The 57671-nt window shown below is 46.7% G+C and carries 65 protein-coding genes and 2 pseudogenes (1 of these 67 running past the window's edge); 11 read left to right on the top strand and 56 right to left on the bottom strand.

What is annotated here, in order from left to right; genetic code table 11:
* The 9 genes from F5971_RS11870 to arfB all read right to left on the bottom strand — a co-directional run.
* Positions 1-546, bottom strand: partial view of a LysE family translocator gene (locus tag F5971_RS11870; RefSeq protein ID WP_036510058.1) — the 5' portion only. It extends 81 nt beyond the left edge of the window; the window shows 546 of its 627 coding nt (coding positions 1-546); the start codon lies at positions 544-546; the stop codon falls past the left edge of the window.
* A gap of 27 nt (positions 547-573) precedes the next feature.
* On the bottom strand, positions 574-699 hold the full coding sequence (locus F5971_RS18695; RefSeq protein WP_272944820.1) for a hypothetical protein: 126 nt from the start codon (positions 697-699) through the stop codon (positions 574-576).
* 78 nt (positions 700-777) lie between these two features.
* Positions 778-1245, bottom strand: a complete 468-nt coding sequence (locus F5971_RS11865; protein ID WP_036510057.1) for an OsmC family protein — start codon at positions 1243-1245, stop codon at positions 778-780.
* A 79-nt stretch (positions 1246-1324) separates the two neighbouring features.
* Positions 1325-2056 (bottom strand): SDR family oxidoreductase, encoded by a 732-nt coding sequence (locus F5971_RS11860; protein ID WP_193495079.1) that lies wholly within the window; start codon positions 2054-2056, stop codon positions 1325-1327.
* A 121-nt stretch (positions 2057-2177) separates the two neighbouring features.
* The gene (locus F5971_RS11855) at positions 2178-2549 is read right to left on the bottom strand and encodes a VOC family protein (RefSeq protein WP_036510051.1); all 372 of its coding nucleotides are present in this window, start codon (positions 2547-2549) and stop codon (positions 2178-2180) included.
* A gap of 107 nt (positions 2550-2656) precedes the next feature.
* Positions 2657-3541 carry a class A beta-lactamase gene (bla, locus tag F5971_RS11850; protein WP_193495078.1) on the bottom strand — a complete coding sequence of 295 codons (885 nt, stop codon included), beginning with the start codon at positions 3539-3541 and terminating at the stop codon, positions 2657-2659.
* Between the two features lie 65 nt (positions 3542-3606).
* Entirely contained in the window at positions 3607-3972 is a 366-nt protein-coding gene (locus F5971_RS11845; protein WP_036510045.1) for an MmcQ/YjbR family DNA-binding protein, read from the bottom strand.
* 57 nt (positions 3973-4029) lie between these two features.
* Positions 4030-5208: a peptide-methionine (R)-S-oxide reductase MsrB gene (gene msrB, locus F5971_RS11840; RefSeq protein ID WP_036510044.1), complete on the bottom strand. Its 1179-nt coding sequence runs from the start codon at positions 5206-5208 to the stop codon at positions 4030-4032.
* Between the two features lie 188 nt (positions 5209-5396).
* On the bottom strand, positions 5397-5810 hold the full coding sequence (arfB, locus tag F5971_RS11835) for an alternative ribosome rescue aminoacyl-tRNA hydrolase ArfB (RefSeq protein WP_036510041.1): 414 nt from the start codon (positions 5808-5810) through the stop codon (positions 5397-5399).
* A gap of 138 nt (positions 5811-5948) precedes the next feature.
* Here arfB and F5971_RS11830 point away from each other — a divergent pair, with 138 nt between their 5' ends.
* Positions 5949-6230 (top strand): putative quinol monooxygenase, encoded by a 282-nt coding sequence (locus F5971_RS11830; protein ID WP_193495077.1) that lies wholly within the window; start codon positions 5949-5951, stop codon positions 6228-6230.
* An 8-nt stretch (positions 6231-6238) separates the two neighbouring features.
* Here the strand turns inward: F5971_RS11830 and F5971_RS11825 are convergent, their stop codons facing one another.
* Genes F5971_RS11825 through F5971_RS11815 form a run of 3 tightly spaced genes read right to left on the bottom strand, consistent with a single transcriptional unit; the run spans position 6239 to position 8401 of the window.
* The gene (locus F5971_RS11825) at positions 6239-6817 is read right to left on the bottom strand and encodes an NAD(P)H-dependent oxidoreductase (protein ID WP_193495076.1); all 579 of its coding nucleotides are present in this window, start codon (positions 6815-6817) and stop codon (positions 6239-6241) included.
* Positions 6818-6860: 43 nt separating this feature from the next.
* Positions 6861-7388 (bottom strand): M48 metallopeptidase family protein, encoded by a 528-nt coding sequence (locus F5971_RS11820; RefSeq protein WP_193495075.1) that lies wholly within the window; start codon positions 7386-7388, stop codon positions 6861-6863.
* Between the two features lie 38 nt (positions 7389-7426).
* A complete protein-coding gene (locus F5971_RS11815; protein ID WP_193495074.1) occupies positions 7427-8401 on the bottom strand; it encodes a GlxA family transcriptional regulator in 975 nt (324 codons plus the stop codon).
* 113 nt (positions 8402-8514) lie between these two features.
* On the opposite strand from F5971_RS11815, the gene F5971_RS11810 reads away from it, so the two are divergent.
* Positions 8515-9123: a LysE family translocator gene (locus F5971_RS11810; RefSeq protein WP_193495073.1), complete on the top strand. Its 609-nt coding sequence runs from the start codon at positions 8515-8517 to the stop codon at positions 9121-9123.
* 13 nt (positions 9124-9136) lie between these two features.
* On the opposite strand, the gene F5971_RS11805 is transcribed toward F5971_RS11810, so the two are convergent.
* Positions 9137-10621, bottom strand: coding sequence for an avidin/streptavidin family protein (locus F5971_RS11805; protein ID WP_193495072.1), 1485 nt, complete (start codon positions 10619-10621; stop codon positions 9137-9139).
* A gap of 31 nt (positions 10622-10652) precedes the next feature.
* Positions 10653-12203 (bottom strand): sensor domain-containing diguanylate cyclase, encoded by a 1551-nt coding sequence (locus tag F5971_RS11800; protein WP_051514342.1) that lies wholly within the window; start codon positions 12201-12203, stop codon positions 10653-10655.
* Positions 12204-12443: 240 nt separating this feature from the next.
* Here F5971_RS11800 and rlmF point away from each other — a divergent pair, with 240 nt between their 5' ends.
* The 5 genes from rlmF to F5971_RS11775 all read left to right on the top strand — a co-directional run bounded on the left by rlmF (position 12444) and on the right by F5971_RS11775 (position 16106).
* Complete coding sequence (rlmF, locus tag F5971_RS11795; protein WP_193495071.1) at positions 12444-13418, top strand: 23S rRNA (adenine(1618)-N(6))-methyltransferase RlmF; 975 nt, start codon at positions 12444-12446, stop codon at positions 13416-13418.
* A 41-nt stretch (positions 13419-13459) separates the two neighbouring features.
* Complete coding sequence (gene pdxH, locus F5971_RS11790; RefSeq protein WP_193495070.1) at positions 13460-14098, top strand: pyridoxamine 5'-phosphate oxidase; 639 nt, start codon at positions 13460-13462, stop codon at positions 14096-14098.
* A gap of 24 nt (positions 14099-14122) precedes the next feature.
* On the top strand, positions 14123-15283 hold the full coding sequence (gene earP, locus F5971_RS11785; protein ID WP_193495069.1) for an elongation factor P maturation arginine rhamnosyltransferase EarP: 1161 nt from the start codon (positions 14123-14125) through the stop codon (positions 15281-15283).
* A 34-nt stretch (positions 15284-15317) separates the two neighbouring features.
* Entirely contained in the window at positions 15318-15884 is a 567-nt protein-coding gene (gene efp, locus F5971_RS11780; RefSeq protein WP_036510025.1) for an elongation factor P, read from the top strand.
* A 111-nt stretch (positions 15885-15995) separates the two neighbouring features.
* On the top strand, positions 15996-16106 hold the full coding sequence (locus F5971_RS11775; protein WP_081763781.1) for an SHOCT domain-containing protein: 111 nt from the start codon (positions 15996-15998) through the stop codon (positions 16104-16106).
* Between the two features lie 159 nt (positions 16107-16265).
* Here the strand turns inward: F5971_RS11775 and F5971_RS11770 are convergent, their stop codons facing one another.
* The 11 genes from F5971_RS11770 to dsdA form a co-directional block, all read right to left on the bottom strand.
* The gene (locus F5971_RS11770; protein WP_036510020.1) at positions 16266-16802 is read right to left on the bottom strand and encodes a DUF924 family protein; all 537 of its coding nucleotides are present in this window, start codon (positions 16800-16802) and stop codon (positions 16266-16268) included.
* Between the two features lie 49 nt (positions 16803-16851).
* Entirely contained in the window at positions 16852-17334 is a 483-nt protein-coding gene (locus F5971_RS11765) for a GNAT family N-acetyltransferase (RefSeq protein WP_193495068.1), read from the bottom strand.
* 21 nt (positions 17335-17355) lie between these two features.
* Positions 17356-17949, bottom strand: coding sequence for a 3'-5' exonuclease (locus F5971_RS11760; RefSeq protein ID WP_193495067.1), 594 nt, complete (start codon positions 17947-17949; stop codon positions 17356-17358).
* 180 nt (positions 17950-18129) lie between these two features.
* The gene (locus tag F5971_RS11755; protein ID WP_202806834.1) at positions 18130-18603 is read right to left on the bottom strand and encodes a GNAT family N-acetyltransferase; all 474 of its coding nucleotides are present in this window, start codon (positions 18601-18603) and stop codon (positions 18130-18132) included.
* A gap of 117 nt (positions 18604-18720) precedes the next feature.
* Positions 18721-19587 carry an alpha/beta fold hydrolase gene (locus F5971_RS11750; protein ID WP_193495066.1) on the bottom strand — a complete coding sequence of 289 codons (867 nt, stop codon included), beginning with the start codon at positions 19585-19587 and terminating at the stop codon, positions 18721-18723.
* A 118-nt stretch (positions 19588-19705) separates the two neighbouring features.
* The gene (locus F5971_RS11745; protein ID WP_193495065.1) at positions 19706-20287 is read right to left on the bottom strand and encodes a hypothetical protein; all 582 of its coding nucleotides are present in this window, start codon (positions 20285-20287) and stop codon (positions 19706-19708) included.
* Positions 20284-21093 (bottom strand): hypothetical protein, encoded by an 810-nt coding sequence (locus F5971_RS11740; protein ID WP_193495064.1) that lies wholly within the window; start codon positions 21091-21093, stop codon positions 20284-20286. Before F5971_RS11740 ends, F5971_RS11745 begins: the two co-directional genes overlap by 4 nt.
* Positions 21094-21146: 53 nt before the next feature.
* Positions 21147-22439 carry a DUF4123 domain-containing protein gene (locus tag F5971_RS11735; protein WP_193495063.1) on the bottom strand — a complete coding sequence of 431 codons (1293 nt, stop codon included), beginning with the start codon at positions 22437-22439 and terminating at the stop codon, positions 21147-21149.
* A 272-nt stretch (positions 22440-22711) separates the two neighbouring features.
* On the bottom strand, positions 22712-23095 hold the full coding sequence (locus F5971_RS11730) for a DUF2306 domain-containing protein (RefSeq protein WP_193495062.1): 384 nt from the start codon (positions 23093-23095) through the stop codon (positions 22712-22714).
* A 39-nt stretch (positions 23096-23134) separates the two neighbouring features.
* Positions 23135-23560: a GFA family protein gene (locus F5971_RS11725; protein ID WP_112157827.1), complete on the bottom strand. Its 426-nt coding sequence runs from the start codon at positions 23558-23560 to the stop codon at positions 23135-23137.
* Positions 23561-23678: 118 nt separating this feature from the next.
* The gene (gene dsdA / locus F5971_RS11720; RefSeq protein ID WP_193495061.1) at positions 23679-24989 is read right to left on the bottom strand and encodes a D-serine ammonia-lyase; all 1311 of its coding nucleotides are present in this window, start codon (positions 24987-24989) and stop codon (positions 23679-23681) included.
* A gap of 165 nt (positions 24990-25154) precedes the next feature.
* Between dsdA and F5971_RS11715 the strand changes: the two genes are divergently transcribed.
* A complete protein-coding gene (locus tag F5971_RS11715; protein ID WP_193495060.1) occupies positions 25155-26069 on the top strand; it encodes a LysR substrate-binding domain-containing protein in 915 nt (304 codons plus the stop codon).
* Position 26070: 1 nt separating this feature from the next.
* Here F5971_RS11715 and F5971_RS18690 read toward each other — a convergent pair whose 3' ends face one another.
* The 6 genes and pseudogenes from F5971_RS18690 to F5971_RS11685 form a co-directional block, all read right to left on the bottom strand.
* Positions 26071-26337: a DUF924 family protein gene (locus tag F5971_RS18690; RefSeq protein WP_281348321.1), complete on the bottom strand. Its 267-nt coding sequence runs from the start codon at positions 26335-26337 to the stop codon at positions 26071-26073.
* An 840-nt stretch (positions 26338-27177) separates the two neighbouring features.
* Positions 27178-27580 (bottom strand): annotated as a pseudogene (locus F5971_RS11705) (ISAs1 family transposase); the annotation flags it as partial.
* A 144-nt stretch (positions 27581-27724) separates the two neighbouring features.
* The gene (locus F5971_RS11700; protein ID WP_193495057.1) at positions 27725-28222 is read right to left on the bottom strand and encodes a hypothetical protein; all 498 of its coding nucleotides are present in this window, start codon (positions 28220-28222) and stop codon (positions 27725-27727) included.
* Positions 28219-28593 (bottom strand): hypothetical protein, encoded by a 375-nt coding sequence (locus tag F5971_RS11695; RefSeq protein ID WP_193495056.1) that lies wholly within the window; start codon positions 28591-28593, stop codon positions 28219-28221. Before F5971_RS11695 ends, F5971_RS11700 begins: the two co-directional genes overlap by 4 nt.
* Positions 28594-28844: 251 nt before the next feature.
* Positions 28845-29021, bottom strand: coding sequence for a hypothetical protein (locus F5971_RS11690; protein WP_193495055.1), 177 nt, complete (start codon positions 29019-29021; stop codon positions 28845-28847).
* Entirely contained in the window at positions 29018-29209 is a 192-nt protein-coding gene (locus F5971_RS11685) for a hypothetical protein (protein ID WP_193495054.1), read from the bottom strand. Before F5971_RS11685 ends, F5971_RS11690 begins: the two co-directional genes overlap by 4 nt.
* Positions 29210-29448: 239 nt before the next feature.
* Here F5971_RS11685 and F5971_RS11680 point away from each other — a divergent pair.
* Positions 29449-30500, top strand: a pseudogene (locus tag F5971_RS11680) (IS110 family RNA-guided transposase).
* 506 nt (positions 30501-31006) lie between these two features.
* Here F5971_RS11680 and F5971_RS11675 read toward each other — a convergent pair.
* The 8 genes from F5971_RS11675 to F5971_RS11635 form a co-directional block, all read right to left on the bottom strand.
* A complete protein-coding gene (locus tag F5971_RS11675) occupies positions 31007-31714 on the bottom strand; it encodes an HNH endonuclease (RefSeq protein ID WP_193495053.1) in 708 nt (235 codons plus the stop codon).
* Positions 31715-31919: 205 nt separating this feature from the next.
* The gene (locus F5971_RS11670) at positions 31920-32054 is read right to left on the bottom strand and encodes a transposase (RefSeq protein ID WP_193495052.1); all 135 of its coding nucleotides are present in this window, start codon (positions 32052-32054) and stop codon (positions 31920-31922) included.
* 11 nt (positions 32055-32065) lie between these two features.
* Entirely contained in the window at positions 32066-32263 is a 198-nt protein-coding gene (locus F5971_RS18550; protein ID WP_193495051.1) for a hypothetical protein, read from the bottom strand.
* Positions 32264-32435: 172 nt separating this feature from the next.
* A complete protein-coding gene (locus F5971_RS11660) occupies positions 32436-33101 on the bottom strand; it encodes an AbiU2 domain-containing protein (protein ID WP_193495050.1) in 666 nt (221 codons plus the stop codon).
* 211 nt (positions 33102-33312) lie between these two features.
* Complete coding sequence (locus F5971_RS11655; protein WP_193495049.1) at positions 33313-34296, bottom strand: transposase; 984 nt, start codon at positions 34294-34296, stop codon at positions 33313-33315.
* 125 nt (positions 34297-34421) lie between these two features.
* Positions 34422-35801 carry an HNH endonuclease signature motif containing protein gene (locus tag F5971_RS11650; RefSeq protein ID WP_193495048.1) on the bottom strand — a complete coding sequence of 460 codons (1380 nt, stop codon included), beginning with the start codon at positions 35799-35801 and terminating at the stop codon, positions 34422-34424.
* Between the two features lie 243 nt (positions 35802-36044).
* Complete coding sequence (locus tag F5971_RS11645) at positions 36045-36386, bottom strand: transposase (protein ID WP_193495047.1); 342 nt, start codon at positions 36384-36386, stop codon at positions 36045-36047.
* 1184 nt (positions 36387-37570) lie between these two features.
* Positions 37571-37792 (bottom strand): hypothetical protein, encoded by a 222-nt coding sequence (locus tag F5971_RS11635; RefSeq protein ID WP_193495046.1) that lies wholly within the window; start codon positions 37790-37792, stop codon positions 37571-37573.
* 81 nt (positions 37793-37873) lie between these two features.
* On the opposite strand from F5971_RS11635, the gene trxC reads away from it, so the two are divergent.
* Complete coding sequence (trxC, locus tag F5971_RS11630) at positions 37874-38308, top strand: thioredoxin TrxC (protein WP_036509976.1); 435 nt, start codon at positions 37874-37876, stop codon at positions 38306-38308.
* Here trxC and F5971_RS11625 read toward each other — a convergent pair.
* The 16 genes from F5971_RS11625 to F5971_RS11550 form a co-directional block, all read right to left on the bottom strand.
* The gene (locus tag F5971_RS11625) at positions 38301-38618 is read right to left on the bottom strand and encodes a hypothetical protein (protein ID WP_193495045.1); all 318 of its coding nucleotides are present in this window, start codon (positions 38616-38618) and stop codon (positions 38301-38303) included. The genes trxC and F5971_RS11625 overlap by 8 nt on opposite strands.
* Positions 38615-39520: a ribosome biogenesis GTPase YlqF gene (gene ylqF / locus F5971_RS11620; protein ID WP_193495044.1), complete on the bottom strand. Its 906-nt coding sequence runs from the start codon at positions 39518-39520 to the stop codon at positions 38615-38617. Before ylqF ends, F5971_RS11625 begins: the two co-directional genes overlap by 4 nt.
* A 133-nt stretch (positions 39521-39653) precedes the next feature.
* Positions 39654-40895 carry a saccharopine dehydrogenase family protein gene (locus tag F5971_RS11615; RefSeq protein WP_036509971.1) on the bottom strand — a complete coding sequence of 414 codons (1242 nt, stop codon included), beginning with the start codon at positions 40893-40895 and terminating at the stop codon, positions 39654-39656.
* 56 nt (positions 40896-40951) lie between these two features.
* On the bottom strand, positions 40952-42049 hold the full coding sequence (locus F5971_RS11610) for a carboxynorspermidine decarboxylase (protein ID WP_193495043.1): 1098 nt from the start codon (positions 42047-42049) through the stop codon (positions 40952-40954).
* Between the two features lie 176 nt (positions 42050-42225).
* A complete protein-coding gene (proX, locus tag F5971_RS11605) occupies positions 42226-43215 on the bottom strand; it encodes a glycine betaine/L-proline ABC transporter substrate-binding protein ProX (protein ID WP_193495042.1) in 990 nt (329 codons plus the stop codon).
* Positions 43216-43243: 28 nt separating this feature from the next.
* A complete protein-coding gene (gene proW / locus F5971_RS11600; protein ID WP_193495041.1) occupies positions 43244-44329 on the bottom strand; it encodes a glycine betaine/L-proline ABC transporter permease ProW in 1086 nt (361 codons plus the stop codon).
* Entirely contained in the window at positions 44326-45528 is a 1203-nt protein-coding gene (gene proV / locus F5971_RS11595) for a glycine betaine/L-proline ABC transporter ATP-binding protein ProV (protein WP_193495040.1), read from the bottom strand. The genes proW and proV overlap by 4 nt, the downstream gene beginning before the upstream one ends.
* A 176-nt stretch (positions 45529-45704) precedes the next feature.
* Positions 45705-46247 carry a PH domain-containing protein gene (locus tag F5971_RS11590; RefSeq protein ID WP_193495039.1) on the bottom strand — a complete coding sequence of 181 codons (543 nt, stop codon included), beginning with the start codon at positions 46245-46247 and terminating at the stop codon, positions 45705-45707.
* A 158-nt stretch (positions 46248-46405) separates the two neighbouring features.
* The gene (gene hutC, locus F5971_RS11585) at positions 46406-47119 is read right to left on the bottom strand and encodes a histidine utilization transcriptional repressor HutC (protein WP_036509956.1); all 714 of its coding nucleotides are present in this window, start codon (positions 47117-47119) and stop codon (positions 46406-46408) included.
* A 137-nt stretch (positions 47120-47256) separates the two neighbouring features.
* A complete protein-coding gene (gene hutH, locus F5971_RS11580) occupies positions 47257-48789 on the bottom strand; it encodes a histidine ammonia-lyase (protein ID WP_193495038.1) in 1533 nt (510 codons plus the stop codon).
* Positions 48790-48848: 59 nt separating this feature from the next.
* On the bottom strand, positions 48849-50522 hold the full coding sequence (gene hutU / locus F5971_RS11575; protein WP_193495037.1) for a urocanate hydratase: 1674 nt from the start codon (positions 50520-50522) through the stop codon (positions 48849-48851).
* 5 nt (positions 50523-50527) lie between these two features.
* The gene (hutG, locus tag F5971_RS11570) at positions 50528-51493 is read right to left on the bottom strand and encodes a formimidoylglutamase (RefSeq protein WP_193495036.1); all 966 of its coding nucleotides are present in this window, start codon (positions 51491-51493) and stop codon (positions 50528-50530) included.
* Entirely contained in the window at positions 51486-52724 is a 1239-nt protein-coding gene (hutI, locus tag F5971_RS11565; protein WP_193495035.1) for an imidazolonepropionase, read from the bottom strand. Before hutI ends, hutG begins: the two co-directional genes overlap by 8 nt.
* 193 nt (positions 52725-52917) lie before the next feature.
* Positions 52918-53253 (bottom strand): hypothetical protein, encoded by a 336-nt coding sequence (locus tag F5971_RS11560; RefSeq protein ID WP_036509945.1) that lies wholly within the window; start codon positions 53251-53253, stop codon positions 52918-52920.
* Positions 53254-53481: 228 nt separating this feature from the next.
* A complete protein-coding gene (locus F5971_RS11555; RefSeq protein WP_193495034.1) occupies positions 53482-54585 on the bottom strand; it encodes an FAD-dependent oxidoreductase in 1104 nt (367 codons plus the stop codon).
* A 330-nt stretch (positions 54586-54915) separates the two neighbouring features.
* Positions 54916-55554: a pyridoxamine 5'-phosphate oxidase family protein gene (locus F5971_RS11550; protein ID WP_193495033.1), complete on the bottom strand. Its 639-nt coding sequence runs from the start codon at positions 55552-55554 to the stop codon at positions 54916-54918.
* Between the two features lie 112 nt (positions 55555-55666).
* On the opposite strand from F5971_RS11550, the gene pdxR reads away from it, so the two are divergent.
* Positions 55667-57118 (top strand): MocR-like pyridoxine biosynthesis transcription factor PdxR, encoded by a 1452-nt coding sequence (gene pdxR, locus F5971_RS11545; protein WP_193495032.1) that lies wholly within the window; start codon positions 55667-55669, stop codon positions 57116-57118.
* 104 nt (positions 57119-57222) lie between these two features.
* On the opposite strand, the gene F5971_RS11540 is transcribed toward pdxR, so the two are convergent.
* A partial coding sequence (locus F5971_RS11540) for an electron transfer flavoprotein subunit alpha/FixB family protein (RefSeq protein ID WP_246187799.1) occupies positions 57223-57671 on the bottom strand: 449 nt, incomplete at its 5' end.

The raw sequence follows: 57671 nt of genomic DNA, 5'->3' as shown, positions 1-57671 counted from the left end.
CTGTCGTTTTAGGACACCCGGTAAGGATACGATTTTGCTAGCAGAATAGGCATAGAACAATTTTACACCACCCACTGCAAACACCGTTAAAAGGCTAATCACTATAACGTCTGAAGTATTCAGTGTGGTCAAATCAACAAAAGCAGGAAACAAACTTGCGTAGAAGAGAATGGCCTTTACATCGCCAAGTGTCAGAATTAAACCTGCCAGAAAACTTGTTGACAATGTCGAGGCTGAGTGACCGACAGAAACCTGCGCCCTAGCCTTCGACCGCAAAAGGCTGATGCCAAACCAGATTAGATATGCACCAGCCATATATCTTAGAATCAGGAAAAAACCACCCATCACTTCTGCCAGCGCCGTCATTCCGAAAATGGCCAGAAAAACGAAAATAAGATCTCCGAGTACGATGCCAACTGAAACAGCGGCACCATTTAAAAATCCAGCGGTTGAAGAACGAGCAATAACTAAGGCCACACTAGTGCTAGGAACCAGTGCTAACATTACCATCACGGCAAATAGAACAACTATTTCAAGTATATTCATCACGACCTCTTGGCCTAACTGATAATCCTACGTTAAAAAAGCGCCTGTATCTTTTTTACGTTCAGTATCAGAAAGCTCTGAACACACGGTATACATCCGCTGGTTCATCCAGCGATTATAGGCCGCCATATCTCTAGCCTGAACTGCAAGCATGTAATACTCTCCTTTTAATATGGGTCTAGCGTTCGTGAGCAGTCAATTGTCCCTAGGAATACCTTCTGACCGGCTTAGTTAAGTGATAATTTCTGTGCTGACCTCTGTTTTTACCGAGTTAGCAATAAAGCATTGTTCATGAGAAAGATGGTGGATTTTTTCAAGATCATCTCTTGAGGGAATCCGATCCCCTGAAAACTCTACCTTCGGGCGGAGCGTAACCTTGGTCATGGATATCTTCCCTGATCCATCTTTTTCCATGATGCCCTTAGCATCATCAGAATAGCTTTCCACCACATAGCCTTTTTTGGCTGCAATTGATAGAAAAAAAAGCATATGACAACTCGACAAGGAGGCAATAAACGCTTCCTCGGGATCAACATTTGCTTCAACCGAATAAGGTAAAGGCACTACATGGGGTGACGATGAAGCAGGTACAGTAACACCCCCATCAAACTCCCATACATGGCCACGGCTATATTTATTGTCGACGAAGGGTTCATCCTTACCACGACCCCATTTCACTAAAGCAAAATATTCGGACATTTCATCTCCAACTTAGTGTATCTCCAAAGCTAGAACACCCTATTAAGTTCTGGAGTGGGTTTGCTTGGTGTAACCTCAGCTATTTCCCTCCGGCCAGATCGATGAAGGATCCAGTAACATAGGATGCTTCATCTGATAATAACCAAGCAATAGCATTTGCCACTTCATCAGGTGTACCACCACGTTGCAATGGTATTTGAGGCGCTAAGCGGTCAACCCGATTGGGCTCACCGCCATCGGCATGCATATCGGTATAAATAAAACCGGGCCTTACTGAATTTACACGAATACCCTGAGCGGCAACTTCCAAGGACAACCCTTTGGTCAATGAATCCATCGCCCCTTTAGAGGCTGCATAATCAATATACTCAAAGGGCGAGCCTGTCCGTGAAGCAACAGATGATACATTCACGATAGCGCCTGTCGATTTATTTCGATTGATAAATTCACGTGAGCAAAGAAAACAGCTCGTTACATTAGATAACATAACTTTGTTAAATCGTTCAACATCCATGTCGGCAAGACACGACTGAGGATACAAAATGCCTGCGTTATTCACTAAATGTGTAGCATGGCCATAGGTTTTTTCGGTTACATCGAATAACGCTACAACGTCAGTTTCTTTGGAAACATCAGCTTGGTACGAAAACGCTTGACCACCAAGCGCCGTAATCTCAGCAACGACAGCCTCGGCACTTTTGGCATCTGAGCGGTAATTGACACAGACAGCATACCCTCTTGATGCTAGCAACTTCGAAGTTGCCGCACCAATTCCTCGACCACCGCCAGTAACGATAACGACTTTATTCATCGTATTTCCCCTGATAACACGTGATTCGAAATCACCCACCACCTTGCAGTTACCTATCCGACACGACGAGTGACAGGTTGAACAGGGAAATGGATATATCGCCAGTAAAGTCTTCTTCTACTCAAAATGAGTCTATGTCTTCACCAAACATAATTCGATGACCTTCTGGTGTCGCGACACCAAACTCACGCATGCCCCAAGGCTTATTGGACAGGGCTTGAAAAATTTCGGCTCCGCGCTGCATATAATCACGGTAAATGTCGTCAATGCCCTCACAGTTCACATAAGCAAAGTACGAATGCTCATGTGTATCGCGCGCTGGGACTTCGTCTGGGCAGTGCCCAAGCATGACATGAAAGCTGCCAAGGCTAAGAAATGACCAGCCCTCTACGCGAAATCGTACAGAAAACCCAAGCTTGTCGAGAAAGTATCTCTCGGTCATTTCGACATCATTAACGGCTAAAACATGCTGGGTTGCTTTCACTTCAAACATTGACGACTCCCACTGCAAACATGTGCAATTTTACAATAAAAGATAGGCTGCCACTGTACCTGTAAGCAATCGATCAATACCGGACGTACCCGACCTCGTATCCAATATCATTTGGCCTCAACCACGTCTTTGATCACACGTCCCAATTCAGCAATCGCAGTGTTTCTGTCCTCAAAGGACGCTGTCGTTTCTGTTATGTAAAATGCCACAACTATCGGTAAGCGCTCTGGCGGCCAGATTACCGCCGTAATAGCTCTAGACCCAAATCCACCCGCTCCCGTTCTATCGGCTATAATCCATTCTGCGGGCATACTTGCTCTGAATAAGCCGTCAGCCACTTTATTTCCGACGAGCCACTCTCGCAATTGGCTTTTAGAGTTAGGGGACAAAACATCACCCAGCAGCAACCCTTTAAGATTAGCCACCATCGCATTGGGCGTAGTTGTATCTCGATCATCACCGGGAGTCGCCTGATTCAGCTCTGTTTCCCAGCGATCCAATCGCGTGACATTATCGCCGATTTCCCTCGCGAACTCAGTCACGACCCCTGGCCCACCCATGGCATGTAAAATGAGATTTGCAGCCGTATTATCACTGGTCGTCATCGTCGCTTCGCATAACTCAAAAAGGGACATTTCCCGATTATCGGCATGCTGCTCTGTAATGGGTGAGTAAGTCACAAGATCGGATTTTGAAAAACTGACTGTTCTTTCAAGTTGCTCTTGATTGCTATCAACACGCTGAAGCAAGGCAGCACAGGCTAATGTTTTAAAAGTACTGGACATAGCAAACCGTTGGTCCGCATTGTATTCCCAACGCACTCCTGTCTCCGAATCATACGCAGAGAAACCGATCCGTGCATCAAGCACATTTTCTATGCGCTGGAGTTCAGTCATCAGGGCATCGTCCTGAGCCTGTACCAAAACCGAAGGGAGCATCAAACATACAGACAAAATACCGCTTAAAAAAAGCGGGCCACGGCGTTTACTCATTCCTTACACTCCTTTCAAAATAAGAGCCTTCCTGAATCCTTTTTCATAAGACAGATTCACGACGCTTACTCAGGGCTCAACCCTAATTCTTTTTGTTTACGCTTGCTCAGCCCGAGCGACACAATACGATAAGATTCTGACAAATAATATCTTAACTCTTCGTCCAACTCACTAGATGTGCCTATTTGCTGGATCCATTTCATACCACGATTGGCAAAGTAAGGCGCGGGTATGTACCCATCTAACTCGCTGAGAAGATCAAAATTCAAACTTGAGACTTTAAATGTAAACGCCGGTTGTTTGTTCTTTCCCCATCCACCAATAGCAAACACCTTGCCGCCGACTTTCCAAACCTGCGAGTTTCCCCATTGCACAACGTGGGTAGTCGCTGGAAACGAACCACAAAAGTGATTGAACTCATCATAATTCATGTTTGTATTTCCAAGCCTTAAAATTCCGTCATAACCCGCATGTGTTACTCATTGCGACTACTCCACCTCACTGATCAATGCACCATATCCCTGCATTTCCATCTCCTCAATTGGGATAAACCTCATCGCAGCGGAGTTCATGCAATAACGTAAACCCGTGGGGGCTGGGCCATCATTGAATACATGCCCCAAATGTGAATCGGCAAAGCGGCTACGCACTTCGGTCCGGACTGAGAAAAAGCTTCTATCCTCTTTTTCCACTACCCAATCGGCATGAATAGGTCGAGTGAAGCTGGGCCAGCCAGTGCCCGAGTCATATTTGTCACGAGATGAAAACAGAGGCTCTCCAGACACAACATCGACATAGATTCCGGCTCGTTTCTCATCATTGTATTGATTCCTGAACGGACGCTCCGTACCGTCTTTTTGAGTAACGTAATACTGCTCCTCAGTCAGACGCGCCTTGAGCTCACTGTCGCTCGGTTTTACAAATGTATCTGGATTAAACCCCTCCGCTTGGATTGATTGTGAGCGAGATGCCTGAGAATTGGCAGCGTCAGGTACGTCGATATTTTGTGGACGGTACAACGTGTAATCCACCGCTCTATCACTCCCCCAAACGGCATCGATGAACTGGTAACGCCCTGAGTTGCGTGTATAGAATGCATACCGTAGTGGATTCTTCTTGTAATAATCTTGGTGGTATTCTTCAGCTTCATAGAAAACTTTGAAAGGGACGATTTCAATGACTACGGGGTTGTCGTATCGACCTGATGCTTCCAGTGCCATCACCGCAGCATCTGCCGCGTGTTTTTGGGCTTCATTATGATAAAAAATGGCTGGGCGATATTGCTGACCTCGATCAACATACTGACCTTCAGCATCCGTCGGGTTAGCGGTACGCCACAGCGTCTGCAAAAGCCCTTCATAGGTGATCACTGTGGGATCATAAAAGACCTGCACGGCCTCCGTATGACCCGTCAGCCCACCTGCCACTTGCTGATAGGTTGGATTAACCTCATCCCCTCCGCTGTAACCGGATACCGCCTCTACTACTCCAGGTACCTTTTCAAAGGCTTCCTCCACGCACCAAAAGCACCCACCTGCAAAGGTAGCAATGGCCAACGTAGGATCATCGGGTGCGTATTTAGAAGTGGCAGCGTTGGATGCGTTGAGGTGGAATCCTGCCAGCAACATGACCATTGCCGTGAACATGAATAGCGCATAGCGTTTCATAAACTTACCCTCTTATCCTGTGAATACTGGAATCAATTTAAATGAAGCGCATCACAGGCCGTTCTCAAGTTTGATGTGTTTTTATCACATCGGTTCAATTTGATACGTATACGGGTAAACCCATGCAGAAAGATGCTCTTCTCTCTGCTTATTTTTCTATTCGAATGTCTTAGGCTCTGGCAACACAATCAGAAATCCACTTTATTACGCAGTGTCTTTGTTTTACCACGCTGAGTTTTTTCATCTACTCGGCGGCGCTGAGAGCCCTTGGTGGGTTTGGTTGCTCGGCGTAATTTAACCGGTTTAGTGGCCTCCTGAATCAATTCTTTCAGCCGCTGCAGAGCATCCTCCTTGTTCATTTCCAAAGTACGAAAGCGCTGAGCTTTGATCACAACCACCCCATCTTGGGTAATCCGCTGATCCGAATAGCTCAGCAACCGTTCTTTATAAATAGGCAGCAAAGACGATCGCTGAATATCAAAGCGTAAATGCACGGCAGACGCGACCTTGTTAACGTTTTGCCCACCCGCTCCTTGGGCACGAATCGCTTGGAATTCAATTTCCCAGTCAGCTAAGTGAATATTTTCAGTAATTTCGAGCAAAAGAGCCTCTTTGTTAAGCTATTATCTGCTGATCAGTATAACCGAAATGATCGATGTAGTTGCAAGGTGCAATTTAGCTGGACTTTATTGCCAATTAAAGCGATTAATGAAGTTCTAGACGAGCAAAAGGAAAACACCATGTCTAAAATCACTCTAAGTGGTTACATTGAAGTACCCGCTGAAGACCTAGAGGCCATTTGCCTTGAGCTACCAAACCATATTGCCTTAACTGAACAAGAAGCAGGCTGCTTGCTTTTTACTATCACACGAGATCCAGTAAACCCAAATCGCTTTGACGTATATGAAGAGTTCACCGACAAGGCCGCGTTCGAGCAACACCAAGCCAGAGTCAAGACATCCCACTGGGGCTTGGTGACAAAAAATGTCGAACGCTTTTATAACATCACGAAATCCTCTTGAACAATGCCTTAGGCTGATTTCGCATAGTTGGCCACTTGCTGCAACCACTTATCCCGTTGTTTCTCATTTGCATAACGAACAGGGCCAAACGACGTAAGCTTAACGGGCTTAATACCGGAAAACTCAAGGATCGTCTTCTTCATTTGATGATGCCCCGGCATCGAATAAACAAGTCGATAATACCAAGGCGGGGTGTCCATTGTAACGATCGCATGGGCACTGCGCCCAGCCAGTAGCTTGTCCCAGAATTGAGAGTTTTGGCGATATTTAAAGGCATATCCCGGTAAAAACACTCGATCAAACATTCCTTTTAGAAGCGCTGGCATGGCTCCCCACCAAGTTGGGTACACAAAAACCAAGTGATTTGCCCAGGTGATCGCATTTTGTATCTCTAACAACCCCGGCTCTAACTCTTGGCGCTGGTGGTAACCATGGCGTAAAATTGGATCAAACTCGATTTCACCTAGCTTAAAGTATCTAACTGAGTGTCCAGCATTTAATGCCGATTGCACGTACATTTCCGCAAGTGAACCGCAAAAGCCAGATGCATCAGGGTGACCGAGAATAACAGTTATGTTTTTGGGCATTCTTGTTCTAATCCTTAGACGATAGCTCAAAGTGTGTGTGTGATTAATCCGTTGATCTTCCCCATAAATCACCAAAACGATCTCGGTGACACAGGTACAAACGAAGATCAAATTCAAGTTGATGGTAGTCGGGCTCCATATAACAACAGAGCTTGTAAAACGCCTTGTCATGCTCTTTTTCACGCAAGTGCGCAAGTTCATGGACCAGAATCATCCGCAAAAATGGCTCCGGAACTTTACGAAATAAAGAAGAAATCCGAATCTCGTTTTTCGACTTCAATTTAGCGCCCTGCACTCGTGATACGTAGGTATGTAGACCTAAGGCATTATTAATAATATGAATTTTATCATCATATACCACCTTGCTGATCGGCGTTGAACTGCGCATAAACTGATTTTTAATGGCCTGAGCATAGTCATACAACGCCCTTTCTGACACCAGCTCATGCACTTTTGGATACTTGTTCTGCAACCAAACACCGGATTTGTTGTTATCCAACAACGCCAGCGCCTGCAGCTGAACTTGTGGGCTGTAACAACTGAGGTAATTGAGTATTTTTGTCTGACTCATAAAACTATGTATCACCCTACTAAAAAGGATAGGCCTTTTTAGTGGAGACCTCCTCTATACTGTTTTGGGGTTACGCCAAAGTGGTTTTTGAACACTTTGCTCATGTAACCCACATCTGTCATGCCCACTTCCTCTGCCAAACGAGACAAAGAGTGATGGCTGTGGCGTAACCGCCAAGCGAGATGTTTCAAGCGCATTTCTTGCCAATAGCTGCGTGCCGTCACATCAAAATGCTCCATAAACAGCCGATCCAATTGTCGCCTGCCCACTCCAACCTGAGCCGCTAAAGCTTCAATACGCATAGGCTCCCCAAGAAACTGCCGCATCAGTGCCAAGGCTCGACTCAAGTGCCGCCCGATATCCGGTTCAGAATGCAGAGACTTAAGACGATGGCTCGTTTCGCGTGTTTCGTCGACCAGCATATCGGCCAACCCCTTCAGGGCTTTTTCGCGGCCACAATGTCGACTCAAGAGTTCGGTCGCCAGATCAATTGCAGCACTGCCACCTGCACAACTGATCCGCTTACCATCCAGCAGATAGAGCTGCTCCGTGCTCATTGAAATATTGGGGAACAAGATAGCAAATTCACGTGCATGTCGCCAATGCACCGCCACTCGATGGTTCTTCAAAAAACCCGCCTGAGCCAATAAAAAGCAAGCATTATCAATACTCACCAAACTCAATCCATGCTGGTTGGCTTGGCGTAATATCGCACGGTAATGCGTCGCTAGCGCCGCACTCGCACCCGCTTCTCGCGCACCAAAGATCACCAAATACTGATAGGCCGACCAATCCAAATGCTCTGGAGTGGTCTGAATTTTGACTTCAACCCCACAGCTTGCGGCGACACTGGCACCTGTTTCATAACCAAGTACCTGCCAACGACAATAACGCTGCTGACTTAAGTCTTCATCATCAGCCGAAAAACGCAGCTTATCAAGAAATCCACCGAATGGAAGCAAGGCAAAACCTGGCAGCGGTAACAATAGAAAACCAACATCTGCGCGCTTCATGCAGCACCTGTCCAAAAAATACCAAACAATGTCTAATATTTACACATATAAAGCTGAATGTCGCCTGCATACTGAGCGCCATATTGGACAGTCATCTCGCTCAGGAGTTTTGCATGACACTGGAAACCTGGTTAATTTACCTTGTCGCCACACTGGGTCTATCGTTGACTCCAGGACCCAACAGCTTACTGGCGCTAACACATGGCGCAATCCATGGACCGACACGCACACTGAAAACCATTGCAGGAGGTGCTGTTGGTTTTGCATGCGTGATCGCACTCTCAATGTTTGGCATCGCGTCTCTGCTAACGCTGGCTGAGGAGCTGCTGCTGGTCATGAAAATTGTAGGCGGGTTATATCTTGTCTGGCTGGGTATTCAAGTCTGGCGCTCACCCGCGCCCGGGCAGCCCGGCATGTCCAGTGACGGTGTCTGCGGTTGGAACATGGCACGCCAAGGGTTTTTAGCGGCGCTCTCAAACCCTAAAGTCATCCTATTTTTTGGCGCGTTTCTCCCACAGTTTATCAATCCAAACAACGATCTCTGGATACAGTTTTTAATTATGATGCTGACCTTTGTGTTAATTGAATGCCTTGTCGAACTCTTTATTGCAGGATTCGCCAAAGGTGTTTCCAACTGGCTAGGGCGCTGCGGAAAGCGCTTCAATCAAGTGTGTGGCAGTCTGTTCGTGTTAATTGGCGTGGGGCTCCCGCTCAGCAGCTAGAGCCCTACTCAAACTAAGGACGACGCTTGAACGTCGAGGAGTAAATGGCTGTCGCTTGCCAAGGTTGCACGGACTCAGTGGCGTTCTGTTGAAGCATATACAGTGTATTGATGACTTCTGCGCCATCCTGAATTTGCATTAAACCTGAAAAAGCGGACACCCAATGCCAAGAGGGATCGGGCGGTCCTTCAAGGCTTCGCCAATTGACCGTAAATGCGATGGCTATGCTATTGCCAACTGGATCGGGATCGGCTACCCCCATAACGGGGTATACACCTGTCGCCCCTGTATCCGACCGATACTGTCCACGAAAAGTACCATCCGCCTCTAGTGGACCTATCTCCATCACAGAACCAAACTCATTGACCCATACGCCACTGATACTGACCTGAGATTGGACAGCGTTGGCCAGTAATACCGAGGGTTCAACGTGATCCCCATCGCCCAGCATAAAGGCTGAATATACCGTATCCAGAAAAACCGACCCGACCACTAACAATTCATCTGGTAGACCTTCTAAATATTGCACACCTAGATCCCATTGAGCCGGGCCCACCTGCATAAAATACTGTCTTGGCGTCAAACGATACGAAACACTGCCAAGTGTCAGATCCAGCATTGGGTAACCCGAAAGATCCGCCTCACTTGTAACCGTCGTTGGACGACGACCCTCATCGGTGATCGCTTCTATCATCCGATGAATAATCGCATGCCCACCTTTAAATACAGACGAGCCGGTATCTAACACAAAGTCAATCTCTTTGCCGATAGAACAACGCCCAATCTGCAGCTGATCTAAGCAGACACTCCACAAATAGCCTAGCTCACCCTCCAAGGGTTTAAGCGCTAAACAATTGACACTAGTAGGATCATATAAGGTTTGGTCTAAGGCGCCGAGAAGACAGCGCCCTTCACCACGAACAGGATCAAACCAAAATGAAGCAATTGCATGGCGAATCAAGCCCTGATTTTTCAACTCTTCCAGCAACGCACTGGGTTGTTTGCAAGGGATCGATGGAATCGCAAAACCACCATCACAATCCAACTCACTAAACTGCTGACCTTCATAACTCACAGCTAAATAGAGACTCATGGGTTCTGCAAACGGAACCAAGCTGCGCTGACCGGCATGTTCATAATTGAGGTGACACACATCATTACCTATCACCACGCCCATACTGCCCCAAGGGCCAAAGGAAACACTGGTAGGCGCTTGCCGTCCTGGAACAAAGGTCGTGGACGCCTCAGGATTGAAGGCCGTATGCAATCGACAAGCCTCGGTTGTACAGGAGCTGGCTGTCACCCAGGTATTGACCGTTCCTGTATCCAACATGATTCGTAAAGGTTGAGGAGGTGTTCCTACACCAATCGTGGTCGTCCATGGCGTTGCGCCATTATCCGTTAACACCCCGCGAGTCAGTGTGAATTCAACAAAGGGAGTGTCCGTAACATCGGGTCGCTCAGACTTGTGAGCATCCATCGGGTTTGGTTGATTCATTCGAACGCCTTCGTGTTTTTATGAGTAAGAGTTATGCCGCAATACACACCTGATTACGGCCACTATGCTTGGCACGATAAAGCGCTAGATCCGCAGCAAATATCAACTCCTCTACAGACCCAGTGACATCGGGATAGGCCACAACACCCACGCTGATGGTAATCGTACCTAAATTACCGCCAGCATCCGTCCAGCACTCAGATTCGATACAACGACGCAGCCGCTCTGCGATTTCGATTCCCTCCTGCAGGCGAGTCTGAGGCAGCACAGCAACAAATTCTTCTCCTCCGTAACGACCCGCATAATCAACCGTTCGAATCGTATCGTTAAGGATGGTACCAAAGCGAGACAACACCTCATCCCCCGCTTGATGGCCAAACTGATCATTCACCTGTTTGAAATTATCAATATCAATTAACAAGACACATAAAGCGCACTCATAACGCTCCGCACGCGCCACATCCTCATATAAGCGCCTCATGAGCTCATGGCGATTGTACAGCCCTGACAGAGAATCGTGCGTAGCCAAGCGCTGCAACTCCAACTCCATGCTCTTACGATCTGTAATATCAAAAATAAGCCCCTCGATACAATCGACCCCATCAACCATGACATTGCGACCTTGCTCCCACACCCAACGCTCCGTTCCATCTTGGCGAAGAATGCGATACTCCAGTGCAAATGGCCGTTCTTCTTTACGCGCGGCTTGCACTTCAGCCCACAAACGTTGGCGGTCTTCAGGATGGGTAATATCAGTGAAGTTCATTTTCGCAGATCCAACAAACACAGAAGGCGAGTAACCCGTTAATGACGAACAACCATCACTCACAAATGTCATCGTCCATGTCTTATCATTCCTGCAACGATAGGCCATACCCGGAAGATTCGACATGAGCGTTGCCAACTGACGTTCACGCTCAACAAGGGCATGTTCTGCTCGCTTACGTGCGGTAATATCTTGGCCGATTGCAATAGAGCCCATCATTTCGCCATCATCATTGAAGAATCGACGGGAATTCCAAGCGATGATTTTCTCTTCGCCAGACTTGGTACGAATACGAGTTTCAAACCCTTGCACCTCAGTGCCATGCTCAAGAATTTCGGTGACTTTAGCACCGATTTCTGCACGATAATCAGGTTCAGGGTAGAGCCATTCCCATATTGCTGGGTCGCCTTGCACCTCTTCACGGCCGTACCCACTTATCTGCTCAGCCGCTTTATTCCAAACAGTTATGCGCCATTGCGGATCAAGAACATTGATCCACACCAAGGCATTATCGATCACGTTTTCACGAAATTGATCCAATGCTCGTAACTGCTTACGCTGTTGGATATCGCGTTGCTTCGCGGCTTTGGATTCCCGCTGCCAATGACGCAACGAAAAATACATAATGAGTGACATAGCCAAGACAAAAAAAGCACCCTTGACTAAGCTAATAGAAATGTAAAGATTGGGATAGCGCGCAGTCAAATACATACCCAACCACTCAGCACCCACATATAAAACGCTTACCACTATTAAATGGATACCCAAAAGAACGGGGGTTTGAAACGCTGTTTTAGTGGATTTGTCTCGTTTCATCTCAGGCTATTCATAAAAAGTTCTCTTATTATCCTATCGTATAGATGTTACAAACATCCTTTCAGGAACCTGCGCAAGCAATTCGAGTATAAACAGCCTTTAAGATTAATCAAAGCCCCCAACGTGATTAGGCTCTTCCCCAAAAGGACACATTGATTATGCGAACAAAAGGCAATTTAAAATACCCCCTATTTAGTAAAATCCGTTAAAATATATACTTTTTTACAGAACGATCTCTTAATGGCCAAATCAGGTTCCACGACAACATCCAAAGCCCCCCAATTGCATCCACGCAATGTGCATCAAGGGCGTTACAACCTGCAAGCTCTTACGAGCAGCCACCCCGCTCTTGCCCCATTTATACGTGACAATCCGAAGGGTGATGCCACTATCGATTTTACAGATGACAAAGCTGTTCTCTGTTTAAATGCAGCACTCTTAGCCCATTATTATCAGATTAAATATTGGCAGATACCCGATGGCTATCTCTGCCCTCCCATTCCAGGGCGGGTAGACTACATCCACTATGCAGCAGACTTGCTGGCGCGCTCCAACCAACAGATACCTCCTCAGGGGCGACGTGTTAAGGTTCTGGACATTGGTTGTGGTGCAAATTGTATCTACCCCATCATTGGCGCACGTACATACGGCTGGCAGTTTATTGGCACCGACATTGATGTGATCGCTGCGCGCTCAGCAGAGTTGATTGTTCAATCAAATAGATCGATCAGCAAGCATATCCAGATCCGTTTTAACGCTTCAGCTGACGACATTTTTACCAATGTCATTCAGCCTTCAGATCGCTTTAGCCTAACCCTGTGCAACCCTCCGTTTCATGCATCTCAACAGGAGGCCGAATCAGGTAGTCAGCGCAAGTGGCGAAATCTAAATATAAAACCAAAGGGCACACATAAAGCTCATCTTAACTTTGGTGGCCAAGCGTCAGAACTCTGGTGCGAAGGCGGTGAACAGGCATTCTTAATGCGCATGATCCAACAAAGCGCCCGCTTCGAATCACAGGTATGCTGGTTTACCAGCTTAGTCTCAAAAGACAAAAACATACCGCTATTAAAAAAACAGCTACAACGTGTCGGTGCCGCTCAGACACAGGTTATTTCAATGTCTCAAGGACAAAAAATCAGCCGACTATTGGCCTGGAGCTTCATGGATAAGAAAGCACAAGAAGAATGGGCACTAACACATTGGAAAAACTAAATAAAATATCTATTTTATTACACACTTATTGGAGTTAAAGCATGGACATCGGTGATCTAAGAAACGAATACTGCCGCGCAGGACTAACCCGGGAAAGCCTTGCTTCAGACCCGTTTACGCAATTTGAACAATGGTTTATGCAAGCCAATGATGCAAAGATACACGAAGTAAATGCCATGCAGCTTGCCACCGTATCCCTTGAAGGAAAACCCAGCTTACGCACCGTACTGCTCAAATCATTTGATGAGAAGGGCTTTGTCTTTTTTACCAACTACCAAAGCCAAAAAGCCCAACAGATCGATGCAAACCCAGAAGTGACAACACTTTTTTTCTGGAAAGAACTTGAACGTCAAGTTGAAATCAGTGGCCGAGCCGAAAAAACCTCAACATTAGAGTCGCTGAAATACTTCACCAGTCGTCCACGTGGAAGTCAGCTGGGTGCTTGGGTATCAGCACAAAGCTCTATCATCAGCTCGCGCAGCCTTTTAGAAATTAAACTGGATGAAATGAAGCGTAAATTCAGTGCAGGTCAGATTCCTCTGCCCGATTTTTGGGGTGGGTATCGTATAGTGCCGCATACCATTGAGTTTTGGCAGGGGCGGCCTGACCGATTGCACGACCGTTTTGAATACCGCCGTACACCTTCTGAAGAATGGAAAATAGAGCGACTCGCGCCTTAAGATAGCCAGACGAGCATGACACACATGAGCAATCCGCCCACCAGCGAGCGTTGGGACATCTTCTGCCGAGTCATCGATAATTTTGGTGATATCGGCGTGTGCTGGCGCTTTGCACGCCAACTCTCTGCGGAGCACGGCATACACGTGCGTCTTTGGCTGGACGATCTAAGCGCCCTTAAAAAAATATGGCCAGACGCCTGTTTGGATGACGAGCAGCACCTTGCGGGCGTATACGTGCGCCTCTGGCCAGACCCTTTTCCATTGATGACAACAGACGATATCCCTGACGTAGTAATCGAAGCCTTTGCTTGCGATATTCCCGACACCTATGTTGTCGCCATGAGCCAACGGCCCTGCCCACCTCGATGGTTCAACCTTGAATATCTAAGTGCTGAAGACTGGACTCAGGACTATCACACCTTGAACTCCATGCACCCACAATTTGCACTGAACAAGACATTCTTTTTTCCAGGGTTTCGTCAAAATACGGGTGGGCTTCTGCGAGAAAAAGGGCTCTTATCCAAACGTGATCAACTTCAATCGCACGCTGACAGACGCGCACAAGCCCTGAGCCAATGGGGTGTCCATGCTCATGCAAACAGCTTGATTGTTTCGTTGTTTTCATACGAAAACAGCGCACTGCACGCTCTTCTTGACTCGATGAAACAGGGTGATCGAACGGTTCTCTGCCTGATCCCCGATGGCAAAATACGCCCAGCGGTTGAGCGTTGGTTGAAGATCGATACTATGCATGAAGGAGAAGTCTACAGATCGGGTCAACTTCGTCTCCAACGGCTTCCTTTCTTGCCTCAAGATAGTTACGACACCCTGCTGTTTTGTTGCGATATTAATTTTGTGCGCGGTGAGGATTCATTTGTGCGGGCACAATGGGCCGCTCGCCCTTTTATATGGCATATCTACCCTCAGGAGGACGATGTGCATTTGGAAAAACTGGACGCATTTCTTGACCTCTATACAAAACGCCTGAAAGATAAAGAAAAACAAACAATTAAATCGATTTTTTTGGCCTGGAATCAAAACTTAGGCGCTTCTCATTTATGGCAAGAAATACTAGACTTACTGCCTATCTGGAATGAACACTCACATACTTGGTGCCAACAACTCAATTCACAAGCTGATTTAGTTGAAAATTTGGTGCATTTTTCCAGAAAACCGCTATATTAACCCGCAATTTTATCCATTACGTTGAGAGTCAACCATGAAAACAGCTCAAGAACTGCGCGCTGGAAACGTTATCAGCATCAGCGGCTCACCCTGGGTCATCCTAAAAGCCGAATTCAGTAAATCTGGCCGCAACTCAGCAGTTGTTAAAATGAAACTGAAAAACCTACTGTCCGGTATTGCGACAGAGTCAGTGTACAAAGCCGATGAGAAGTTTGATGACATCATTCTTGAGCGCAAAGAAGTCACCTACTCTTACTTTGCAGACCCTCGCTATGTGTTTATGGACACAGACTACGAGCAGTACGAAATTGATAAAGAAGACCTTGAAGGCGTGATGGATTACATCATCGACGGCATGGAAGATGTCTGCGAAGCTGTATTCTACGAAGGCAAAGTTATCTCTGTAACCCTTCCTAACACGATTGTTCGTGAAATCGTCTACACTGAGCCTGCTGTTCGTGGCGACACCTCAGGTAAAGTGATGAAAACTGCAAAACTTGCCAACGGCACTGAGATTCAAGTATCTGCTTTCTGTGAAATCGGCGACTCTGTCTCGATTGATACCCGTACAGGTGAGTACAAGGCACGCGTTAAGGCGTAACGAATCCCCACAGTCTTATTTGCCCAAGAACAAAGCATGCACTTTACTTGGGCAAATACTCATGGTTGGTGATAGCCTAAAAATGCCCCGAACAGCTCGTCTTTCTCCTCAGTGGATGACATCCTGCAACTGATTGAAAAACTGGCCAAGCTCAGAGACGCAGGTGCCATTTCCGAAGATGAATATCATTCTAAAAAAACGGAACTGCTGAATCGGATCTAGATGATAGGCCTTGGCTGCGCAAAGCGAAGACAAGGCCATAGATGCCGGACGCCCCACTTGATCAGATGAAAACGAGCCTTTCCGCATGATAAGACAGTCTGTTGCAGAAAGGGTATTAGGGACTGTGCTGCTGCCTCATGCTGTCGGCAATCACTAGGCTCAAAAACTCGAGCCCGGCTGTTTCAAAAACTCGATTTCTTCAGACGTAGATTCCCGGCCCAGGATCTGATTACGATGCGGATAGCGTCCAAAACGATCGATGATCACCTTATGCTTGAGTTCGAATTGATAGTTTTCAGCCGGTGCATACTCTCGGTACAAACGCTCCGCCTCGACATGAATGAGCGCCGACTCACTGTGCATGTACGGAAGCAACAAAAAGGCCCGTTCTGTTTCCGAAAGCTGCTCATGCAAACCCGCAGCCACTGCCTCCTGAGCTAGAACCAATGCCATCGCATCTTGTGAAAACGCAGCCGGAGTATTACGGTAAATGTTTCTTGAAAACTGATCTAACACAATAATTTCCGCTAGACGCCCTTTCACCTCTTTCCGCCATGTGTACAGCTCACCTTGCGATGCTTGCGTCAGAAGCGCGCCAAACCGCGTTTTGATCTGCTCATCAAAGTCCGAGTCAGCAACCCACCACATCTTTGGATCAATGTCTTCAAACCAGAACTCAAGAACACTGTTGTACATGACAAACTCCTCTTTTAACCGCAGATGGCTTTATTACCTGCTGATTACCTTAAACACCCAAAAAAGTCTCTAAATCCAATCCCAAGAACTCTGTCCCAGGAACTGGATTACTTGTCACAGGTGGATGTTGCACGAACCCATACGACTTATATAATCTCAAGGCAGTCTTGAACTCAGGCAGCACATCAAGGCATATTTTCTTATAGCCGCTACTGATCGCTTCATGCAATATTCTCTCAACCAACTTAGCACCTAACTGCCTGCCACGAGCACTTGGTCTAATATACACCCGCTTCATTTCACATGTAGCGTCATCCAACTTTCGAAATGCAGCGCAGCCAACAGGGTGCCCATCTATTCTCAACAGAAATATTTTGGACTCGTCAGCACTGTACTTCTCAGTCAACTGGCCAAACTCCTCGTCATTACCCTGAAAAGAAAGATCAACTGAAGTGCTATCAATATATTCATGATACAAATCAAGCACATCTTTTAAGTCGGCAGGAAAAATTGCCCTTGCTAACGTATACAAACCCCTCTCCTAACAAAACAGTTATAATTGTTCATGCTGCTTTTCCATTTCCAGCTCCACCCTTAACGCTGAATGTGCATCATTCGCTGCGTATTTTATCTGATGCTCATTCAGCGGATATATTGCCCAGTTTGATCTTTGCGCACTCTTGGTGAGTCGTTGATTAAACAACATAGCCACCGCGACTCTAGCACCAACCTGTTGCTTTACATTCACATATCGCATCACTTTTGAAGACAGCTCTTCTACGTTGATTAAGGTTATTCCATACTTTCGGAAAAGAAGCTTTCTGTCTTCCTTTAATCCAAAACCCACCTTCTTTATTTCAGGATTGGATAATATTTCCTTGAGAACAGCCATATTTTCATGGAATTTAGTAGGGAATAAATACGCTGTCGTTTCTGTGGCAATTTGGATCAGGTGAGGCCCATCACTTACCTCTCCCTTTTTAAAACAGGGTTTACTCTCTGTGTCGAACCCTACACAAGCGTGCTTTTTTAACTCTGCTACTGCACGTTCAGCATCTATCTTGTTTGCCACAACGATGATGTTGTCCTGCCCAAGACCCTCATAAATAGGTAAGTCTCGGATCTGCTCCTTTGTCGGCCTTTCCATTGCGTTCCTTATTTTAAGAGAAAATGCCCTATAACATCGACGTTCAGAGGGTCCCTGCTTGCATCACACCCTTTGACATTAAAGCACAGTATTTTAGGGTTCGGCACCATATACAAACAAACCATGTCAGGATTATTGTAGCCACAGACTCCCTACCCGCTTTGCTAAATTTAATCCCACTCAAGCCCGTAACGCTTTGTACATGATGTAACTATCAACATGCCCCAATTTTCCATGGCGATAAGCTCTTGGAATTGTTCCGATAATCTTAAAACCCAATTTTTGCCAGAGCTGTACCGCCACTTCATTGCTCGAAACAACTGCGTTGAATTGCATAGCTTCAAAGCCTAACGTCATCGCCTGGTCTTGGGAATGCTCACAGAGCCGTTTGGCAATCCCTTTGCCACGCGCGGCTTCGGTTACCATATAGCCACAATTGCACACATGATTACCGGGCCCCATCGCGTTCGGCTTAATATAGTAAGAGCCCAGTATCTGCTGATTTTCTTCAAACACAAACGTCTTCATTGGCATTATGCACCAAAGCTCATAAGCCTCCTCGAAACTCATTTTTGGATCGAAGGCATAGGTTTCTTGCGCTTGAATAACGGTCTCAAAACAAGGCCAGAATGCCTCGAAATCCGATTTGGTCATTTCTCTTATCACGTAAATGCTCTCCTAAACGTCAAACCTTGCCCTTGTGAACGATTGATTGGTAATTGCACCATCACCAATCCGGTGAATCACTATACGCCGACGAACTCAAGCCGCCTACAAAACACCTTCCAAAAACGCCAAGAAACCCTCTGGCTGATCCCACATAATAAAGTGATAGGCATCATCAATTTGCATTAGATTGGCTGTACTGGCTTGGGCGTAAGCCGATTGATAAAGACTCGCCAGTTTCTCTGCCGTTATTGGCATGGTCTGGTCATAGGCAAACAGAACATAGACAGGAGCTGTAATTTGACCCAATAGATTTCTGGCATCATAGGCGATTACCTCTCGGGACAATTGAGCATAAATAGCACGATTCGTGGTGTTGGCCCAAGTCACAATTTTTTCAACTCCCTCCGTGGACTTAACCATTACCCCTGCAGCCTGACGGACATAGGCTTCATACTCCGTTGCACTCATTGCCAGAAACTGCTGCTCTAAACTCATCGCAAATGGAGCCACTTGTGCCGACGTCGCTTGGGCATTGAATAGCAAACTAAAAAAAGGCAACGCATCCACCACCACAACCTTACTCACGGCATCTGGATTGGCACTGCCAACCATTAAAGCCAAAAGCCCGCCCATTGAGTGCCCGATCAGCGACGGTGAATCCAATCGAGCATGCTCAATATAGCCAAGGAGGTCATCACGTAAAGCGTCTAAATAATGTTCAGGCACTGAAGACGGTGCTTTGCTTCCGGCAAAGCCTTTGATCGTCACAATATGAACTCTATAACGGGACTGAAGCTGATCGACAGTGGTATCCCACACCTCAGGTGCAGAGGCCAGCCCATTGACTAAAATAATATCATGCCCCGAACCTACAACCCTCACTGACACAGTGTTCGAGTCAAACTCGGTCGCATGAAGTCCGGTACTGCAGAGAAGTAAAATCCATAAACACACTAATCTTTTGACCATTTTTAACTCCCAGATATGAATAACATCTTTCGCCTTACGTAACTATACCTGTTAATGTTTGATAGGGTTCGCTTCTAAAATCGTGAGTTAAACGATAGCGAACGGCTCGCGCCTTTTATCACCGCCCTCTGAAGAGATCCGTCAAATCGTTATCACCTTCGCGGATCGTTTGCGGGAAAGCAGGATGCTCCCACATGCGTTGCAATACACGCCGCACCGCTGGGCGATGTGAATGATCAAAGATACTGCCATCTGGGAGCATGCCTGGGAGAATACCCTGCGCTCCTCGGAGGCTGTTAAATGCAACTGAACTAGCGATACGCATTATATTTTGATCGGAATATGCCAATGTCAGCAGAAACTCCAAAAATTCCGCCAGTTGATCAGGCGGCAAGTCAAGCATGGCAGCAGAGGCCCCTGCTTTTACGCCAAGTGCAACCGATGGGTCAGCGACAAGCTGTCGAACCAGAAAGCTCCACCCTGAAGGGTTTTGCCTGATCTCCTGAAAAAAATCGGTGCTTGGTGGACTGAACCAAATATCCGGGTATATTGTATCAAAATGCTGCTCCGCCAAGACCTTAAACTCTTCATATTCCATCTCTACCTTCCTGATACTGTGATCTCGTGTTATGTTCCATAGCATGCCAGACAGGACAATCAACAATCCCATCACAAGCACGATAAGTATCTTTTTACTCACTCGCCCTCCTCAATCTTTACTTCAACTCCTGCCGATGGGTAATTTATGCTGTTTTGACCGTCATTTACACTCGTACGGAAGCCCCAGTCATTATTAACTACATCTTCACTATTAGCCGAAATCGTCCTACCCTGCATAATCACAACAGTGTGATGACAGGCGTTAGTCACTTGCGCAAGTCCAATGCCGCCCTTTGGATATGCGATAATGCCAACATGACCGGATGCCAAAGCACTTTCCGATTCAATCGCCAGAATTGATCCTGGCGATACAGGATTGCGCCCGTTCCGAAATTGGATGTTGTGCCACTCAGGTGTTGGATCGGATTCGGAGTTATTTTCTTCAGCCCAATGACGCGCCAATGCCGGGACAGTATTATCCCCCCTAAGCCAACTCAACCGACGCGCATAAGTATAGGCTGGGGAGCTGCCATACACTTGCTCAATCATATCGTAGACAAAAAAATTGCACTTGTTGGTTCCACGCCTCATCGACATTTTACCGTCAAAGGACTTCACCTTTTCGATGAAAGCCCACCTCGTACTACCGACCTCTAGCAAAGCTCTCTCCACCAGCGCATCCGTTCCCGTAAACAGAGTTTCGATCATGTAGTGTCCACACGGGATATTGGAAAACGTAACTTCTCCGGTGTTTGTAGTCTCCTCTCGCCGAATCGGGCCAGAAATTTTCACTGTAACTTCACCCCCGATCAGCACTTTGCTGTCGCGCATATATGGCAGCAGGGTATCCGCATCGTTGCCATAATGGAGTGAAACCGTGAGCTCGCCCGAACAGGGTGCGACCACCGCATCAAAATCCTGTCGAGAAGCATCATTGGGAGGAAGTATCTCTTGAGTCGTCATAGGCTTGACCTTATTTGTGTCTGGACCATCCGTAAAAAGTCCTCTGCACGTCTAGCATCATCGCGGTCGCTTTGTTCAAGTGTTTTCCGCATTTGCTCATCAAAGGGTTCGTATCGAGCTCCAAGCAAAACAAAACCGGCCAGAGCGTAACGAATAGCATAGGCAGACCGTATGGCATGGCTCTCAAGGTACGGCAATTCGCACCTAAACGACGCCATTATTTCGTCATCTGTCGGAAGATCAGCATAGTGAGATTTCATCCAAGCCAGAGTTTCGCATAGGAAAGCCTCTGCACGTGCTTTACGCAGGTCTTGTAGCAAAGCTCCAGACAACACGAACGGTCGAGCCTCCGCCAAAGACTTCAGACTTAATCTGTAAACACTCTGGCGCAGTGCGGCTAGGATGATTATTGGGCTGCCATTTAGCGATAACATATTGCTGGCCATTTGATGATCAAGCCTTTCACAAAAGCCACGCAGGCACGCCCCCTCCCAAAACCTGAAATAAAACCACTTCCCATCTTCATCCTGCACCTTTGTAAATTTACGCAGATGCTTACGTACCGCATCAAACCCAGCCCTCGAACGCAGAAAAATACCGAGTTCCTTGTCCCAAAGACCACACACGCCATCAGGGCCAGTAAACAGACGACGAGTAAAATCGTTGTCCTCGGCTAGCTCGACTAAGTAGGGTGCGTACTCGGCCAGATCTTCTTGTGCTTTACCCTGAAACAAAGACTGATGCCGAAGACCCGAGTCTTCCAGCAAACTGGTTAGCAAATAAGGCATTTTGGCGGCATCTAGCACTGCATAAGTGACCAGCGGCGGGACTTCATCACCAAACTCGACAGAATCGGCCTCAGTCGGATCACTGTGACCGAACAGCGCCTCGCGCAGTGCATCAGGGACATTTTTCTTCGGATGAACACCGAATTGCGCATCCAAGGGAGTGATGGAGCCGAGCTCTTCGATCTGAAGCCAGTTTTTATCTTGCTCTGCTGCATCACCCGAACCCGCCAGCCTTGTCATCACACCCAGCGCAACACGCTGCTGCCCATCACTTAGTGAGCGCACCAATGCCGCAGCATATGCAGCTTGATCTGGATATTGCTTTACCCAAGAGGCTGCCGGCAACACCGAATCGGACCAGAAAAACTGATACCCCTTCGTACTCAGGGCATCTATGACCAGCACCTCATAATCCTTTCGCTCCAAGCAAAGCGCTGCGGCAATCAGGCCCACCTGTTCCGCCCCTCGTGAGGCATAGCAATGGCTAACAAAGGGGGTCATAACATGACCTCATTGGATGAGGGAGTATTAACGCATGAAGATTTTTGTGAAAACATCAATGTAACCTACTGTTTAGCAGGACTGATGCTCATAGAAGAACAAGGCTGATGGCCGTTTGGCTCAGCAAAATGTGACGTTCATCCATGAAGCAACGACGGCTTCCTTGTTATAAAGCGGAAATCTTAACAATTAACAGTCAGATAGTTCAACCAAAGTTTACAAAAGCAGCGACATCGCCCTACTCTTGCAAACAATCAAAACCCAGCACCACTCTAGAACAACCAAGTATGCAAAAGCCGACCCGGCGCAAACGCAAACCCGCCCGCAATCAGAATACCACCGACATAGACACCAATCATATTATATTGATGCGCTCTATAATCATTATTGCGCGCCGCAAAAAATGCCGCAGGTACCGAATAGAGCACCACAAAACTGAATAAATGTATAAAGCCAAAATGACTCAATAATGTCGGGCCAACCTGTGCGGTCATAAACAGCGTAATGAACGCAGTTGACAGCATGAGCAACATATAGACCTTTCCTAGCGCTCTATGCTTCGACGTGCCTTTTCTGTCTAACAATAAAAACGTCCCTAGCAAAAATGCAGGCACAACCGTGGCAAGGTGCATATATGCCAAAAAAATATAACTCATCCTAGACCCCAATCCGTTTATAATAACGCCTTTCGCTTCTCACTCTGCATTTAACTCATTAATAAAGGTTTTTATATCGGGTAGATCCGCATACTGCACCGCGTTATCCGCAATCGAATCCCAAGTCGCTTTTGAGCTTGTACAAAGATGCGCAATAACCTCGACAGAAGCGGCATCGATGAGCGCACCAACCGGAACCCAGTAATAAGGCATTCCTCGAAGCATATTGGGAACCGGTGAGCCACAATTGCTACAGAAATCGGATGTAAAACCCGACTCCTTGACCCAACTCTTAATATGACTGCGACCTGACACCCACGAGAATTTTGCCTCCGGGACTATCGTACCCAAATTTGAAGAAGTTCCACTCTGGGCTCGGCACAAAGTGCAATGACATTGATAAGCTCTAACTTTTGGCAAATCCAATTCAAATACGGTTTGACCACACAAGCATTTCCCTAGCATTAAACACCCCTATCAAAAGCCAAAATTACCGAAATATTCAAAAAGCCCATATATCACCCAGCATTATGATGACACAACACCTAGCGCTACCCTAGGATAAGGGATGGCTCTGCAAGCATCAAACACAACGGATCGCTTTATCAATAAACGCCTGATATTCTTCCTTCGGAACAAAAGATCCACCCGTTGTCCAAATCAAATGCGTACTCTTGTCCATTACTTCCTCCAATTGATGGTTCCGAATCCATGCCCTACCCTCTGGCGTATTCAGCATCTGAGGCCCTAAGCATCCAATCGCCGCTGACGGCTCCACCTCGATGTTTTCCAGCTTTTTCAATTGAAGTAAATGCTGGTACAAAGCAGCATCCTCCGCTGTATAGACCCCTGCCAACTGATCTCGAATCGCATCACAAACCCACTGAGACGCCTGACCTACAGCTAAACCATCCGCTTCAGTATCAATCGTTAAATCAAACTCGTACACACTCACTGGCTCCGCTCCTGGCCTACCCGCCATACCCAATAACATACAAGGAGCCTGAACGGGTTCAGCAAAAAAGCAATGCACATGCTCACCAAACATCGCTTTCAAACCAAAGGTAATTCCACCTGGCGCACCACCCACACCCGCTGGAAGATAGACGAATAAAGGATGATCCGAGTCAACCGCAATCTGTTGCTCCTCCAGCTGTGCCTTTAAGCGTAATGCGGCCACTGCGTATCCCATAAATAATCTCGGTGAGTTCTCATCATCCACAAAATAACTGCGCGGGTTCGCCTCCGCCTCCGCTCGTCCCGCTGCAACCGCAGCGCCATAGTCTGCATCGTGCTCAACCACTTTCACACCGCGCTTACGCAAACGGTCTTTTTTCCACTCTTTTGCATCTACCGACATATGCACGGTGGCCTGAAAACCAAGTGCCGCCCCAATAATGCCAATACTAAGCCCAAGATTTCCCGTGCTACCCACCGCTATTTCATACTGACCGAAAAGCGACCGAACCTCTGGCTGCAGTACTTTTTGATAATCGTCATGGATATCTTTTAGAACTTGATGTTCTAGCGCCAACTGTTCAGCAAAACACAGCACCTCATGAATACCGCCTCGCGCTTTTATCGAGCCAGCGACTGGCAAACCATGATCGGCTTTAATCAAAGTGCGAGCACCCATGGGCGTTATTACCTGATGTAAATGAGGCACCAACAACAATGGAGACTCAATAATCCCATCACTAACGGCAAGCTCAGGAAACAACTGACATAATACAGGCGCAAAACGCGCTAAACGTGCTTGCGCTTCATACATCTCTAGCACATCGGGCTTTGCAGGTGCAGAGGAAGGCTCTTGATACTTTGGGTTTAGCCAGAGTAATGGTTGTCCTTGCCTGATCTGGCTTTGTTGTTCTTGGGTTATTGAGAGGTTAATCATGAATACTGACCTGTATTTATAGAGTTAATACGCCAAGTATTGCTTGATTTAACGCGACCATCAAACGATAGTTATTAAACCTATCTTTAGTTTTTCTAAACACAAGGATATTGTCACAAGAACTCAACGCACACTGATGAGCTAGGAATTTTTGGAGCCAATTGAATGTTAAACGCCAGAACCCTAACCGCATTAAGAATTTTTGAGGTGGTGGGACGTTTAATGAGCTTTTCGCGCGCAGCTGATGAGCTTTGTGTGACCACAGGGGCCATCAGTCAACAAATTCGTAAGCTGGAAGAAGAAATAGGTTCGCCTTTGTTTGTTCGCAGTGCTCGCTCGCTCAAAATGACAGCAACCGGAGAAACCCTATTCGCAAACATTGTTCAACCGCTTAACACACTCGCCCTTGCGGTCGACTCTGTTAAGACTCGGGACACCGAACGTATCATTCGCCTTAAAGCCACGCCCTCCTTTGCACTTCATTGGCTGATACCTCGCTTAACCGAGTTTCATCGAACTCATCCCTTCATTAGGGTCGAAGTGCTCGCGGCGCTCAGTGTCTTAGACGATGCACCTTTAGACTACGATATCGCCATCGACTACAGCCCAAGCCATCGAGCGAGTGAACATAACGTAAGGTTTATGATGAATGAATATTTACTTCCCGTTATGTCACCCCATTATCGCGGCAACCGGGATTGGACTGCAGCAGAGGCTTGGCAAGACATTGCCTTCCTCCATGATACCGAAGCTTGGGCGAATGCTGATCGACATAGCGAATGGAACGTTTGGCTTACGCAAATGCAAATCCAGCCACTTCAAAATGCGGATCATTACTACTTTAACCGTGTTGATATGGCCATTGAAGCCGCCGCTGCAGGCCTCGGCGTTGCAATGGCTCGCCTCTCACTTGTACAGGATAACTTGAAATCGGGTCGACTCATCGCCCCCTGTGAAAGGGTGATGTCACCTGCCAGTTACTGGTTAAGAGTTTCTGAAGCTCGAATGGAAGATCCTCATATACTTGCCTTGGTTCAATGGATTGGGGTGCAATGTGAGGTGTCGAAGGTACTAGAGTAGTTTAAACGTTTGAGTTTGGATGGTTTTGAAATTCGATTTCTTCAGGAGGAGGCCTCCGGCCCAATATGTCATTTCGGTGCGGGTAGTATCCAAAACGATTAGATAATAATATTAGGGTCGCTTTGGAATTACTGATAAGTGAAGCTATCGAGAAAAACGATATGCAAACCCAAACAAAGACAAACCGATTGCTGACCAGATAAGACCAACAATATAATTGCCTATTTGGGGGCCAAAGAAATGAGAGAAAAGCAATCCTAAACCACAAATAGCCCTGCAACTCAAATCAGACGAGACAGATAATGTTTTAAAGCCAAGAGTGTAACTTGCACCTAAGATTAAGCAAAACACACAAAGCAATGTAATTAGCAAAAATGGTTTTAATTTCATGTAGTGTTAGCCCTCCATGATCAGCTAAAAAGACATAATCGGCATTATTAATTGAGTGGAATAAAAATTAAAATAAATCGCTTAATTTGAATAAAAAATGGAGGAAATTGAGACATCAGCTACATATTATATAAAGCAATAATAAGCATAAAATATCCAAAACAGCATAATAAAACCAACTCTACCTCTTCAAAAAAAACTCTCTATGTAAGGATTTAAAAATGGAATCGCGAATTCATATATAAACATAATAAATAAAAAAATTAAAAAATAAAACAACATCCCCATTAGCTTACTACCAGAAAACCTCCTAAACCACCATGAAGAGAAGCTAAGCCAAAACAAAAACATAGGGACAATTAATATGGATGCAACAATAGCACCGAAAATTGAGTTAGGCCGAACTACCAAGCAGGCTACTATAATAAGCAACGCTAAATTTTTTAGGTAGCCAAAACGATCTTTTTTATATAAAGGTATATTAAGCTCTTTCATTATTTTATTTATCTATCAAGTCACTTCATCAACAATCCAATAGAAAATCCTGAATCAAACCATATTAAAAAATTTTATTTTTATTTGCTTTATGGATAAAAAATCAAGAACATCAGAAATAAAACATTCACTAAAACCAGCCCCCAAAGAATTTTTTGACGAAATCAGGAGCGTATTTAGGACACCAAAATTGTAAAAAAGCTTGAAATTTATCACTTAAATTATCGAATTTACAGCTAAACGCATCAAGTGTCAAAAGGCATCCTCGGATTTCTAACAATTTTAACAACTCTGGAATCACCGTTATCTCATTGCTTTTTTCCGCTGTTTTTCAGTTGTTCAATCATCATACTACTTTCAATACAAAATGCACTAATCATATGGATTGCACCGTGTCGACGACTCTTGTCGTAAGAGTTACGAAGCGTCTTTCCATCAATCGCAATAATGCTGCCTTCTATTAATGTATGGCAGCTTTTCATCCATTCAGAAAAACATGTTTGCATCTGACTCGGATTCAACCTTGCGATCACGCAGGCAATCGTATTGTGACTCGGAATTCCATTCTCAACATCGCCGTAGCACTTCAACCATTCAAGATGCGCTTCACCAAAATCTGCGATTTTGCCTTGAGCCTCCTCCGCCCACGACCTCACGACCATAACCTTGCCCTTTGGCTAACCTTCGGCTCTGCGAATACCTAGTACGAGGACTTTCACCTCGCTAGTTAACTGCCATGCCTAGCACACACGCTTATATAAAATGCGGCATCAACAGTCCGGCCTGCATTCCTCAGCAGGCGAACTGGATTGACTTGGTATACGTTTTTCCACGTTACCTTTGTAACGATCATTGGCACTAGATAAATGATAAAAATTATCTGGCATAGACATCGTTACAGGCCCACCTTTTGTGTATAATCCCAGAAAATTACCACTCCGAAATATAAGACGGCCACTGACAACTTCTGGAGTTTTATATGAGCTGATGTGCGAGGTGGATAAATCCATACAAGCGCTCCAATAATTATCTTCATTACCACAAAGGTTCTCTTTGTAATATTTTATACGTGATTCAGCGACACTTCTGCCATGCTCTACCCCTATCATTGGAAAATAAACCCAAATGAAGAGAAATATGGGGATGAAGAACAAAACAATTAAAGAAAAGTACGATGCAACAAAAGCCATCAGGGACTGCTCTTTAAGGATAAGCCACCGTAATGGCACATAAAAAAGATAAAAAATTGCTTTATTATTTTCTCTCATACTATATATTTTTTATATAATTTTATATTGTGTTTTCTAGGCGCCTGTATTTTTATCTTCTTGCTTTGACCCGAAGATTCCATCCAAATTCTTGAAAGAAGATAAACCGATCCTAATATTGTTAAAAATATCGGCAACTTAAATTTTGCAATTGCAATTATTGATGAAGCCCCTAGCTCTCTGCTTGCAGAGTAAGTCCAGAACAGAACATCAGAGCTTGGTAATGGAAAAAAACCATATTCAAAACCAAATCGATCAATGTAGCCTTCATAGTATGAAAGCCCGTGTATGTATAAAGCGTTGCCCAGCAAACCTGATCCGATTACAACGAGCATGAGACGCTTTAGTAATTTAAGTATCGTATCTTCCATATCTTAATCAGTAATATTCGGTAATCGTGGTAGAACAACCCTTTACTGAGCAGCCCCACGCAGATCCGGATCTGCGGAATATCGCATCCGGATCTTCAGTTATATATTCACGCGTGTAAATCACGCACTCAGTACCAATCAACGTGTATAATGCGCTTACTCACTCTTGATCGCTAAATAGAACAAATAGGGCGGCTATACAGCAGAGCAACCGCATCTATAACTGCCTACTGAACGCCACTCAGCACTTATTAATCCGGCAGCAGTTCCCCTTCCTCCTCAGTTTGCTTTGACTCTCTACTACGCAGCAGTCCGCCCCTGCGCTCTGCATCGGTACTCTGACCTCGTTGGGTCTCCACTTGTGCGTCTCCCTTATCATCAGAGCCACAGGTTCTCATGTTCCATACTAAAGCCTGCTCAGAATTCATGCCGCCTCTATGCCGGTTGCCGCACAGCCCGTTTCCAGCTCACGTCTGTACTCGTCCTGGGAAGACGCTAATTTCCCAGTTTCGACAACATTTTTTACATATCGACACTTCATCGACGGTTCACTTTCGTTCATCTCTTCTGAACTTACCTGACAGTTAATCATACTGCCTTTTTCCCTATCGCTCACGACATGCACTCTTAATACATGCCGCATAGGGCGGTTTGATTCCTGCATCTGGTTGCCGGAACCGAGGGGCCTGCCCTCATCTTTAATACAGCAAGAAAGGGGTTAGCCTTTCGTCATGACACACGAGCGCAGCGGAAATTTTGTCCCTGTGCCTGCGCTTGATACTCATTGAGCCTTCTCCCTCAGCCTAGCCAGATTGGCTAAGCTGAAAGGCGACGAAACCAAAAGGAGAAGACCCAATGAGATTTTATACTACACAACATTCGTATTATTGTGGAATAGATTTACATGCACGGTCTTTACACGTGTGCATTCTGGATGAAACCGGTGAAACCATCCTGCACCGCGAAATCAAAGCACGACCAGAACCCTTACTGAACTTATTAACGCCCTATATCGGCAACATTGTTGTCGGTGTTGAATGCATGCACTGCTGGTACTGGGTTAGCGATTTCTGTGCTCAACATGGCATCGACTTTATTCTGGGCCATGCGCTTTACATGAAGGCTATCCATGGCGGCAAAGCCAAAAATGATCGCATTGACTCCTATAAGCTATAAGATCGCTCATCTTATTCGTGGTGGCAATTTTCCGTTGGCTTATGTGTATCCACCCGAGATGCGTGCTGCTCGTGACTTACTCCGTCGTCGTACCCGTATCGTTCGGCATGGTGCCGATTTAAAAGCGCATGTAAAAAACACCACCAGCCAATACAATTTGCCACCGAATAACCTGGATCTAAAATACCCTTGCGCTCGGGAAGCAATGCGGAACTGCTTTGATGATGTGTTCGTGCAACGCAATATTGACCTGGACTTAAACATCATCGCGTTTTACCGCCATGAACTCAGCTCAATTGAGTGCTTTATTGAAAAGCATGCCAAGCACCACAACGGTCGAGATTACCACATCCTCACCAGCTTCCCTGGCATTGGTCGCATTCTGGCACTGACTATCCTGTACGAAGTCGGTGACATTGGCCGTTTTAGCACGGTACAGGACTTTGCGTCGTACAGTCGGCTTATTAAGTGTAAAGCGGAATCAGCAGGCAAGAGCTACGGCACCCAAGGCAATAAAATTGGCAATGCGCATCTGAAGTGGGCCTTTGGCGAAATTGCTGTGCTGTACCTGCGCGGTAACGAAAAAGCAAAAAATTACCTGTTTAAAACTACAAAAACGCATGAGCAAAGCCAAAGCACTCTCCGCCCTAGCGCATAAGATTGGTCGCTGCGTGTACTACATGCTGAAAAATCAAAAGGTGTTCGATGAAAAACGTTTCCTAACTGGTTAAGTCGTGGGGCAAGGTGAGCTGAACGTCTAACTGGAACACCCTGGCTGATGCTCAAATGAAGATTGGGTTACTATAAGCTCAATCACCTATCTTCTGGCACACAGCCGTAGCCAGATCGTTTGATTAGACACCTTGCCGCCGCGCACTACCATCAGCAAGATGGTTTGCACCTGTACTGAGCCTGAAACTAACTGGCTTTAAGCCCGTCACCTTGAATAGTGCCAGCAACAGGTTAACCGATGAATGTCCCGGCTTTGGCTTCCTGCGTCGCTCTATCGCCTACATCCTTGTAGGCGTGGTGCCCCTGCTACCAGTACGGAAGCTGAAATCAGCAGGCGCTCATTGAGCATGAGATAAGAGAGCCCCGATATGTGTTTGTTGCAGGCTATCGCCTAGCAACCATGATGACAGATGAAGCAGTCTATCTTGCTGATGGATAACAAACTGGCCGCTAACGCGGCCAGAAGAGCGGTTTTATCTATTGACTCCGGAGAGGCTCATATGTGTTAGCAGGACTTGTTAAATATAATAGATTTCAATTCGTCAGGTGTAATAGTATGTCCTTTTCGGTGTAACATTGAATGGCAATTTGGACATACTGGAATTAGATCCTGAACTGGATCAACTTTATATTCCTTTTTTATTTCTGATAATGGCACTATGTGATGAACATGGATAAACTCCTTGCCACGTTCACCATAGGTTTTTTCAAAGTCAAACCCACAAATCTTGCAGAGGTACCCAAATTCATCTAAACAAGCCTGACGTGCTTGAGGGTCTCTTTCATATGCATTAACTGTTATAGTTTTTTTTGCTCCCTCAAAAATCGAGCTTCCACTTCCAGTAGTTTCTTTACTTTGGGTAACTTCTATTTTAACAGCTTTAAAAATATCGCCCTCAACTACCAATTTTCTTTTTTCTATTAATGGATTAAATCCATTGGCTAATGTCTCACCTTTTTTATTCTTCTTAGTTTTAGTCTCAAAAACTAAAAGATCGTATCCATCATTTATTATTTTATATATATGTTTTAAAGAGTGTGAATAACCATTTCTCGACCATGAAGGACTTAAAATCACATCCCCATTTTCTGCATTCAAACTAAAAAGAATCTGCTTTTTTGAGTCATTACAATATGAGTATTTACCTTGAGTTGATTGAAATGAGAGACCCATAACTCGATTAACAAATTCTGTTCGTGTTTCGTTTGACATTTCAATCCCTATTTACACACAAATATTATGATTGGAGTGCGGACAAATTAGATCCAACTAACGAGCCTGTCGAATTACACATTTTGAAATCAAAATACCCAGCATCAACAGCCCGCCCTTTACTATAATCTTTATTTACCGCCCAAATCGATGATCTGAATCACCTATTCAAACAACCTACACTCAATAACTGATGGATTCAAGGTTACTTTATCCGCAACTCTTGAGCTCCACCTTGTTGTTGCCTCTGTGTCGCTATTTTTTCAATATTGTGTACCATGCAGTACATTAACCACTGCGGATTGACCTTGGTTTTACCCCTTAAGGTGAATCGATTCAATCCTTTGTACTTTACAGATTGCCAAACACGGATTCTACCGTGCCCAATCGCTGACTGTAAATCGGCCGTAAGCGCTTCGCTACCTGACCACCACGCTCTTTACGGCGTTGAGCCTTGGCTTCATTGAAAGTGATCGAGTCTGCAAATCTTGGATCACGTTTACGGAACTGATTGGTTTGGTTGTAATCGTAGTGTTTATACCGCGCCACCCCTTGCCACCTCTGAGGTAACGTTTAGTTAACGGATTCTAGCCTTTATTTACTACGTGAGCCAAGGGCTCTGGGACTAATCCGACAGTCTCAACGCCGCGTTAACCAGCCGGAAAATCGCACAGCGTTTTGGTGGTCCCGGTCAGCTTGCTGGCCGAAGTTGAACGCTTTGTTAAGCATTTTTTAAATTTTCAGATATTTTTTGTAAATCAGACGAAACCCTGTCATTCATGGAAAAAACCCCGTCATCGATATCAATAAGCCTTCCATTATAATAAAGCTCCCATATGTATCTATATAGCTGGTCTAGAAAGTGTAAGACCCCTTCTAATTCAGAAATCGTTATTTTTGCAAATAGATCTTTTGTGTTATCAACGGTATCATCATTTAAATGTGCAAATACCTTGTGCCTTACTGGCTGTATCTTGTCATCAAAGAGCTGTTTTACTGCCTTTACTTTTAACCTTATATTTTCAAAGTCTCTTAATGACGGAGTGTAAACATTAGCTTTATATTCTTCAGTCCATAGCTCAGAGCCTTTTCTAACAGCTAGAGATGCTTTAGAAAAATCGTTTATGTTCTTTTTACAGGACCTTACAAGCTTGAATATCGAAATAGATTTTTCATTACAGTCGAATACTCTACCTAAGGCCACATAGTAGCTCATTTGTAGTGTATATTGACTAATGTTCCAGTATGCGGCATTTCTATTAAAAGCAGAGTATGCACTTCTATCTGAAGAAGCTAAATCATGGAATGAGTGCCAAGCACTGTACGACATGATTGCTTTATCAATTTCATTTCTAAAAAGATTTAGCTGCCTGACTAGGTCGCTCATACATTCACCCCTGTATGCTTAATGAGCCTGTAGAAAAACATAATCTCGACGAGTTTTTCCGCCAGAGCCCGATCTATATTATTCATTTTCAATCGCTGACTTCAGTCAGCAATCACGTATTTAATCTGCCTTTTAGCTTTTACTTTTACATACCTTAAGCAATTGCCCCTTCAGAGCCTCATTCAGAAGCCATCTCATCCTGATTTCCGCCTCATCCGCTCAATTCACCGTATTTCGCTAACTTCTCTACATTATGCACCAAACAGTACAATTGCCACTGACCCTGTACCTTGTTTTTACCTCGTAAGCTAAAACGGCTGAGTCCTTTATTGGTGCCAATATTGCCGAACACAGGCTCCACAACAGACATTCGATGGCTATAAATTTGCTTCCCTTTAGGACTATCCACTCGGTGCTTCATCCAGTCAGTATAGGTCGGCGCACGCTGATCATTAAGTGCAATCGTCATCTTGGCTGACTCTGGATCAGTGATATTGCTCTTCACTTCCTTACTGCGCTTGCCTTTACCCATCCTTGGCTGGTTCTGCTTTAAAAAAGCATCGATCTTATTGGCAGCAGCATTCAGTGTTTGAATGGTTTTAGTCTTACGATTATGACGTTCCAGTGATTCTTCACTTTCACAGGTATCTTTTTCTTGATGCTCACTGAGATGATACTGGATCAAGCGCTTGAGCTTGTGACGCTTCTGTTCCAGTTCTTTAAAGGTGCCAGACCATTCCTTGGATGCATTAGAGCGCATCTTACAACCATCAATGGCAAAGAGCTCATGACCCAACAATCCTTGTTGATCACAGATGAGTAGCACTTGTTCAAATAAGGCTTCTATTGCCTGAGCTCGGCTACTGACAAAGTGAGCAATCGTGGTGAAGTGCGGCACGGTGTCGCAAGATAAGGCTTTGAAGATGATATTCGTTTCGCAGCACCACTGGATCTCACGGCTGGAGGTAATGCCCTTTGTGTAAGCAAATAATATAATTTTGAGCAGTATCGCAGGGTCGTATGCTGGACGACCTTCAGCATCATTTTTATAGGGCTTTTGAAAAGCCGATAGGTCGAGTTTTTCAGAGATCAGGTAATGCAGTGCAAATTCAAACGTGCCAGGTTGGATCTGTTCTAGGTAGTGAATCAACACCATCGACATCTGGTTGTAGTCGTAATGCTTGAACTTTGCCATCCCAGAGGCTCCGTTTCCTGAAAGTCTTAACAAAGCATAGATGGAGAGGTTTTTCTACAGCCTGAATGCCGCAATCACGCGATAGTCGCGTGCATTGCATTAGCAGTTGTTCATGTACTTTTACGCTACTTTGCTTCTTTCCAAGGGCAAGTTCCAGCAAACTCCTGTGGATGAAACGGTTTTCCAGTGCCCGGGTTAAATGCGTTTATAATTCGTCTATTTCCTACATCAGCACGTTTAACTCGTCGAGTATAATTACCATCCTCACCACACTCTTCAACCTCTACTTCAAAAACACGGTCCGACCATTCTTTCGATAAAATATCGTCAGCATAGAATCCGATGAAACCTGGGTTTATAGCTAAATCTTCGGGTTCAGAGCGAGATATATGGAATAACTCTATACTCTTACCATGGGGTTCATCAATTTTTCCCCACGAAAAGGGTTTAGAGGTAAGTTTTTGACCGTTTATAAAGTATTCCTGCTCTATCCATAGAGGGTGATCAATCACACGAACATCAAGACTTCCTACCACAAAATAGTTTTGATCAGCTCTCGGCTCTATAGATTTTTTTATAACGTTCCGCGCTCCGATTTTACAGCGATTATTAAAAAATTGGATTCGTCTAAGCTGCATTTGACCTGATCCATAACCGATCCATATACCGGTACCCTCTACCCATGCGCCTTTACCTCCCACCATCCTTACTTCAGACGGTTTTAGTTGCGAAGACCTTTTAGAATCCAAATAAAGGGCGCAGTCACCATGACTAAAGGTTCCATCAATTTCAAAATAAGCTGACTCATTTATATCTTCCCCATATTGACCAACTAAAAAACGCCCTGAGTCAATAAAAACATGAAATGGAGGGAAATACATATCAAGCTTGATAATGGATAATTCAGATTTATTATTATCCTTTATAGCTTCGAAAAGAACTCTTTGGGGTGAGCTTTTGATTGTCAAACGACACCCTACTTGCTCAACATCCCAGACATCAATCGGCCCAATCCACTCATTGTTAACAATTCTAAATAACTCTTTCCCAAGCTGGTCATAAAAAATGCCCGATACTGAATAGGCATCTGTTTCACTAGACTTTTGATATGAAAGAACGTCTACACCATCGATATTTATAATTGACCTAAACTCTTTGAACTCACTTGAACCTAGACTTACAGATAATTCTTTCCCATAGTGAATAAAGAACTCCTGATCTGAGGGGCGCTTTACGAAGGAAGAGTTTTGAATCGAACTATATTTTTCAGAAACATGCTCTTTTGGGATTCTCCCTTTGGTAACTAAAGTGTGACAAGTAGGGCAGAGCAACGCCATTTTGGAAGGATCGTGGGATTTAGCATCGACAAATGGTGGATCAATATGCTCATAAGTATATATTGCAGATCTGCAAATAACACATCCAAATCGACTATTTTGGCGAACAGCTACTTTAACCTTAGAGGGGATGTTACGAGGCAGGCCATGCCTATTGATATTGCTCATATTTTTATTCCCCTACATGACACTTCGGAATTAGTGGGTAACTCGCAATGCTAACGAGCCTGTCGGATTAGACATTTTGAAATCAAAATCCCCAGCATCAACAGCATCAACAGCTCGCGCTTTACTATAATCTTTATTTACCGCCCAAATCGATGATCTGAATCATCTATTCAAACAACCTACACTCAATAACTGATGGGCTCAAGGTTACTTTATCCGCAATTCTTGTACTTCATCTCATTGTTATCCCTGTGTCGCTATTTTCTCGATATTGTGCACCATGCAGTACATTAACCACTGCGTATTGACTTTGGTTTTGCCCCTTAAGGTAAATCGATTCAGTCCCTTGTTGCTTTCTAGATTACCAAACACGGGGTCTACCGTGCCCAATCGCTGACTGTAAATATACCGCCCCATCGGGCTGTCTATCTTTTGCTTCATTTTCTCAATAAGCCCCGGTGCAGCTTTGCGATCACTCAGTGCAAAGCTCACTTGGCGTCCATCCGTTTGATTCACCCGGCGCAGGCACTGATGCTTTAATGGGCAATCTCGGCAATTCTGTCGATAGCCTTGAAAGCTAATCATGTCTTGGTCGGCAATCTTACCCTTAAAGCTTGTTAGGAGGTTCGATATACATCTTCGTTTTGCGAGTAAGTTGCTTGCCCCTTACTTACAAGACGATCCCATACTTTTGTTGCATCACATGTTCGAAATTCGCCGGGGTTTCCCTGCACGGGGCTCGATCTTACAGTCTTTCCGGTATTTCTTACGATATCGACTATAAGCGCTTCCGGTATGCCCTTCGCTATATATGCAGGCTCACGATTGTGGTACATCGCAATTATCTGGAGCTCGCCTCCCACCTCTTTTACCGTGAGCTGGAAAAACTCATTGGATGGAGGCATAGGGTCTGAGTACACCGTATAAGTTGTCTCGTGCCGCAGGGTATCTTCATCAGAGTTGTAAGTGAATGTCCTTTGCGTACCAAATTTATCAGTACAGTCTAGTGTATACATACGTCTTCCTAACGAGTCCGAAGAAAAACCCAATTCTGACAAGTTTTTTCCAGCAGAACCCGAGCTATATTACTCATTTTCAATTACTGACCTCAATCAGCAATCACTTATTTACCCTGGCCTTTTAGCTTTAACTTTTATAGGTCTGAACCAATTGGCCTTTCAGACCCTCATTCAGGTGCCATCTCATCCTGATTTCTGCCATATTCTCTCAAATCTACCGTATTTCACTAACTTCTCTACATTATGCACCTAACAGTACAATTGCCACTGCCCCTGAACCTTGCTTTTACATCGCAGTCTAAAACGACTGATCTTTTATTAGTGCCAATGTTATCGAACACAGGCTCCACAACAGACATACGATGACTATAGACTTGCTTCCCTTTCGGACTATTTATTCGGTGTCTTATCCAGTCAGTGCAGGTCGGCGCACGCTGAAATACCCTGCTAGAAGCGCTTGCTGTATCCATTTCGTCAGGATCTTTCAGGCACACTTTAAACAATTGGTGTCTGCTAATCCCCATATTACTAAGACCGATATCTTCGTGGATTGCTTTATAAAAACCCACGCTACCGCCCTACCCGTGATCCATCACAGCATCCAAATATCCCAACAAAATATCAAACACCCATCCCTAAAAAAACGCTATCAATCATTTGATCCTAATACAGTTAATCAAAAATAACCATACAAAATATATAATCAATACCAAAGGCCAAGCATCTACCCCCAATGCATTTAAGCACACCCTAATCAAAAATCCAGAAAACACCGATACGCTCAACGGAAGAGGTGTGTTGTCGCCACTCAAGACCATCTGTCGCCATGGATGGCGACAGTGAGGCTCCAGGGATGGATTCACGCCGTGTCTGGAGTGGTGATGACACACCTCGGCCCCCTGCTCCAAAACCTCCCAACATCCGCCCCACCAATGAGCAAGACTTTCCACCCCAACCCTTGTAATTTCCCACATCACCCCTATATCAGAGCACATGAATACACCCAACGCACCCTACCAAGGTAAGTCTTAACCACAAATTTTGAGAAACACTATGTCTGAAGCCTACGTGGTCACCTGCCCCCACTGCCATCGAAAAAACAAACTGCCCGCCTCACGTCTTAACGACGCACCCAACTGCGGCGCCTGCAAACAAGCACTCTTCGAAGGCAAACCCTTAAATCTCAACAGCCAGAATTTTGATGCACACATCAGTGCAGACTTACCCGTACTCGTCGACTTCTGGGCACCCTGGTGTGGCCCCTGTCGTCAATTTGCACCGATCTTTGAACAAGCAGCCAAACATGAAGAACCGGGATTACGCTGTGTGAAAGTCGATACCGAAGCCGAACCCATGCTAGGATCTCGTTTTGGGATACGCAGCATTCCGACATTAGTGATGTTTAAGCAGGGAAAAGAAATCGCGCGCCTATCAGGGGCTTTACCGCCCTCTGAATTGGCACGCTGGATACAGCAGGTACTTAGCTAGCAGACTCATCCGGAGCCGCTTGCGCATCGCGCTCAGCGGCTTTACGTTTTTGCTGATTCAAACGACGAATCTTATCCGCCAATGGCCCCGTATTATGCGCCCCACGGCGACCCGCCGCTGCCGCCTTCGCCTCTTTCTCAGCCTCTAAACGTGCCTTCTCATACACTGAAGCCTGCTTCTTACGCTCCTTGATCGCCTTGCTACGACGACTCTCGTAACTTTCGGGATCAGCCAAGCGCTCCTGCTTGCGAGGGGTAAAAACCAACTCGTCTTGATGTACTGCGCTGCGTCGTTTCTTTTCGCGTGTCATAGTTTACCTTCTGTGTTTTCTTCAGCGGCCTCAAGTGCAGCCAATCGTGCCGCTTCTTCTTTCTCTTGCCACTCAGCGGGGGTTTCAAAACTGATACGACCCAGTTTTCCGCCACGCATTTCGTTAATTAAAATTTCGGAGGCTTTATGTCGATCCACCACCCCTCCTGGTCGCAAACAACCACGCTTTCGACCGATCTCATCCAAAATTTGATCCGCCGTATCAGGCAAATCAGTGATCTTATAACGGCCCATCAAACGACCCGCATAATGGTTCGCCATAAACTCAGCCGCAAACGCCGCCACCAACTCATGCTCAATGGCCGTGTCCTTAATGGCACCACTCACCGCCAAAAGATAACCCGAATCGATATCCTCAATCTTAGGCCAAAGAATGCCCGGCGTATCTGACAACGCCATACCATCCTGCACTGTATAACGCTTCTGATGACGCGTAATCGCCGGCTCATTGCCCACCTTCGCCAATTTACGCCCCATCATGGCATTCAATAACGTGGACTTCCCCACATTCGGAATCCCCATGATCATCGCACGTACTGGCCGATCCGCCTTCGCACGCGCAGGCACCAACGACTTACACAAACTGCTAATGCGCTTAATTAACGCATGATCACCCTGATCAAGACTAATCGCCTTGATGCCCTCTTGATCATTAAAATACGCCAACCAATCATCAGTGACCATTGGGTCCGCTAAATCTTGCTTATTCAACAACTTAAGCACTGGCTTACCCTTGCGTAGCGTTTCCACCAAGGGGTTTTCGCTAGAGCGCGGCAAACGCGCATCCAACACTTCAATTACAACATCGACCTCATCCATCACCTCTGCAATTTCTTTGCGGGCTTTATGCATGTGGCCAGGAAACCAGTTAATTCGACTCATGACGCTCTATGGATACTCTTCATTCAAGATAACGCCATTATACACGCCCTTGAAAAAGAACCTTGCTTAATTACTTAAAAAACAAAAAAACCAGCTTCGATTAAAAAGCTGGTTTTTTTATCAAACACAAAACTTAATTAAACGTTAAATCACGATCACCCTGCTCATCACGGATACGCGTGGGCAAGCCCATCTCGTTCAGCAACTGCAAGAAAGGCTGCGGAGGCAACTCCTCAACGTTCACCATGGTGCTCACATCCCAATCACCCTTGGCAACCAGAATTGCAGCCGCAACAGCAGGAACACCCGCCGTGTACGAAATCCCTTGGCTACCCACTTCATCGTAGGCAACTTTATGATCGGCCACGTTATAGATAAAGACCTCTTTATCCTGACCGTCCTTTTTACCCTTCACCAAATCACCAATACAGGTTTTACCTGTGTAATCCGGTGCCAAGGAAGAAGGATCCGGCAACACCGCCTTAACCACCTTTAAAGGCACAACCTCTAAGCCCTCAGCCGTCACAACCGGTTGCTCCGACAAAAGACCTAAATTGTTCAATACGGTAAAGACATTAATGTAATGCTCACCAAAGCCCATCCAAAAGCGCACATTCGGCACCTTCAAATTCGCGGACAAAGAATGCACTTCATCATGCCCAGTCATGTAAGAGGTTTGCACCCCTACCACCGGAAGATCATCCGTACGCTTCACTTCAAACATTTTATTTGAAGTCCACTCGTTGTTCTGCCAAGACCAAACCTGACCTGTAAACTCGCGGAAGTTTATTTCAGGATCAAAGTTGGTCGCAAAATAACGCCCATGACTGCCCGCATTGATATCGATGATATCGATGGAATCAATCGAGTCGAAATATTCACGATCCGCCAATGCCGCATAGGCATTGACAACACCCGGATCAAAACCCACACCCAAAATAGCCGTAACGCCCTTCTCTTTACACAGATCACGACGCTTCCATTCGTAGTTGGCATACCAAGGGGGTGTTTCACAGATTTTTGCAGGATCTTCATGAATCGCCGTGTCCAGGTACGCAGCCCCTGTATCAATACAGGCACTCAGCACAGACATGTTGATGAAAGCCGATCCGACATTGATGACCAGTTGAGACTCAGTCTCTACAATCAGCGCCTTAGTCGCTTCAATATCCAATGCGTTTAAAGCATAGGCGTTAAGACTACCCTGCACTTTCATGCTGCCCTTTTCTAACACACTGGCAATAATATGCTCACATTTTTCAATGTTTCGGGAAGCAATCGCTATATTTCCCAAAATATCGTTATGTTGCGCACATTTATGAGCCACTACTTGGGCCACACCTCCAGCACCAATAATCAGAACATTTTTTTTCATTTCTTTCCTCAACTCCACTTTTTAACATGGGCCGAACAATTTACCCCTCTTAATAATTAAGAGAGGTTCTGGACAAAGTCGTCGAAGGTAAACTCCCTGATCAGCTCAACGCGGCCATCCAACTGGCGTACTGCGATTGATGGCATTTGCACGCCATTAAACCAATTCTTTTTCACCATTGTGTAACCAGCGGCATCGATAAAAGATAAACGATCACCCGCTTTCAGCGGCGCATCAAATCTAAACGTACCAAAAATATCACCCGCCAAGCAGGACTTACCGCACACCATGTACTCGTGCTCACCTTCACAGGGGGCCATCTTGGCGCTTTGCTGGTAAATCAATAAATCTAACATATGTGCTTCGATGGAGCTGTCCACCACCGCCAGGTTCTTACCATTAAACAACGTATCAAGCACCGTGACTTCCAAAGTGGTCGATAAAGTAATGGCCGCTTCACCCGGCTCTAAATACACCTGCACACCGAAGGTTTGTGCAAACTGCTTTAAGCGTGCGCAAAAGGCATCAACAGGATAGCCCTCACCCGTAAAGTGAATGCCACCGCCCAAGCTCACCCACTCAACTTGATGCAAAAGATGACCAAACGTTGTTTCAATTTGCGTCAGCATTTCATCAAAGCGATTAAAGTCGTCATTTTCGCAGTTATTGTGGAACATGAAGCCAGAGATCTGATCGATCACGCCTTCGATTTTGACAGGATCCCACTCACCCAAACGGCTAAATGGCCGTGCCGGGTCAGCAATAATAAATTCAGACGTGCTGACACGCGGATTCACCCGCAGGCCACGCACATGATTAGAAGACGCTTCAGAAAAGCGCTGTAACTGACTGATAGAATTAAAAATAATCTTGTCAGAGCACGCCAAAACCTGCTCTATTTCATCATCAGAATAAGCCACACTGTAGGCATGCGTTTCTTTACCAAACTTTTCTTTGCCTAAGCGCACTTCAAACAGTGACGACGAGGTCGTGCCGTCCATGTACTCGCGCATCAGATCAAAAACCGACCAAGTCGCGAAACATTTCAACGCCAACAGCGCCTTTGCACCGGAATGCTCACGCACATACGCGATCTTTTCCAGATTGCGCAATAAACTTGCCTTATCGATAAGGTAATAGGGGGTTTTGATCATGTCAGCTCCTCGTACCCTGTAATCTGGTCAGTAGACGGATAGCCCTACAGCCAATAAAACGCGCGATTATAGTGGAAAGCTTTCTATTCTTCGAGGAAAACTCTCAATTCATGCATAAAAAACCCTAGCACTAGGCTAGGGTTTTTATATGACATTAACATGACAACCGAAATGAATTAGTTTGCAGCCGCACGCGCGGCATCAACCCAGGCATCAAACGTCGATTGATGTGCTGCAATCCATGACTGCGCATGACGCTCAATTTGTGCAGGGCTGTCTTCGCCATTACGAACCAGCATATTCTGTGCGCTGACATCATTCACAGGCAGACTCATCACCTCAAACAGCTTCGCAGCGGCAGGGTTGGCTTCGGCCCAGGCTTTGTTCGCAACGATACGCATCGAGTTAATATCGAAGCCGTAGTTACGACCATTCGGCAACTCGGTGTCAGTATCATTTGGGTTTGCCGAGAAAGGCACCTCTAACCAAACAACATCGGTACCCGGAACAAGAATGCCCGATACCCAATAAGGCGTCCAGGTGTAATAAAAAATCGGCTCGCCTTGCTCATAACGCGTGATGGTATCGGAGATAATCGCCGCATAGGAGCCTTGATTATGGTTGATTTTGTCTCGGAGATCATACGCATCTAAATGATGCTCGATCACCCCTTCACAACCCCAACCCGCCTGACAGCCCGTTAAGTCGGCTTTTCCATCACCATTGTTGTCAAACAAAGCTCTAATTTCTGGCTTGGCAAAATCGGCGATATTGGTGATGTTGTGCGCATCGGCGGTTTTCTTATCGATCAAATAGCCTTGTGCCGCACCTTCTACATAATGCCCTGCACGGTAAAACGCATCATCACTGCCAGCATTTTCATACATTGTATTGTGCAAAGGAAACCAGTTGACGGCGGTGTAGGTCGCGTCACCATTTGCAATGGCTGTATAGCCGGCGCTGTAGTCGACTTCTTGAATCGGCTTAACATCATAGCCTAAGGCTTTTAGCGCTTCGTTCACGATGACCGTTTGAAAGGCTTCTTCCGCAATAGGGCTGTGAACAGCTTGAACACTTACACCACTGCCCGGCTGAGCCATTGCAAAGCCAGAAACGCTCAACAGACTGGTGAATAACAAGGTATGTTGGGTTCGTTTACTTAGCATTCTATTCTCCTTGGGAGTTTGATAATACCTAGTTTTTAGACTGGGTTTTGAATTGGCGATAAATCCAACCGATAGGGCCTGATTCATACCAGTGTCGTGTTCCGCGCTCACGCGCGTCTCGTCCGAGAGACTGTGTCATGCGATCCAGCAGGATGGCCAACATAACGATTCCGAGCCCACCCACCGTCGCAAGACCAACATCCAGTCGACCTATGCCCCGCAATACCATTAAGCCCAAACCCGGCACGGCAATCATCGACGCAATAACCACCATCGATAACGACAGCATCAGGGTTTGATTCACCCCCGCCATGATTGTGGGCACGGCCAAAGGCAATTGCACACGGTAAAGAATTTGACGACGACTGGCGCCAAATGCCCGCGAGGCCTCAATCAAGTCGGCCGGCACCTGCTTAATACCTAAATGGGTTAAGCGAATAAGCGGCGGCATGGCAAAGATAATGGTGACGATGACGCCCGGCACGCGCCCAATACCAAACAGCATAACAATGGGCACCAAATACACAAAAGCAGGCGTGGTCTGCATCGCATCCAAAATCGGCCGCAACGCACGCGCGAAACCTTCACTGCGTGACATTAAGATTCCTGTAGGAATCCCAATCAAAAGACAGAAGAAAACAGAGGTCAGCACCAAGGCCAAGGTGATCATGGACTCATCCCAGACACTCATGGCACCCAAAAACACCAAGGACACAATGCCGCCCAGCGCCAAGCGCCAGCCAGACACCTGCCAACACACCAGTGCAAAGAGCGCGATCACCACAAATGGATGGGCACTGGTCAGCGCGAGCGTGAAAATTTCAAGCATCCAATCAACAGGTTGCTTTGCAACATCAAAAAACCCTCGAAAATTTTCGACGAGGTGCTTCACACCCGTGTTCACGATGCCGCGCAAATCAAACCATTCCACCTGGAAGGGATCAAGCCATGTATTGGTGATGGGTGCCTGCTCGCTGGATGCAGTCAACCAGCTTGACCCAGACGCTTGCGCATCCGCACTGGGGGCATTCCCCCAAGGGTCTGAGGCCATGGATCTGTCTGCCGGAGGTGCTGCGCTTGACCAAGGATCTGCAGTTTCGGTAGTGGTGGTCATGGATTCGTGCCCTCTTCTCTATCCAGCGCCTGCAATAACTGCGCTCGGGTAATCAGACCTAGGTATTGTTGGTGATCATCGACAACTGGCACGGCACAGGGTGCTTGCGCAATAACGGAAATAATTTCACTTAATGACGCGTCGGCGTTAACTGTCGGCAAATCCAATAAACACGCAGCCATGAGTGACTTACCTGATTTTTCAGCCGACCAAAGCGAGGCAAGGCTTACAATACCTTCAAAACGCCCCTCTTTATCCACGACATAACCGAAGTCTCGATCTGCTTCTTGTAATTGTGCAATCGCCGCCACGACACCGCCTTCGAGGGTTTTGCGGATAATGGTCGATTGCTTGCGACGGCAAATGTCTTTGGCGGTAAACACCTGAGACACATTCACCCCTTGGAAAAAGGATCGAACATAATCATTCGCAGGATTATGCAAGATATCATCAGGGGTTCCGACCTGAACCACCTCGCCGCCTTGCATAATGGCGATTCGATCCCCTATGCGCATGGCTTCGTCCAGATCATGCGAAATAAAGACAATGGTGCGCTGATACTTGGCTTGCAGTTGAACCAACTCATCCTGCATACCTGTGCGAATCAGTGGGTCCAGTGCCGAAAAGGCTTCGTCCATCAATAGTACTTCCGGGTCGATTGCCAACGCACGTGCCAACCCTACGCGCTGCTGCATTCCACCCGACAACTCATCAGGATACGCATGCTGATGCGCCTCGAGCCCGACCTGCTGCAAAGCCTGCAGGGCTTTTTCATGGCGCTCGCTAACCGAAATACCTGCGAGCTCCAAACCAAACGCTGTGTTTTCCAAGACAGACAAATGCGGCATCAGTGCAAAGGACTGAAACACCATGCTGATTTTTTTGAGTCGAACGTTACGCAACGCCTCGTCAGACATGGCGGCAATATCGTCACCATCAAGCAGCACTTGGCCCGCGCTGGGCTCTATCAGACGGTTAAGCAAACGTACCAGAGTGGATTTTCCTGAACCAGACAAGCCCATAATGACGAAAATTTCGCCCGTATGTATTTGGAGAGAGACGTCCTTTACGCCGAGCGCCATGCCCGTTTTGGTAAAAATCTCGTCTTTACCCATGCCTTGTTTTGCCATTTCGATGGCTTTTGCTGGCTCATCGCCAAAGACTTTATATAGATGTTTAACTTCGAGTTTTATGCTCACTCGCCAACCTTAGGTTTCGTTAATATCAAGCCTCACAATACATTGCATTGCAAAGCACTTATTTAACTTACCTAATTTTTAACGAAAAAGCAAAAAAGCCCAGGAGAATCTGGGCTTTGATAGGATTACTTCATAGAGATTAGATAGAAGCGAGCCTGAACAGGCTCAGAAGAGGATTAAATCGGCGCTTCCTTGAGCAGCAAATGATCAAAAGCGTCTTTTGTTTCATCGTAATACAACACATACGTCAAGGTAATCGAACTATCACCACGACCTATCACCTTCAGTGTCCCCGTATTCATTAGCTTTCCTATTAAGCTTTGCTCCAACAAAACGCCATCAACTGCGCGCAGATACAACTCCTGCTTACGTTGAAACAGCAAACCCGAACGGCTCGTCAACCGATGGCTTGTCACCTCATCCCTTAGGGTCAGCGGGTGCAACAACTTGGCAATGGCTTTTATAAAAAACCAAACAGCGACGGCCAAGATCGCAAGACTCACCCAGAGCGCGGGTATGCCAAAGCCAGCACCAAAGTACTCACTCACGGTATCACGGTACCACTCAATGACCGCCCATTTATCCCAAAAAGGCTGTGCACTGTTGGCGTTTTGCGACAACAAATAGAGCCCTATCGCAATAAACAGACGCACTAAACCCGCTAAGTAAATGAACGGATGACGCTTAATGACTAGGCGCGTGACTTCATTTTCTAACATAATGGCGATCTCCCTGACGCATTGAAAATAAATGGGGTTATACGGATGTATGTGACTGTGACACAGCACAAGGATTAAAGTTTAACATCTAAGCATGGCAATTTATCGTTCATTGAACAGATTCACCACCCTAGCCGTGACTGAACAGTTAGGCGGGCTCAGTCCTTGCCCAACCGAACCACTGAGCGCAATTTATAACTGGAGCCTGGGTGCGTCAACAGTGCAAAGCTGATCAAACGCTCGCCCGACCAAGTCCGACGGCTCACTTGCAGGCATGGCATTGTTGCGTCCACCTGCAGATACGCCCGCACCTTTTCATCTGGCAAGACCGCTTCAACGATATGCTCAATATCGGTTGCTGGACAGGTGGCCGACAGATACTGATTGGGGGTTTGCGCTAAAAAATCTTGCGCTAAATAATGGGGCACAAGATCGGCCGACACATAGCGGTCTTCAAGCTGGATCGGGACTGAGTTTTCTTTATGAAGTATTAAGGAATGGTAAACGCGGCTGCCTGCCATAACACCCAAGCGCATGGCCACCCACTCAGAGGCCAACACTGCTTCGAGCTTGATCACATCACAGGAGTAGACATGCCCCCTTAGTTGAACCTCCTCGGCAATGTTGCGTATGTCGGTTAAAGGCGACTCGGCCTTAGCATCTGACACAAAGGTCCCCAGCCCTGGATAACGCACCAACAGCCCTTCTTGCACCAAATCCCTTAATGCTTTGTTGACGGTCATGCGACTGACAGAGAACTGAGCCTGCAACGCGGCCTCTGTGGGGATTCGATCACCGGACACAAACTGCTTAGCTCGAATAGCATCCGATATATATTGTCTAATCTGCTGATAACGCGGCTGTCTATCCACTCAAGTTCATCCCACTTAACGAAGGGCTCAAATTGTAAAGACAATACCCCTCTTAAACAATTGCGACAGACGTCTCAGACACACAGAAAGGCGGGCATGCCATAGCACACCCACCTCGCTTGGATATAAGCGCTGACTTAAAAGCTTGGCAGCAAACCGGGGGTTGCGTAGCCATTAAATGCACCCTGTTTGACCAATTGCTTGGCTTTTTCAATATCAGGGGCAAAGTAGCGATCTTTATCGTAGAAGCTCACCTGATCACGCAGCACGGCTTTTGCAGATTCAATGAGCTCGCTCGATTTTAACGGGGCACGGAAATCCAACCCTTGAGCTGCCGACAGCATTTCAATGGCCAGTATTCCGCTGGTGTTGTCGGCCATTTCAATCAAGCGACGTCCGGCAAAGGTTGCCATTGACACATGGTCTTCCTGATTCGCCGAGGTCGGCATGCTATCAACAGAAGCCGGATGCGCCATGCTCTTGTTTTCGGATGCCAGTGCGGCTGCCGTCACCTGCGCAATCATAAAACCTGAGTTAACACCGCCATTGTTGACCAAAAACGGCGGCAACTTGCTTAAATGGGTGTCAATCAAAAGCGCCATGCGTCGCTCGGATAACGCACCGATTTCAGCCAAGGCCAGTGCCAAGTTATCCGCCGCCATCGCCACGGGCTCTGCGTGGAAATTACCGCCAGAGATAAATTCATTCTGATCAGCAAACACCAGCGGATTATCAGAAACAGCGTTCGCTTCGGTCAACAATACCCGAGCTGAGTGACGAATTTGCTGCAAACAAGCACCCATGACTTGCGGCTGGCAACGCAATGAATACGGATCCTGTACTTTTTCACACTGGGTATGGGAGTTGCCCACATCTGACGACTCACCCAACAAATAACGGTAGGCAGCGGCCGTATCAATTTGTTCTTGATGGCCTCTGACCTCGTGGATGCGGGCATCGAAAGGACGGCGACTGCCCAATGCCGCCTCAACCGAGAAGGTGCCCGCCACAATAGCAGCGGCAAACAAATCCTCTCCCGCAAACAGGCCTTGCAAGGCAAAAGCAGTCGAGGCTTGTGTGCCATTTAACAGCGCCAACCCTTCTTTGGGCGCAAGGGTGATTGGACTTAACCCTGCAATTGCCAAGCCTTCCGCGCCACTCATGCGGCGACCTTGATAATGCACTTCCCCCTCACCCAATAAAACAGTGCTCATGTGTGCCAAGGGTGCTAAATCCCCCGACGCGCCCACCGATCCTTTTTGTGGAACACAGGGGTAGACTTCAGCATTGACCAACTGAATCAACGCATCAATCACCTCATTGCGAATGCCAGAGAAACCTCTTGCCAAGGAGTTGATTTTGAGGACTATCATCAGACGCACCGTAGAGTCGTCCATCATGTTACCAGTGCCAGCCGCATGGGATAAAACGATACTGCGCTGCAAAAGCTCCAAGTCTTTGGGTTCGATGCGGGTGTTGGCCAGCAAACCAAACCCCGTATTGATACCATAAACCACACGATCCTCAGCGATGACCCGCTGAACAGCGGCATGGCTTTGATCAATCAGCTCGCGACAGCTGGGGTCAAGTGACAGTTTTACAGGCTCAAGGTTAACGCGGCGCAAATCGGCCAGCGTCATTTTTCCAGGTTGAATCATTAAGTTAAACATGGTGTCTCTATCCTATTCGGTTATCTAAGAGAGGGAAAACCACCCTCTCTGCCTTAGACTTAATCGTTCAACATGGGCAGATCGAGCCCTTGTTCCCGCGCGCACTGTTTAGCAATGTCGTAGCCAGCATCGGCATGACGCATCACGCCCGTGCCTGGGTCGTTGCGTAAAACCCTAGCTAAACGGCGATGCGCAGCATCTGTTCCGTCCGCCACGATCACAACACCCGAATGCTGACTGAAGCCCATTCCAACACCACCGCCATGGTGCAACGAAACCCAGGTGGCACCGCCAGCGGTATTCAACAGCGCATTTAGCAACGGCCAATCGGATACAGCATCCGATCCATCGAGCATTGACTCGGTTTCACGGTTTGGACTGGCAACCGATCCTGAGTCCAGATGGTCACGACCGATCACGATGGGCGCCTTTAACTCGCCTGTTTTGACCATTTCATTAAAGGCCAGCGCCAAGCGCGCACGGTCTTTTAATCCTACCCAGCAAATACGTGCAGGAACGCCCTGAAAGGAAATGCGCTCGCGTGCCATATCCAACCAATTGTGCAAATGCGGATCGTCTGGGATCAACTCCTTCACTTTTTGGTCGGTTTTATAAATATCTTCAGGATCGCCAGACAAGGCAGCCCAACGGAAAGGCCCTATTCCTTGACAGAACAAAGGACGAATATACGCAGGCACAAACCCTGGGAAATCAAATGCATTCTCCACGCCTTTTTCAAAGGCCATTTGACGGATATTGTTACCATAGTCAGTGGTGGGCGCACCTTTTGCTTGCAAGGCCAGCATGGCTCTAACTTGAATCGCCATCGACTCTTTGGCCGCATCGACAACCGCTTTTGGATCGGTTACTCTCAACGCCTTTGCTTGCTCCAAGGTCCAACCTTTTGGCAAATAGCCATTCAGCGGATCATGGGCACTGGTCTGATCGGTCACAACATCAGGGATTAGGTTACGCTCAACAATTTCGGGATAGATATCCGCGCAGTTACCTAAAAGCCCGATAGAAGTGGGTACGCCGGATTGTTTGGCTTCCTCAAGTTGCTGCAAGGCTTCATCAAGTGAATAGGCTTTTTTATCGACATAGCCTGTTCTGATTCTAAAGTCGATTCGGGTTTCATCACACTCAACTGCAATGCAATGGAAACCCGCCATGGTCGCCGCCAAAGGTTGAGCGCCGCCCATGCCTCCGAGTCCGCCTGTTAACACCCAACGACCTTGTGTGTCACCTTGATAATGCTGCTTAGCCATGGCGACAAAGGTTTCGTAAGTGCCTTGCACTATCCCTTGTGAGCCTATGTAGATCCAAGAGCCGGCCGTCATCTGGCCGTACATCATCAGCCCCTTGCGATCCAACTCGTTGAAGTGCTCCCAAGTGGCCCAATGCGGCACCAGGTTAGAGTTTGCAATCAAGACACGCGGTGCATCTGCGTGAGTTTGGAACACGCCAACAGGTTTGCCCGATTGCACCAACAGCGTTTGATCGTCTTCCAAGCGCTTTAGCACCTCGACAATTTTATCAAAGCATTCCCAATCACGTGCGGCACGGCCAATACCACCATACACAACCAAGTCCTCAGGACGCTCTGCGACATCTGGATGCAAGTTATTCATTAACATGCGCAACGCGGCTTCAGTTAACCAACTTTTACATTGACGCTCTGTCCCAACAGGCGCTTTGATGACACGGGAGGGGTCATGTCGATTTGCGTTCATTAGCCTTATCCTCTTGTTATAGTGTAAAACAGACGTGCCGCAACACGCGCTGTGTGGTTGTCGATATCATAGGTAGGGTTGTATTCAGCGATGTCTGCCACGGCAAGCTTGCCTGTTGCTTTAATCTCGTCGATTAACGACTCGATAACCTCAAGACTCACACCGCGTGGTGCAGGCGCACTCACTCCTGGCGCGACGGCTGCCGGAAAGACATCCAAATCAATGGTTAAATAAATCAGATCGCAATCCTTCATGAAGCTTGCCAATTGCGCACGAGCGGAGGGCAGATCCAGTAGCGTCAGGGCTTTATCCTTACGCACGCATACGTTTAATGCATCCGCCCGTTCGAAGAGCGCTAGCGTATTGGCCGTTTCACTCACACCAAAACAGGCGTAATGAAAATCGATATTCCGTGCGTTACAGGCCTCGGCGATTTGATAAAAAGGTGTGCCCGAACTGCTCTGCTCGGCTTTTCGCAAGTCAAAATGCGCATCAAAATTGATAATGCCGATTGTAGGTCGCACGGAGTGATCGGCGATTGAACGCTCAAGATGGGTCACTAAACCTAGCCAAGAACCATAGGCCACTTCATGCCCGCCCCCTAGAATAAACGGAAAGCCTCGATGCGCTAACACAAGAGCGACCTGCTCGGCCAAGGCCAGGTGTGCCGCTTCCAATTGCCCATCCTGGCAGTCGATGTTACCTGCATCGTATACAGGCAGGTTGGTTTGCCAAGGCAATTGACTCAAAAAACGACGCAATTGATTAGGCGCGTGCGCGGCTCCGATGCGCCCTTGGTTTCGCTTCACTCCCTCATCTGAACAAAAGCCGATGACGACAACGCCCTCCGCGGAAGGTGACTCTGAAGGTGCAAAGGGCTGGACACATTGATGCAAGCGCAGTGACAGCTCAGGCACTTCTTCACGATCGATACGCCCAGACCACGCCTCTTTCATAAAGGACTCATGCATGGCTAATCTCTCCATTAAAAACACGCTGATACACGGCTCTTACCCCACATTGATAGGCCAAATCGGCGGGATGCTGCACATCCCAAACCACAAAGTCAGCTAAGAAACCGGGCCGTAATTGGCCTAAACTCTCCCCCATTCCCAGTGCCGACGCTGCGTGGCGTGTAACCCCCGCCAAGGCTTCTTCTGGCGTTAAACGAAACAGAGTACAGGCCATATTCATCGCCAAACGCAAGGAAGCAAAGGGAGATGTACCGGGGTTTAGATCCGTTGCCACCACCATGGGCACTTGATGCGTGCGCAACAGATCAATCGGCGGCAGGCGTGTTTCTCGCAGGAAGTAAAAGGCGCCTGGCAGCAGCGTCGCTTGGGTCTTGGCCGCCTTCATCGCTTCAACACCCTCTTCATCAAGCCATTCCAAATGATCAGCCGACCAAGCCCCATACCGCGCAGCAAGTGCGGCTCCGTGTTGCTGGGATAGCTGCTCTGCATGAATATGAATACCCAAACCATAACGGTTGGCCGCTTGAAACAGGCGCTCACTCTGTGCCGCACTAAAACCAATGGACTCACAGAACACGTCAACCGCATCAACCAGCCCTTCAGCAACAGCTAGAGGTAACAGCTCATCACAGATAAAATCGATGTACGCATCTGAGCGATCTTTGTATTCAGGTGGCAGCGCATGGGCAGCTAACAGTGTTGTTGATATACGCACAGGAAAGAGTTGAGCTAGGTGCCGTGCCACTCTCAAAAGCTTGAGCTCTGTTTCTAAATCCAGACCATAACCTGACTTAATTTCGACACAGGTCACGCCTTCGGCCATCAATGCCTGCAAGCGCGGCACAGACTCGGCCAGCAACTGTTCAAAACTGGCCACACGCGTGTGCTGGACACTTGAAAGAATTCCACCACCCGCCTTGGCAATTTCTTCATAAGTAGCCCCTTGCAAGCGCATTTCAAACTCTTTAGCACGGCTGCCTGAATAGACGAGATGCGTGTGCGCATCAATCAAACCCGGTGTAATCCAGCGACCTTGCACATCCTGAACATCCAGTCCTTGCAATGCTTCGACATCAAGGTTGGACATGGACTCAATATGGGTAATTCGACCCTCTCGCACACCAATTAAAGCGTCATTCAGAACACCATAGGGCTCTGTCGAGTCAATGCTTTGGGTTGCAAGAGTGGCGTTAATCCAAACCCTGTCGCAGGCGCTGAGGTCAACCATGTTTTATCTCTCTGTAAGTCGTTATAAAACTCGAAATACATAATGTATATATTTGTATATACATTAATAGATAAATGACGATTGATCAAGGCTTCGCGTTAAAATTTTATCGATCAAATGTGAGAGCGATAAAAAGCTCGCTGAGCACCTTCAGGAAGACGTACACAGAAAATGGGTCAGTAAAACAGACGGCCTAGGCCCGCATTGCAGAAACAGGAGGATTCGTTTTCGATTGTGCAGCATCAAATGGATAGTATTGAATCTCGACCTCAACATGACGCACTTGATTTTGATAGGCTTGCTCCATGCGCAACTGAAAGCGACGACGCAGGGGCTCGACATGACGCTCAAACTCCAACTCTTCAAGACTGGGCAGTTGATCTGTCACTTCTATACGAAGGGAATGCAGTTCCGCACTTACACCCGCTCTGAGGTGCGCGCGTAAAAAAATACGATAGCTCGATTGGCGTTGAGATACACAGCCCTGCCCTGAATAGGCCTGAAAGTAAACGTGATTGAGACTTTCCATCGGTTTCCTCCTAGTCACATAAGCACCGCACACGACTAAAAATATAAACACGCCAGGAGGTATAATTGACGAGCAAGCGGTAAACGAAGCGGAACGCGCTTTAGCTCATTTATATACCGCCAGCAAGTTGCAATTAAATCAGCGGTTAAGATTTGACCAGAACAATACCAGAAATTGAAATTTGTTCAAGGAATCCAACGGTTTTTTTGTATCAATACGCCTTTCGACTTAAATCCGGTACATCCCCTGACTAAACCCTTCGGCAAAGCGCAGCTGAGTTTTAGCAATCATCTGTTCAGGAACGCAGCGCAGAGTGATATCCCGAAGTTTGACGGCTACAGGATTTTCAAGATGGGCAAATTTACCTGCCCACCACGAGAGTCGACGCACAGACTTAACCCGACCATGACGCATGCGCTTCAAGGCCTCTGCACTCGCTTGTTTTTGAGTCAATAACCGATACAAACACCACGCATCTTCCATTCCCAACGCAGCGCCCTGCCCTAAGTTAGGGGTCACGGGGTGTGCAGCATCGCCAATCAGAATCACCTTTTTCTTCCCCCAACGAACAGCACGATCACACAAAGGATGACAGAGCCAGAGCAAATCAGGGGTCAGATATGAAGCCAACTGCTCTCCTTTTTCACCAAACAAGCACAGCCTTGTTTGGTCTGGAACAAACTGCTCAACGGGGTCTTGTTCTAAATGACTGCTTACCCAATAGACATAGGTCTGTTGACATCCAATCGGAATAGCCCCTAAACGATAGCTGCCTTTAAACAGCTCGATGGCCCGATCCTCAAAGGGTTTAGCGTTAATAACCGTTCGCCAGCACCATTGACCGCTGTACCGATATTCTTGTGAGGTATAACAGGTGTGACGGATCGAAGAGCGCAATCCGTCTGCGCCAATTAAGTGAGTTGCCACCAATCGCTGATGATCACTGAGTTTAACCTCGACACCCAAGGGGTGCTCTTTCCAATCGACGATGGAGGTCGATAGAAAAATTTTAGATGCTGGAATCAAACTCAACAGCAAACTGTGCAAATCACCACGATGAACACCTAAGGCAAAGTCATTTCCCCACCGAATCACAGCGGGTCGATGACAAGCCCCTAAGCTCATTGATTCAACACATGTGCTGAGCTGTAGCATTTCACGCAATAAGCCCAGTTCTGACAAGACAGCTTGCGCATTGGGTTGCAGCAGCAAGCCCGTACCAATGGTATTGAGAACTTCAGCACGTTCAACAACGCAATATTCTTGGCCTGCTTTTTCGAGAAGCGCAGCTAAGGTAAGCCCTGCGATCCCCGCTCCTTGTATTACAATCATATCCAATGATCCAGTTTATCCATAACGCACGCGGTGCATTCCTTAAGCCCAACCCCCTTATCTGCAACACATTATCCAGATAAAGCCCTGATTGAGTTCGTGCGACGTTAATTCACAGTCGCACTTTTTAATATGAATCACGTCACAAATCAAGAACAAATGTTTGTTTAGTACAATTGTATGGCTTATTGAGCCATAACCTACCTACTGCTATTCGACGCATAAATTTTCCTCAGAAAATACAGGACGGGATAGTCAGAATAAACGCATCCGCAGCCAGTCATGCAACGGATGCACATTGTTGATTTAACTCTAAGCTTTCAACACAAATTAAAAGGCATCAGACAACTTCGGTTCTGGATAGTCAACCGATTGCACCGGGTCTTGCTCCATGACTCCCCAGCGTTTTTCTAACGGAATGACGCCCGCCCAAACAGGCCATTCATAATCGTCAGCATCGTCAACGGGTGGCGCAGCCCTGACTTTACAGGATGCCTCTTGGATTTTAAGTCGAACAATCCCTGTAGCTTTTAATTCTGTTTCAGTCATTGGTCTTAACTGTGCCCAACGCTCGGGAGATATTTTATCAACAAACCAGCGCAGGGACTCTGTTTGCTCTTGTTTGTCGGTCACAAGCTCAGGAATGCCAAACAGTGTGACCGAGCGATAATTAATCGAATGATGAAAGGCCGACCTCGCCATCACCAACCCATCGAGTTGGCAGATATTAACGGCAACAGGCTGTCCTACGGACAGATTTCGGGCGTGACTATGCCCGTGCCAATATAGATAATCCCCCTGACGCCAGTGGCAAGTCGGTGTAATAAACGGCTGACCCTCTACACACTGAGACACATGGCACAGCAGAGACGCATCTATAATCTGATGTATGCGCTCAATCGAATAATCGGCACGCTTTGGCCCCCGCTTTACTCGTGTTTTATCTGTTACGGCTAGATTTGATTGCATTGCATGAACTCCATCCACTCAAAAAAGATAGTGCTATCCTAGGGCGATCTGGCTAGTATAAAAATATCCAGTTTTTACTTTTTTATACAGGCCAGATTAATGGACACCTCATATGGACACCTCACTTAGCAGCTTAACGCTTTCAATCAATCCAGATGAGGGTAAGCTCTACCTGCAGTTGATCCATCAAATCAAATCCGCCGTGCAGTCTCAACGCTTGACCACTGGCAGCCGACTGCCCTCTTCTCGTGCGTTAGCCTCGGCATTAGGCATCTCTCGTAGCACGGTGAGCCAAGCCTACGATCAATTGCTGGCTGAAGGGATTTTGGTGAGCGAGCCCAAAAAAGGCGTGTTCATTGCGCAAACGGCGAATTCACAGCTGCACAGCCCAGAACGCCCGTGCCCAACGCCCAGCCCAGCCTTAAAAACAAAACGCTTTGACTCAGGCATCGACATTGAGGTTTTTCCTGTCAAGGAGTGGGCAAAAAGCATGCGCAGAAGCTGGCTTAACCCCGATCCATCGGTTCTAAAGGGTGAGTACTGGCAGGGCTTACCCAGACTAAAACACGCGATTGCGGACTATCTTTATCAACTCCGAGGTCTCACTATCTGTGCAGACCAAGTTTTTTTAACCGCTGGTAGCCGTGACTCTTTGCACTTACTGCAGCAAACTCTCAGGCACCTAGCCCCGAAAGCGACCTTTTGGCTGGAAAATCCAACCTATCCTCCGCTCATCAATGCTTTTCAAGGCTTAAAAGCCCCTGTGCGTTTCTTACCCATTGATGCCGATGGAACACGCCCTCCACCCAGATCCGAGCAAACCTCCGTGTGTGTATTGACACCCAATCGCCAATATCCACTGGGCACGTCGATGTCGTCGCAAAGACGTGATGAGTGGTTTAAACAGATGGAACAATACCCCTTGTGGATTATTGAGGACGACTACGACAATGAGTTTGTCTATCAAGGACACTCCGGCGTTCCACTGATGCAGATGGATAGGATGAATCGCATATTTTTTATGGGAAGCTTTTCTAAAGTGCTATTCAGAGGCTTGCGCTTAAGCTTTGTCATTGCCCCTCTACCCCATTGTCGCGTCATCAGCCAAGTGCAAACCTCTATCGCTGGCACGGTTTCGCTTTCAACTCAACCCGCCCTCGAGGACTTTATGCTCAGCCGAGCGTTTGGTCGTCATTTGAATCGAATGCGGCGTCATTATCGACATAAACGTGATCATCTAGTATCACTTGTAGAAGACAACCTAACCATTTGGTTTAATTGGACCAATCCATTAGGTGGAATGCATCTTACGCTTCATTTCAAGACAGACTGGTTGGAAAAAAAACGACCAATATTCTGGGATCAACACATTGCGGTTGAACTATTCAAGCAACAGATTATGCTCTCATCTTTATCTTCACATTATGCACCCAATGCACGATGCATCCCCTCAAAGGTTTTACAAGGCTTTGTCTTGGGTTTCACTGGCACGTCATTTGAAGACATGGCACTGATGATCAAACACCTAAAACAGTGTCTTTTAACGATTGATGCACTGAGCTAAAAATTCCGCCACGGATAGAACCCGTGACGGACAAACGGCATCTTCATGGTTTACAGGGCCATAAGTCACTTAGATGCCGGGCAGATAATAGACTTGCAAATCACTTAACTTATAGCACTCTCTAACTCGGGAACAGCCTCAAACAGATCCGCCACCAGTCCATAATCGGCCACTTGGAATATCGGGGCTTCTTCATCTTTATTGATCGCTACGATCACTTTTGAATCCTTCATCCCGGCTAAGTGCTGAATCGCACCCGAAATACCCACCGCAATGTACAGATCCGGCGCGACCAACTTACCCGTCTGCCCCACCTGCATATCGTTGGGAACGTAACCGGCATCCACTGCTGCACGCGAAGCACCCACAGCCGCACCCAGTTTATCGGCCACCTTGTACAGCATGTCGAAATTCTCGCCATTGCCTAAGCCACGTCCGCCCGATACAACAATGCTGGCCGCCGTCAATTCGGGGCGATCAGATTTTGCCAAGGCTTCATGGCTAAAGCTAACATCTGCGCTTTCAAACACAGACTCTACGCGCTCAACACTGG

The sequence above is a fragment of the Nitrincola alkalisediminis genome (assembly GCF_009821115.1).
Lineage (GTDB): Bacteria > Pseudomonadota > Gammaproteobacteria > Pseudomonadales > Balneatricaceae > Nitrincola > Nitrincola alkalisediminis.
Note: the sequence above shows the minus strand (reverse complement) of the source record. Positions and strands in the feature narration are given on the sequence as shown.

Coding starts and splice junctions, on each gene's coding strand:
- F5971_RS11855 (WP_036510051.1), bottom strand. CDS start 2,549: ATGTTTGAAGTGAAAGCAACCCAGCATGTTTTAGCCGTTAATGATGTC.
- F5971_RS11755 (WP_202806834.1), bottom strand. CDS start 18,603: ATGACCAAATCGGATTTCGAGGCATTCTGGCCTTGTTTTGAGACCGTT.
- F5971_RS11845 (WP_036510045.1), bottom strand. CDS start 3,972: ATGAATTATGATGAGTTCAATCACTTTTGTGGTTCGTTTCCAGCGACT.
- trxC (WP_036509976.1), top strand. CDS start 37,874: ATGTCTGAAGCCTACGTGGTCACCTGCCCCCACTGCCATCGAAAAAAC.
- F5971_RS11590 (WP_193495039.1), bottom strand. CDS start 46,247: ATGTTAGAAAATGAAGTCACGCGCCTAGTCATTAAGCGTCATCCGTTC.
- proX (WP_193495042.1), bottom strand. CDS start 43,215: ATGCTAAGTAAACGAACCCAACATACCTTGTTATTCACCAGTCTGTTG.
- F5971_RS11610 (WP_193495043.1), bottom strand. CDS start 42,049: ATGATCAAAACCCCCTATTACCTTATCGATAAGGCAAGTTTATTGCGC.
- pdxR (WP_193495032.1), top strand. CDS start 55,667: ATGGACACCTCACTTAGCAGCTTAACGCTTTCAATCAATCCAGATGAG.
- rlmF (WP_193495071.1), top strand. CDS start 12,444: ATGGCCAAATCAGGTTCCACGACAACATCCAAAGCCCCCCAATTGCAT.
- F5971_RS11560 (WP_036509945.1), bottom strand. CDS start 53,253: ATGGAAAGTCTCAATCACGTTTACTTTCAGGCCTATTCAGGGCAGGGC.
- hutH (WP_193495038.1), bottom strand. CDS start 48,789: ATGTTTAACTTAATGATTCAACCTGGAAAAATGACGCTGGCCGATTTG.
- F5971_RS11715 (WP_193495060.1), top strand. CDS start 25,155: ATGTTAAACGCCAGAACCCTAACCGCATTAAGAATTTTTGAGGTGGTG.
- F5971_RS11865 (WP_036510057.1), bottom strand. CDS start 1,245: ATGTCCGAATATTTTGCTTTAGTGAAATGGGGTCGTGGTAAGGATGAA.
- F5971_RS11555 (WP_193495034.1), bottom strand. CDS start 54,585: ATGATTGTAATACAAGGAGCGGGGATCGCAGGGCTTACCTTAGCTGCG.
- F5971_RS11660 (WP_193495050.1), bottom strand. CDS start 33,101: ATGAGCGACCTAGTCAGGCAGCTAAATCTTTTTAGAAATGAAATTGAT.
- F5971_RS11800 (WP_051514342.1), bottom strand. CDS start 12,203: ATGAAACGAGACAAATCCACTAAAACAGCGTTTCAAACCCCCGTTCTT.
- F5971_RS11830 (WP_193495077.1), top strand. CDS start 5,949: ATGTCTAAAATCACTCTAAGTGGTTACATTGAAGTACCCGCTGAAGAC.
- dsdA (WP_193495061.1), bottom strand. CDS start 24,989: ATGATTAACCTCTCAATAACCCAAGAACAACAAAGCCAGATCAGGCAA.
- F5971_RS11615 (WP_036509971.1), bottom strand. CDS start 40,895: ATGAAAAAAAATGTTCTGATTATTGGTGCTGGAGGTGTGGCCCAAGTA.
- F5971_RS11650 (WP_193495048.1), bottom strand. CDS start 35,801: ATGAGCAATATCAATAGGCATGGCCTGCCTCGTAACATCCCCTCTAAG.
- bla (WP_193495078.1), bottom strand. CDS start 3,541: ATGAGTAAACGCCGTGGCCCGCTTTTTTTAAGCGGTATTTTGTCTGTA.
- F5971_RS11860 (WP_193495079.1), bottom strand. CDS start 2,056: ATGAATAAAGTCGTTATCGTTACTGGCGGTGGTCGAGGAATTGGTGCG.
- F5971_RS11825 (WP_193495076.1), bottom strand. CDS start 6,817: ATGCCCAAAAACATAACTGTTATTCTCGGTCACCCTGATGCATCTGGC.
- F5971_RS11805 (WP_193495072.1), bottom strand. CDS start 10,621: ATGAATCAACCAAACCCGATGGATGCTCACAAGTCTGAGCGACCCGAT.
- F5971_RS11675 (WP_193495053.1), bottom strand. CDS start 31,714: ATGTCAAACGAAACACGAACAGAATTTGTTAATCGAGTTATGGGTCTC.
- F5971_RS18695 (WP_272944820.1), bottom strand. CDS start 699: ATGCTTGCAGTTCAGGCTAGAGATATGGCGGCCTATAATCGCTGGATG.
- F5971_RS11695 (WP_193495056.1), bottom strand. CDS start 28,593: ATGGAAGATACGATACTTAAATTACTAAAGCGTCTCATGCTCGTTGTA.
- hutI (WP_193495035.1), bottom strand. CDS start 52,724: ATGGTTGACCTCAGCGCCTGCGACAGGGTTTGGATTAACGCCACTCTT.
- F5971_RS11760 (WP_193495067.1), bottom strand. CDS start 17,949: ATGGAAAGGCCGACAAAGGAGCAGATCCGAGACTTACCTATTTATGAG.
- F5971_RS11550 (WP_193495033.1), bottom strand. CDS start 55,554: ATGCAATCAAATCTAGCCGTAACAGATAAAACACGAGTAAAGCGGGGG.
- pdxH (WP_193495070.1), top strand. CDS start 13,460: ATGGACATCGGTGATCTAAGAAACGAATACTGCCGCGCAGGACTAACC.
- hutU (WP_193495037.1), bottom strand. CDS start 50,522: ATGAACGCAAATCGACATGACCCCTCCCGTGTCATCAAAGCGCCTGTT.
- F5971_RS11815 (WP_193495074.1), bottom strand. CDS start 8,401: ATGAAGCGCGCAGATGTTGGTTTTCTATTGTTACCGCTGCCAGGTTTT.
- F5971_RS11770 (WP_036510020.1), bottom strand. CDS start 16,802: ATGTACAACAGTGTTCTTGAGTTCTGGTTTGAAGACATTGATCCAAAG.
- proW (WP_193495041.1), bottom strand. CDS start 44,329: ATGACCACCACTACCGAAACTGCAGATCCTTGGTCAAGCGCAGCACCT.
- efp (WP_036510025.1), top strand. CDS start 15,318: ATGAAAACAGCTCAAGAACTGCGCGCTGGAAACGTTATCAGCATCAGC.
- hutG (WP_193495036.1), bottom strand. CDS start 51,493: ATGCATGAGTCCTTTATGAAAGAGGCGTGGTCTGGGCGTATCGATCGT.
- F5971_RS11645 (WP_193495047.1), bottom strand. CDS start 36,386: ATGATTAGCTTTCAAGGCTATCGACAGAATTGCCGAGATTGCCCATTA.
- msrB (WP_036510044.1), bottom strand. CDS start 5,208: ATGAAACGCTATGCGCTATTCATGTTCACGGCAATGGTCATGTTGCTG.
- ylqF (WP_193495044.1), bottom strand. CDS start 39,520: ATGAGTCGAATTAACTGGTTTCCTGGCCACATGCATAAAGCCCGCAAA.
- F5971_RS11735 (WP_193495063.1), bottom strand. CDS start 22,439: ATGACCCCCTTTGTTAGCCATTGCTATGCCTCACGAGGGGCGGAACAG.
- F5971_RS11810 (WP_193495073.1), top strand. CDS start 8,515: ATGACACTGGAAACCTGGTTAATTTACCTTGTCGCCACACTGGGTCTA.
- F5971_RS11750 (WP_193495066.1), bottom strand. CDS start 19,587: ATGGTCAAAAGATTAGTGTGTTTATGGATTTTACTTCTCTGCAGTACC.
- F5971_RS11730 (WP_193495062.1), bottom strand. CDS start 23,095: ATGAGTTATATTTTTTTGGCATATATGCACCTTGCCACGGTTGTGCCT.
- F5971_RS11725 (WP_112157827.1), bottom strand. CDS start 23,560: ATGCTAGGGAAATGCTTGTGTGGTCAAACCGTATTTGAATTGGATTTG.
- F5971_RS11820 (WP_193495075.1), bottom strand. CDS start 7,388: ATGAGTCAGACAAAAATACTCAATTACCTCAGTTGTTACAGCCCACAA.
- F5971_RS11690 (WP_193495055.1), bottom strand. CDS start 29,021: ATGAATTCTGAGCAGGCTTTAGTATGGAACATGAGAACCTGTGGCTCT.
- F5971_RS11655 (WP_193495049.1), bottom strand. CDS start 34,296: ATGGCAAAGTTCAAGCATTACGACTACAACCAGATGTCGATGGTGTTG.
- earP (WP_193495069.1), top strand. CDS start 14,123: ATGAGCAATCCGCCCACCAGCGAGCGTTGGGACATCTTCTGCCGAGTC.
- F5971_RS11625 (WP_193495045.1), bottom strand. CDS start 38,618: ATGACACGCGAAAAGAAACGACGCAGCGCAGTACATCAAGACGAGTTG.
- F5971_RS11700 (WP_193495057.1), bottom strand. CDS start 28,222: ATGAGAGAAAATAATAAAGCAATTTTTTATCTTTTTTATGTGCCATTA.